A 57,671-nucleotide genomic window follows, 5' to 3' on the forward strand; every position below is an offset into this window, starting at 1 on the left:
GGTGGAAGCGCAGCAATGCGTGCAGCTGACGAATACTAATCGGTCGAGGGCTTATCCTAATAACACGCTAAAGTTTCAGACTTTGTCTTTCGCATCCAGTTTTCAGGGTAGCAATACCTTGTAAGTAACGTTTTATATTCCCTGATAGCTCAGTTGGTAGAGCACTCGACTGTTAATCGAGTTGTCACAGGTTCGAGTCCTGTTCGGGGAGCCATTATAGAGAGGTGTCCGAGTGGTCGAAGGAGCACGATTGGAAATCGTGTAGGCTCTAACCGGGTCTCGAGGGTTCGAATCCCTTCCTCTCTGCCATATTTACTTAAAGTATGTTGGTAGAATTTTAACATGGCCCGTTGGTCAAGTGGTTAAGACACCTCCCTTTCACGGAGGTAACAGGGGTTCGAGTCCCCTACGGGTCACCAAAAAAACTTTTAAAAAACACTTGCAAAATGCTCGAAAAAGTGGTAAGATATAAAAGTCGCTTAATCAACACGGAGGCTTAGCTCAGCTGGGAGAGCATCTGCCTTACAAGCAGAGGGTCGGGGGTTCGATCCCCTCAGCCTCCACCATATTGCTTTTACGATGACGCGGGGTGGAGCAGCCCGGTAGCTCGTCGGGCTCATAACCCGAAGGCCGCAGGTTCAAATCCTGCCCCCGCAACCAAACTTTACCTTCGGAATGATCCGAGAATATGATGTGGAGCTGTGGTGTAGAGGCCTAACATGCCTGCCTGTCACGCAGGAGACCGCGAGTTCGAATCTCGTCAGCTCCGCCATTTAAAACATCTGGCTCGGTAGCTCAGTCGGTAGAGCAGAGGACTGAAAATCCTCGTGTCGGCGGTTCGATTCCGTCCCGAGCCACCATTAAGATGATTGGTAAACAAAAGTTTGTACCATGCCGTTGTAGCTCAATTGGTAGAGCAACTGACTTGTAATCAGTAGGTTGGGGGTTCAAGTCCTCTCGACGGCACCATTCATGGAGGATTAGCGAAGTGGCTAAACGCGGCAGACTGTAAATCTGTTCCTTCGGGTTCGGTGGTTCGAATCCATCATCCTCCACCAGTTTACCTTAGGGGCATAGTTTAAGGGTAGAACAACGGTCTCCAAAACCGTTGGTGTGGGTTCAATTCCTGCTGCCCCTGCCAATCAAAACTGAACAATATAATATGGCGGTCGTGGCGAAGTGGTTAACGCATCGGTTTGTGGATCCGACATTCGGGGGTTCAATTCCCCTCGTCCGCCCCATTATTGTTCAAACTAAAAAATACTTAATTGTTGGGGATTAGCCAAGCGGTAAGGCAACGGACTTTGACTCCGTCATTCTCAGGTTCGATCCCTGAATCCCCAGCCATTCTTTTGCGGACGTGGCTCAGTGGTAGAGCATCGCCTTGCCAAGGCGAGGGTCGCGAGTTCGAATCTCGTCGTCCGCTCCATCTTTATGGCGCCATAGCCAAGTGGTAAGGCAGAGCTCTGCAAAAGCTCTACCCCCAGTTCGAGTCTGGGTGGCGCCTCCACAATTTCATAGTGTGTGCCCTTAGCTCAGCTGGATAGAGCGTTTGACTACGAATCAAAAGGCCAGGAGTTCGAATCTCTTAGGGCACGCCATTATTCTTTAAAACGCCGGCGTGGCGGAATGGCAGACGCGCGCGACTCAAAATCGTGAGGGAAACCGTGGAGGTTCGAGTCCTCTCGCCGGCATATAAGAACCGAAGGTTTTACGGTGATTTAAACGCTGATTGCGCGCATGTGCAGTCGGCGTTTTTGCGTTTAGTAATGCGCGATAATAAAGCGCGGTGATATGACGCAACGCACACGACTTTAATCGTATTTATCGTATACTCCAGCGTATCCCTCGACGAATATCGCGACGGAGGAATTACGAAATGGCTAGACGAAAGAACGCGCTAGATCAAACGGACTTACTACCGAATCATGCGCCTATATACGCGGTGGACGACTGGGACAGCGCCGTCGATTTATTTTTACGCGACGGGAAGATACGCAATATCAGTAAGCATACAATCGGGTTTTACCGCCAGGAACTCGGCAAGTTTAAACGGATACTCGACGAACAAAAAATGTCTACCGATCCGAATAAGGTTACGGAGGAGGTAATTAAGACAAACGTTATCCTGTACCTTCTTGACGAAGAGCAGAAAGCGACGTCGATTAACTGTGTGCTGAGAGCTATTCGGACCCTTTTTAATTTCCTTGTGAAAGAAAGCTATCTGCTACGTTCGCCGATGGCCCGCGTAAAGTTGCTGAATCAAAAGAATACAATTATTAAGACGTTTTCAATCGAACAAATACACCGTCTCTTTGCGCAGCCAGACCAGAAGACCTTCGTCGGTGTACGCGACCTTACGGTGATGATGTTGTTTTTGGAGACGGGGATACGCTTAAGGGAATTAGAGGACTTAGTGTTGAGTGATATCCGCTGGAAAGACGGCACCATACTAGTAAACGGTAAAAATAACAAGTAGCGGCTTGTACCTATTCAAGCGCTGATGAAGAAACAACTTTCGAAGTACGTAGCGCTACGAGGCCAACTTGAGCATGATTCACTCTTTGTTACAATAGACAACACTCCGGTAACAAGGCGGCAGGTGCAGGAACAAGTCGCATTCTACGGACGCAGATCGGGCCTTACAGACGTTCGATGTAGCCCACACACAATTCCGTCACACTTTTGCGAAGATGAGCGTACAGAACGGAGCAGACGTGTTTGCGCTTCAAGCTGTGTTGGGACATGCTACCCTTGATCAAGTACGTACCTATGTTAATTTATTCAGCCGTGAGGTGCATGATAAACACCGTAAATTCAGTCCGATCGAGAAAATGTTTTAATTGGAAAAGCTACGTCCTTCTTCGATAATATACGTATTACCTAAAAAGGAAATCGCAGGGGGACTATTATGCTTGGAGCGTTATTTTTCGCATCAATTATTGTAGGTGTTATTTTTGCAGTCGCATTCATCTTTCCATACCGAAATACACGCGCTGGCAAAAAGGGTTTATCGTATTTGTTTGTATGTTTGTATTTGTGATATCTTACGGAAATTTAAACGAAGGTAGTAAGCCGGAGGTTGTTTCTAAATCAACCGCACCGGTCTACCAGCAACGGCATACGCCCGAAAGTCCCAGCCCTAGCTCGCAGTCTATAATGTTCGCGTCACCGAGTGAAGCGACCGCATCTAGCACGCCAGCTCCTACGCCTAAGCTGCCGAGTGTCGGCGAAAAAGCAACGGTAGGTAAATTCGACGTAACGGTTAGCGGTCTGAAGACGGCGTCTGAATTTGGCGGAGAATCAACGGAGGATCAGTTCGTTATTATAACTGTATAAATTACTAACAACGACAGCGACCCGCGCGACATTAGCGCAAGTATGTTCCAACTATCGGATGCTGACGGTAAGACCTACGGGACGTATGACGGCGTCTTCTACATACGTAAAGGCGAAACGGAAGACCTCGTATACGAAACGGTAAATCCAGGCCTCACACGTAAGCGCGCGGTAGTGTTTGAAACTCCGAAAGACGTAAGTGGTCTGCGCCTCTCTATTGCGGACGGGGTAGCGCTCAAAGCAACGACAACGATCGACTATTCGCTCCAATAACAAATACAAAACAGCGGTCATTCCTTACGGGGAGTGGCCGCTTATTTTTTTTTATTTTACGGAAAGTGTGCGAAAGTGAATCGGCGAACGACTACGTAGGTATAAGACGAAATAACGAAGGAGGTAGCTGCGGTATGCCTAATACGCAGAAAGAGGCGCTATTCCAGTTAATCGATGAAATGATCGACGCGGATATAGACGTTACGAAAATTCGGCAGCATTATACGGAGTTGAAATACGATGCTATCCGGAAAAGGTTCGTACGTACATTCGGAAGCTATCGACAAGGGCTTGTTGAATATGGAATTTACGCTCCTAACGGCGTTCCTACGGAATTAGAGTTAGCGCGATGCTATGAAATTACGGATAACTACAACGTCGTAACAAATAAACATCAGGCGGCGTTTATACGCGATTTGTACGCTTTATCTGAAACGGAATTCGCCCGAATTAGTAGATCGGTTGTAGATGCACTATGGACTGATGCAATTGATGAGATGTATCGCGATCGCTTTCCGTTCGATGGAATTTCCGCTGAAGGATTAGCGCAGCAATTCCCGCATTTACGTTACCACATTATAAGGAAGTACGGAACATTCAAGCAGCTATTATCCGCGTACAAAACGCCGTACGACCGATTCGTTAGCCGGGGACATAGCGGTAAAGCTGCACGAATGGGACTCAACTTCGAGCGGAAGCTATTCGCAGTCCTGGTAGCTATATATGGACGCGAAGCCGTAAACGAAGACTTTCTCCTTAACGGATGCTTGCCGGACTTCGTAGTTAACGGACGAGTATGGGTTGATGCGAAGCTAAGTCGCGAAACAATACGTGACAAGCGTTGCAATACGATCGAGAAATATCGCACACATACGGACTCGCTGCGCATTTATTACGCGAGGGGATCGTTAGAACCGCTTAATGTCTCCGGAGTTCCCGTTCGCCACGTATCTGTACTCTACCCGCTACTTAAACGTGCAGGCAGACGTGACTTAATCGACGGTATGGAGGCGTTCGTAGAGCGCGCACAAGTGGAGTCACTCTATTGGCGCGCCTCATAATCGTTTGCACTATTTGTATACTACGTAATTCCCAGTTCTGACCTTTCGCCTTCCATCACCGCCAAAATCACGCCATATACTTTTCACCGTAGTTTTACCGTGGACTTAGCCGTCCTAACTACGCGAGGCTCCGCTAACACCAATGGACGCTCCGGACGCCTAAATCGCCGTGAAAACACGGTGAAAATGTAGGTGCGCAATTAGCGGCGACAGGACGGTGAGGAATCGGAGGGCGCGGCGGACCATTTGCGGCTCTTATCTCTTATGTTTTAAGCCCACGCGTCCTTCTATATGTTATATCATCCCGTATTCGGATGTCTTTTTATCCGGATGCGGAACGAACTTAATAGGCTTTGTTGTTGCCAGTGTGGAGTACAGGCACTCTCTTGAAGCGAAATTTCCAGCCCAAATTCAGGACGCAAAGACGGCTATCCGATATCTGAAAGCAAATCATGAAAAATATAAGGTTGATATTGAAAGAGTTGCTGTATGGGGAGATTCTTCAGGAGGACTTCTGGCCTCTATGGTTGGTATCAGTGAAGGTGTAAAGGAATTTGAAACGGATTTTTATCAAGACCAGACCAGTGAGGTAAAGGCTGTGGTCAACTTTTATGGTGCTTCTGATATGTTGCAGATGAGCAAGTATCCCAGCAATACAGACCATGACGCGCCGGAATCGCCTGCATCTACACTTATCGGCGCTCCAATCCAGGAAAATAAGGAAAAAGCTCGATTGACTAATCCTATCATTTATATTTCTAAGGATAAGATGTTACCTCCATTTTTGATTATGCATGGCGACAAGGACGATACGGTCCCCTTTAACCAAAGTGTTTTGATCTATGAGGCGTTAAAGGAAACACAACATGACGTAACTTTTTATAAAGTAAAGGGCGCCGGACACGGTAGAGGTTTTTAGACAAAAGAAATCCTGGATATTGTTTATAACTTTTTAAGAGCTCACATATAATATCTCTCATACCCCGAAACTGAATCATGACCTAGTACATGCATGGCCATTCATAGTATCAGTTGCCCATGGCAAGGCAGTTAGCTTGGCTTCATGGGGAGCTGGTATTGATTTGACGATTTATTATTTTAATGGTAATCTGTAGACACAAAAAACCAAAAAACTCGTCTGCAAATAGTTTCACTATAAGTGGCAAAAGCAATTGGGCCTGTGCGGCAGGTTGCCTATTTTTTTGTATAGTTTTTTGGTTTTTTGTGTATTTTATAACCTATAAAAGCAAAGGAGCTGTTTGAAGATGAAAGATACAATAAGCAAAGCTATGTCACTGGCAATGGGGATCGCTGTTACCGGCAAGGAGCAGGTGGAAAAAACGATTGATGAATTGGTGCAGAAAGGACAGGTTAGTAAAGAAGAATCCAAAACCTTAACCCATACACTTGTTCAAAAAGGAGAAGAGCTGCGTGAGCAAATTGAAGCCATGGCGCAGGAACGAGTAAGAGCTATTTTAAGTGAAGGGAAAATAGCTACCCGCGAGGATATCGAGCGAATTGAAAAACGGTTGGATGCACTTGAGCAGAAAGAGCAAAGCGCGGATTGACAGGAGGCTACACGATTGCAACATGGAAAAAGGATTAGGCAGTTACAGCGTTATCGGACAATTGTTACTGCGATAGCACGAAACGGGCTGGGATACGTATCAGATGGTATCGGAGCCAGGGATAGATTGAGGTTTATACGCAAACCGGAGCAGGAAGAGATACAAACTAGAAGTGTTGGCGAACGCATTCGGACATTGCTGGAGGAATTAGGTCCAACCTTTGTTAAGCTGGGGCAAATTGCAAGCACGCGGCCAGATTTAATTCCGGCAAATATTTTGGTTGAATTGGAACGTTTGCAGGACCATGTGTCTGCATTTCCATATGAGGAAGTAACCCAAATTATTGAAGCGGAGCTTGGTGATACGATTGAAAATTTGTTTCTGAACTTTTCCATTACACCGATTGCAGCGGCCTCTATTGGCCAAGTTCATCGCGCTACGCTGCGGGATGGAGCAGAGGTTGTCGTTAAGGTTCAGCGTCCAGGCATTCAAAAGCTGGTTGAAACAGATTTGAATATATTAGCGGATGTGGCTAAATTGGGTGAAGGTGCTTTTGAATTTGCCCAGCACTATCGATTAATTGAGATTGTTGAGGAACTGAGCAAAGCGCTCCGTCAGGAAATGGACTATACAATGGAGGCGCATAGTGCAGAGAAATTTATTGCCTATAGTAAGAAGCTGCCGTACATTTTTGTACCTTCGGTGCATTGGGAATATTGTACGAAGCGTGTAATGACGACAGACTATGTAAACGGAGTGAAGCTTTCGGATCGGCAGCAGCTTAAACGAATGGGATTAGACAATAAACGGCTTGCGGAGCGGCTGGCAACGGCGATTTTTCATCAGGTTCTAGTCGATGGCTTCTTCCATGGAGATCCGCATCCTGGCAATGTCATGGCACTTCCTGACGGCCGACTGGCCCTGATTGATTTTGGAATGGTAGGGCGGCTATCTCCCGGTACAAAAAAGCATTTTGCTTCGCTTGTAATCGCCCTGCGCAATCAAAGCTCTAAAGGTGTCATTCGAGCCATTTCGTATATGGGAGTTATTCCGGATGAGGTGGATCAGAGTAAATTATATGCCGATGTGGATGAAATGAGGGAGAAGTATTATCAGGTGCCGCTCAATCAGATAAGCCTTGGAACAGCTATTGGAGATTTATTTATGGTTGCCAACCGGCATCATATTCGGATTCCATCGGAATTAACGCTGCTCGGAAAATCCTTGCTAACGATGGAAGGGGTGGCAGTTGCGCTCGATCCGGAAATTAAAATTTTTGATATTGCTGAGCCATTCGGAAAAAAACTATTTGTAGAGCAATTGGACCCAAGGGAGATATGGAGAGGGCTGCTGGAAGAAGCACCAGATTATTTTAAGCTGATCAGCGACATTCCGGTCACTTTGAAACAGCTTTCTCTCGTCGTACGGAAGGGAAAACTACGGATGGAAGTGGAATCACCTCAGCTCGACACGCTCATGAAAAAAATGGATCGGATCAGCAACCAGCTGTCTTTCAGTATTGTCTTGCTTGCGCTTAGTTTAGTGATGGTTGGCTTAATTGTCGGTGCAGCCTTAAACCACTCCCAAACGCTGTTTTGGGGACTGCCTATTATAGAAATCGGCTTCGGTGTTACCTTGGCTATGTTTATTTGGCTGATCTATGCGATTATCCGTTCTGGGCGTTTCTGACAACAGGATGATCCAAATAACGGCAAGCTGTTGCCTTGGAACGCTTGTTGACGGAACTGAGAGGGGATGTTAACATTAAGCCGCAAACCAGCCAAAGGTAGACAGACAAGAGGCAACCAGCTGCTGGCTGAAAATAGGGGTGGATTTATGGGGCTTACGAAACGCCGATTACAATTTCTAGACCAGCTCATGGAATTGTATCAAAGCACTTCATTACCGATACATTATGAGACGTTAGCAAAAGCCCTAGGCGTAAGCAAATGGACAGCCTATGACATGCTGAAGGAAATAGAGAAGATGGGTTTTGTATCGCGCAGCTATGAGGTAAATGAAAAAGAAACAGGAAGGTCACAGGTTGTGTTTGCACCGACAGTCAAGGCGGCGGAGCTTTTTCACCAGGAGCGTTCTGACTTAGTTAATCCTGGAGACTGGGAGGCAACTGCAAGTACGATTAAGCAATTGCTCAGCGGCAAGAATCATATGAACATCAATGAGCTGCTTAGAAAAATATTGGATGGCATTCCTAACAAAACGACCCATATTGAATTTTGCGGCTACATTATTGGGCTGCTGCTCGCCTATTTAAAGAAACTTGGAGGCAAGTCGGAGAGTGTCATTCGACTGCTTGTTAATAAAACGCCGAATGACCATTCCGGGCTGCTCGTATTTGTTGGAACGGTTCTGGGTACGGTTATCCAAACCGTTCAAGAGGAGCTGGGTAAAGAGATTACGGAGCTGGTGTCGGAGTTCGTAAATATGATCCAGAATCTCTCTAATAAAGAACAAAAGTTATTGTCCGAGTTCGTCAAGGAGGCACTGGCTTAATGCAAACAGCTGCATAATTGTTCGAGAGCTACGGCGACGATATTTCGATACTAATTTTAAAACAGCCATTATCCCCTGAACTCAGAAATGCCGCATGATGCGGAGCAATATGGCGTGATAAAGTGCCATACTGCCCGCATCATGCGGCGTTTGCTGGGCTATTTTTGCATAGAAGGTAACTGGGGCTATAAAGAATGGAGCAGCTAATAACCAAGCTGACGTCAGCTTAGACCGCCCATAACGGGATGGGGAACGTAAGGCTCCTCCAAGGCGGCGATTTCCTCAGCTGTTAATTTAACATCCAGGGCAGCTACAGCATCCGTCAAATGATGGGGCTTCGTTGCACCGACGATTGGAGCGGTAATCGAGTCTTTTTGCAGCACCCAGGCAAGCGCGACCTGCGCTCTAGGGATTTCACGTTTGCCAGCGATTTCAGCTACTTTATCTACGATTTTCCGATCGGCTTCTGCGGTTTGGACATACAAGGTTTTGCCGAACTCATCTGTCCTTGAGCGTTCGCTCTCTTGCTCCCAATCACGGGTCAGGCGGCCGCGGGCAAGCGGGCTCCAAGGAATGACACCGATACCGTCCGCTTTGCAAAGGGGAAGCATTTCCCGTTCCTCTTCGCGGTAAAGCAGATTGACATAGTTTTGCATCGAGACGAAGCGGGTCCAGCCGTTCCGCTCCGCAGCCTGCTGCATTTTCATAAACTGCCAGGCATACATGGAGGACGCGCCGATATAGCGGGCTTTTCCGGCCTTTACAATATCGTGGAGCGCTTCCATCGTTTCTTCAATCGGCGTACCATTGTCAAAGCGATGGATTTGATACAAATCGATATAGTTGGTGCCAAGCCGCCTCAAGCTGTGATCAACCTCCGCCATAATGGCTTTGCGCGAGAGGCCTGCGCCATTAGCGCCGGGGCGCATCCGGCCGTGAACCTTGGTTGCGATTACGACGTCGTCGCGGCTCGCGAAATCTTTTAACGCCCGGCCGACGATTTCCTCGCTTGTCCCATCTGAATAAACGTTTGCTGTATCAAAAAAATTAAAGCCCAGCTCAAGCGCCTGCTTAATATACGTTCTGCTCGCATCCTCACCTAACGACCAAGGATGCGTCCCGCGATCAGGAGCCCCATAGGTCATACAGCCAAGCGCAAGCCGTGATATTTCAAGGCCTGTTCGTCCTAGTTTCGTATATTCCATGTTCCATTAAGCCCCTTTCGAATTAGGAAATCGCTCGATTTGAAAAAAAACCATTTTCCATAAGAGGCGTCGCTAGGCAGCTCTAGTGGAAAACGGTCTTTTGCTAATTGATTTAGAAATGATTCCAATGTGTAACGTCATTAACATCCAGACGGGTAGTCGGGTGACCAGCCTCTGATGCTTTGCCAAGGGCAATCAGCATGACATTCGTATATTGGTCAGGCACATTCATCAGCTCACGGAATTTCGCTACGTCGTAACCAGCCATCGGTACGGTATCGAAGCCTTTGGCACGCGCAGCCAGCATCAGCTGCATCGACACAAGTCCGCCGTCAACGAGTACAGAGGAGAGCAGACGTTCAGCAGGAGCATTAGAATAGAAGCCTGTCATATTTGTTCTGAGCTTGTCGGCTGCTTCACGAGTCATATAGCCAGCTTCAATTGATTTTTCATAGATGCGCTCGGCATGCTTATAAAACTCCAAATCGGCCATAACGGCAATGACCGCAGAAGAAGTTACAATTTGCTCTTGGTTGAAAGCAATAGGAAGCAGCTTTTGCTTCGTTTCCTGATCCGTAATAACTAGAAAACGCCAAGGCTGCAGGTTGCTTCCGGATGGCGCAAGAACCGCGTCAGCGATAATATCATGAATTTCTTCCTGCGTCATTTTAACAGTTGGATCGTATTTGCGAACCGAACGGCGCTCGCGGATAACCGTGCTGAATGAACTTTCGGAATTAGACAAGGGTGACACTCCTCTTCGCAGATCAAATCTGTTCACCATTCGGCATGAAGCTGCCAAAAGAGAACGATGAACTGTACTATTTTTATGTACAGTATAATTGTCGGCAGAGCCGATTGTCAATTGTTATTCCAAACCGTTCTCTTCACGGATTTTGTACAGGCCATGAACGAGCGGATCTGCTGGATCACGATTCATTAAATGAAGCGTGAGCAAGTAGGCAAAAGGCATCGCACATACATTGTTGCCTTCCGTAATAGATGGGAATCCGGCTTCTATAACCGGCCCAATTTGCTCATTCATGTCCAAATCGACATAAACCTGCTCAGGACTAAATTCTTCCCGAACCGACTTCGCGCAATGCGGCACGATATATTCATCGATCAGCTTCTTGGCTTCGTCTTCGGACTGAGGAGGTGTCTGAAGCGGCTTGCTGATACCGCTGTCAATCATATCGATATAGAAGGAAGCGAGCCATTGGCTTGCCCTCTCAGCATCCTTGTGCTTTTCAAGCAGTTCATTAATGAAAAAGCCGCAAGCATATTCCTTATCGCTATCCGCTTCTTTCAAGCGGTAGGCAAACAGGGGCCCGTAGTTGGGATTGTTAGTAATCTGTCCCTCAACCTGATAGGTTTCAAACTCGGCTTGAAGCATTTGGAGCGTGCGAGCATATACCGCCAAAATAATTTGTTTCGCTTCTTGCTCTTGTGGGTTCTCGCTTTGTTGTTCCTCTTCGCTTACTTCGTTTTCCGTGGTCATAGTTGACCTCCTTCCCTGTTCCTATTTTACCATTTCTAAGAGTTTGGTTTCCACTTATTGTTGTGCCAAATGATCAGGCGTTTGTTTCCAGTTGCGGTAAGCGCGTGGGGAAATGCCATAAACCTTGCTAAATTGCACCGCAAAGTGATTATAATTTTGGTAGCCTACGTCAAAAGCGATTTCAGAAGCGCTCCGCTTCGTATGCTCCAGCAGCAGGGCAGCTTGGCGAACACGCATCCGGTTATGCATATCGATGATCGAATAGCCGGTTGAAGCCTTGAATAGATGGGACAATCTGGACGGAGAAAGCCCAATCGTATGAGCCAGCTCTCCAATAGAAAGCGGCTGAGTCATATGAACGGCGAGCAAATGCATCGCTTCTTCAATACGGGCATCCGCCGTACTGTTCATCTGCTGGGCCAGCAGCAGCAAAATTTCGCGCAGCGCATTTTCGCATAATGATTCGCCATACAGGCTGCTTGCCAGCGAGTCGGTCAATATCCGCCGAAAAGCCCGATAAATTCGCTTGCCCGCTGAGGGCTGGCGAATTGGACAGGAAATCAGATCGGTGGCGGGGAGCAGACCCGTTTCAGCTATCACATCGGGAAAATGAACCCACACAAACTGCCACGTTTTGCCCGCCGCTGTTCCATATTCATGCATGCAGCCTGGCCGAATGAGCGTCAGCTCGCCCGGCAAGCAGCGCTGGCGCGAAGCAGCGGTCAGTGCAAAGCCTTCGCCTTGCAGCGTATAAAACATAAGCCAGTCGCTTCTGCCGTGTGGCCGCACCGTATGATAATGATCGTTTTCCGAAAAATGGCCTGCAAAAATAACGGACTGCTCGGCAGCGTCCTTGCTCTGGCGTCTGTCCCAATCGTTTCGCTTCATGGCGGCTCCATCCTTTCCAAAACAGCCTTGCAGAATACAATTAGTTTACCTTTTTGCTGTCGTCTTGGCTATTGCTCTGAAAACCAGCTAGTAGAGCGCAAATGAAGCGGAGGAAAAAAAGGGCATATACGCTGTTATTTTTAAAATAGCATAATTGATGTAGTTTTCAGTATGATTGTTGATTCCTTCATATAGCGCTCTCGCCCTATACTTGATTTATCAAGCAGCACCCATTAAACCTTAAAAATCAGGCACGCCACAGTGCCGCTATGTGAAAAAGGAGCGAGGCCTTATGACATTTGGTGCCCTGACATTAACGGCTGAACAGCTGGAGCAATACCGTCGTGACGGGTATGTAATCGTCAAAAATTTATTCAGCGAGCAGGAGCTTGCCGAAATCGATTCAACCTTTGAAGAGATTAGCAAGCAGAGCGTTCCCGGTTATTTTGAGCCTGATCTGAGCGAGGAGGTGACCGATCCGCTGAAGCGTTATCCTCGGGTCATGCATCCCCACCGCTTCAATGAGACGGCAAAAAAGTATATGCTGCACCAGCCGGTGATGGATGTATTGAGGGATTTATATGAAGAAGAGCCTATCGCCGCGCAAAGCATGTTCTATTACAAGCCGCCTGGCTCGCGGGGGCAGGCGCTGCATCAGGATAATTTTTATTTGAAGGTGGAGCCGGGCAATTGTATTGCGGCATGGACGGCGATTGATGCGGCGGATGAGGAAAATGGCGGCATGCTCGTCGTGCCGAAGACGCATGATTATGAGCTGTCCTGCCCGGAGGAGGCGGATGTGACGGAGTCGTTTACAAGGCATTTTGTAAAACCGCCGAAGGATAATAAGCCGGTTCCAGCAAGGATGGAGCGGGGAGATACATTATTTTTTAACGGCAATCTTATTCATGGGTCGTACCGCAACAAAACGAAGGATCGGTTCCGGCGCGCCTTTATATGCCATTATGCGAATGAATCTGCGACGCATATTAGCCATTTTTACCGCCCGCTGTATCGTGCGGATGGCAGCATGATCGATCGTGAGAACAATCCGGACGGGGGGCCGTGCGGCATTGAATATGAAGCCAATTACCCGCATTGACCGGAAGCTCAGCGTTCAGATGTCCTGGTGGGGCATGGAGCAGGTGCCTGATTTTGCTGCCGATACGACAGCGGAGAAAATAAGGCGCATTGCGGATGCCGGGTTTGACGGCATTAATGGTTTTATTCCAGATCAGGAGCAGGAAGCGGAGTGGAAGGAGCTGCTGGCGCAGCATCAGCTTGAGCTGAGTGTTAATGCGTATCCTGCAAGCGCAGCGGATATGGAAAGCTTTTTGGAAAAAGCGGTGCGCTTTGGCGGCATTTCTTTCATTAACGCACAGGTCATGACGCCATTCGTAACGGGAATAGAAGCCGAAAGCTTGCTTGGCGCGATTAAGGAGCTGTCACGTCAAGCGGGTATTCCGGTTTATGTCGAGACCCATCGGGGAACGATTACGCAGGATTTAATTCGGACTGCCCGCTATGTGCGAGATTTGGGGCAGCTGGATCTGACGATTGATTTTTCCCATTATGTGCTGGCTGGCGAAATGCGGAGCGTTCGGCCTGAGGCCGAGGAGCTGCTCCAGCAACTGCTCGTGCATACAAGCAGTATTCATGCCCGTATCTCGAATGGGGAGCAAATCCAAATCGGCATGGAGCATGAAGAGGCGAAGGTGATGCTGCCGCTTTTTGAGCGCTGGTGGCGCAAAGGGATGGAACAATGGCTCCTGCGTTCGCAGCCAGGGGACAACTTTCCATTCGTCTGCGAGCTGGGGCCGCCGCCTTATGCGATGACCCGTCACACAGGTGAGGGTATAGGTGAGGGTACAGGCGAGAGGACAACGGCTGAGCTAAGCGACCGCTGGCGTGAATCGCTGCTGTATGCCGAACGGGCGCGCAGGCTGTGGGATTCATTAGATTGAGTCTAGGGTGCAGCGTGTTGCTGCAGCAATATAGTGAAAAAGCGTTGGTACAAGTAGAAATACTTGCTGTACTGACGCTTTTTGTATGCTGTTTTTTACCTTATTGTTAATGATGAAGAAGTTGAATCATATGGTTGCTTGTGAAGTGCACCAATAGAATAAACAGTTGAGAACCCATTGCCTACTTTTAGAGAAATATCCTACGTGGATAGATTGGTATCCAAAAGCAGTTTTTTGGGTTCGGCGATGCTCAGCTGTGTAATATGCTCAAGGTGCAGGTAGAGGTTGTTGTTTGGAATAACAATCCTCCTTCAGTAAAATGAATCACTCTGAATTTGGTTCGAGGACTGTAGATCCGCTATTTCTGCGATTTTATTCATTTGGGCGCGTATGCGGACAGGAATGCCGTTATTGCCTGAATAATCAAGTAAATACTAGCAATTTGCAGCTATTAACTGCTCCTGAGTCCGCGAGCACCTTAATAAACCGTTGATTTTAACAAATAGCGGCTCCTGAGTCCGCCAAATTCAGGATGATACCTCGTCCTGCTTATTTTTTAATTAAAAGCGAAGCTTGTAAGTACGGGCGCGCAGTTGGCCGCTTGCTATGTCCATTATTTGAAGCTTAACTAGTTCATGCAAGATACGTCTGGCCTGTCGGTCACTTACCCTAAGATGGCTGGCGAGCTCCAAAGGGGATATTGGACGCAAAAGGCGGCGAGCAAACCGAACGGTTTCAGCTTCAAGCCAGGATAATGTCGAAGGTACGTCGGAGGCAATAAATTTCCCGATAAAAGCTAGAACGAGCTGTTGGCACTGTTTTGGCTCATCTACGATTGAAGGATAAGCAATGGGAAGAAACGTCCACCCATCCAGTGACAGCAGGCAATGGCGGCGACATAAATCCTTGAAGCGTCTTACATCAAGATCTCTAGCATGGGGGCCATACCCTTGGATTTCTATTCCGCCTTTTGCACCACCGGGCATATAGGCAAGATCCAGATAACGGTAGCCATTGCTGAAATCACGCACCTCCCACTCAGGATGCAAGTGATTAAAATGACCGACAGCGGGAAACCACACGTGCCGAAGGAACTCTTGCGTACCATGACCGAGCCCTTTATGAAGAAGCTCCAGCCTGCGAGGGTTGGTTTCATTTTCAAGATTATCCTGCATCCAATCAAGATATTGCTGCTCAAAACGCGGCATGGTGTTTTTCCTCCTTTTTGCTTGAATTAGATTTGTCTATTTGTAACTCTCCGCATTAAAAACAAAAGCCGCCTCCATACAGACCATCCCAATTACTCAATCAGGATGTTCAATGTATGGAAGCGGCGTGTTCTTCACGGCCTATATGCTATTATTATATCGTGAGCCTTTCAAATGAACAATCCATCATTTTTCCTCAATCACCGCTTCTCCAAGCTCGGGCCATAACCGCTTCCTTTGCTCGACATTCCAAAATGCTGCTTCAGCAGCCTTTCGTAGTCCCCCATATCGATCTGCTCTTTTGTTAAAACGCCGTCCTTCCATTGTGTTAAAGAAGTATCGGTCAAAGTTACGCTTCCATCATCTGTTATTTGTGTGATCAATGGATGCTTATTAAATCGGGATTCTGGATGTTCGTATACAATATGGCGGATGGCATTACATTCCGTTAAGTCAGTCAGCTGCTTTTGAGAATCGAAGGCATAGCCGACTTTCCAATCGGTATCCTTATGCTTCAGCTTCATTTCAAGAAGGTAGTCTCCATGCTCGCTATCTTCTTTTTTTATGCGAAATTGGCCATTGCTCGACGTGATCGTTTCACCTGTTAAAGGAACAGGCTTTAACGGCAAATTTCCTCCAAATCCCGAATCTAAAAGATAGGTTTGCTCCTCATGAGTAAGCAGAGTCGTTAAATGCGTCCTTCCCAGCGTGAAATACGCTTGCGTATCATGATTGTAGACAACCCCGCGCGTCAAAACAGCGTCAAATCCATTTTCGATCAAAAAAAGATAAAGCAGCGCATTTATTTCGTAGCAAAGCCCGCCTTCTTGATCCTTTAGAATTTTTTGAATGACATATTCTTTCGTTATAACAGCGTTGCTTTTTCTAATTATATTTAAATTTTCAAAAGGTACGGTTTTTGCCAATCTCTCAAGCACGTAGGCTAAGCGATCGAAAGGAATAACCTCGCTTTCTGGAATCCCTACTTTTTTGCGAAATAAAGCGTTCAGTTCGTTCATTGTCCGCGCCTCCAAAAGATTTCTCAAGCCGCAGCGCAGCTTGGAAAGGTGGGAATAGGCTCACGAGCCTTAATCCGTTATTTAAAGGATAAACCGAAATCGCGGCCTGAACAATGTGGAATGCTGCAAACTGTATGGATACAGTTTTTTCGGGATTCGCATTGGGCCAGAAATGTCCTTATACTTATAGGTTAATAGATGAGTTAGAGCAGGGGAGGGAAAGCCAGTGGATATTCGTAAGCTGCAATACTTTATTGCTGTGGCGGAGGAGCTTCATTTCAGCCGTGCCGCACAAAAGTTGAATATGACGCAGCCGCCCCTAAGCCAGCAAATGAAGGAGCTGGAAGAGGAAATTGGCGTAAAGCTGCTGGAACGCGACAAGAGGCAAGTTCGGCTTACGCCAGCGGGAGCCGTTTTTTTAGAGGAATCCAAAATGATATTAGCCCAATTGGAGCAATCCATTAAAACGACTCAGTTAACCAGCCAAGGCATTATCGGACAACTGGTCATTGGCTTTGTGGATTCAGCGGCAGGTGAGAGCTTGGTACATATTTTGAAAGCGTTCAGGAACCAATATCCGAGAATCAAGCTTACTTTATGCGAAATGACGTCTGCTGAGCAATGGTTGGCACTGCGTGACGGAACGATTCATATCGGGTTTCTGCGTTTTATCGAACCGGCTCAGCATATTAGCTATCGTACGCTAGCAAGCGAGTCGCTTGTTGCCGTATTGCCTGAAGAGCATCCATTAGCGAAGCTTACGGAAATTTCTATCCATGATTTAGAATCAGAGCCGTTTATATTGTTTCCGCGAAAGCTCGGCGCCTCTTTTCATGATCTCATTACAGGCTTTTGTGCGAAGCACGGCATTTATCCAAACGTCGTACAGGAAGCGACCCAGATGTATACAATCGTCAATTTGGTGGCTGCGAATTTAGGCGTTTCTATCGTTCCGTCTTCTGTAGCTGTCTTTCAGCGCAGCGGCGTCGTCTATCGTCCTTTTAAAGAAAGTGTCCCGCCAGTTCCCCTCTATACCGCTTGGAGAACCGACGTGAACAAGGCTGCCTTATCGGCCTTTCATCGGACAATGGAAGAAGTGGCCCCGATAGAAACGGAATCCATGTAAGTGGAGCATAAGCTTAGAACACTTTGGCTAGGAACTCGCTGACTACTTGATAAAAACGATGCGGATCATCCGAATGGACACCGTGGCCACATTTTTCAAAAACTTCAAGTGTTGTATTTGGTCTTCGAGATACCATCAGTTCGGCTTGGTCTGCGTTTAATACGAAGCTTTTTTTGCCATGAATAAGCAAAATAGGACAACGGGAGGCTAGCCAGTCGTCCCACCAAGCCCCATTTAAGTTTTGCTGAGAAATGAGCATTCCTTTTAAATCGCAGCGGAATCCCCAACCTCTTTCATCCTCAAACACACTTTCTGAGAAGTAATCAATTGCCTTAATGCCGGCAAGCTCAAGTGATCTTCTCAGTTCCTGCAGGGATGAGGAGCGCGTGGGAAGTGTCTCGGCAAAGGACAAGTCGGCGTTAATTTCGACACCGATGTCCTCGACAATAACAGCATGGACAAGCTCGGGGTAGCGTGCGGCAAACTGATAAGCGTTAACTCCGCCTAAGGAATGGCCCAATAGGGTGACCGGTTGTCCGCCTAGCTCTATGCGAATCAGGTTCAAAATATCCTCCAAATAGCTTTCCCTTGAATAATCCTTATCCTGAGGATGCTCACTCCAGCCATGTCCACGTTGGTCTAAACCAATAACTCGCCAATCCGTGCATTTGGACGCCAGCTCCGAATAGGTTCTAGCATCATTCATATGCCCATGCAAGGTGAGCAGTATATGGCGGCTCTCTCCGCCAAAGTCGAGATAAGAGAGCGTATGATTGCCCGATTTGAAATATTTTCTTGCCGCCGTATCCTTGTCCTGAAAATGTTGCATGCTATATCCTCCTCGTATTCTTTTGGATAGCAGTCCACTTGATTTCATATCAACGATAACAGATAATAGTGACAACTATTGTCATAATTAAATAATCGGAGTGTTAGGATGTCTAAATCCAAAAGACTTATGGAATTAATGATGGCTGTCAATCACAAACGCAAGTTTACCGTAAAGGAGCTTGCTCAAGAGTTTGGCGTCTCGCAAAGAACGATATTAAGAGATTTGCAGGAATTGAGCGAATTAGGGGTGCCGTTATATTCGGAGGTGGGGCCTCATGGCGGCTACCGTGTGCTGAAGGAAAGAATTTTGCCGCCGATTGCCTTCTCCGAGGAGGAAGCCGTCGCTATCTTTTTCTCCATTCATGCCCTTCGCCACTATTCATCGCTTCCATTTGAAGCTGATGCTTCTTCGGCATTGCGAAAATTTTATCATTATATGGCGCAGGATACCCGGGACCGCATTGATCAAATGAAGAGCCGCGTTGATTTTGTATCTCCTGCGAGGCAGGCCCAATCCCCGTATTTATCGATTCTGCTGGATGCAGCTATCCAGCAGCAAGTGCTGCTCATTGATTACGAGTCCTCGGAAAAACGAACAAGCCGCGAGGTACAGCCGATTGGCATCTATACAAGGAACGGTTTATGGTACTGCCTCGCCTATTGCTTCCAGAGCGATGACTTCCGTTTGTTTCGCTGTGACCGAATGGTTGCTGTGGCTGCTTCAACAGCAGAACCGCGGGATTTTAGGCATGTTCACCTTGAAAATAGACAAGCGAAGGGCGTAATAGAGCAGGATGCTGTGGCACTTTATGCCGAACTTACGAAAGAGGGGGTGCAGATGTGCGAGGGAGAGCCTTGGCCGGAACCCAAGCTTCATATTCGAAGCGATGGAACCGGCTGGCTCGAGGGCAGTATCCCGAGAGGTGACCTGCTGTTTTTTGCAAAGTTTTTCATCAGCTTGGGACATGTTGTGACGATTAAAAATTCGCCAGAGCTGTTGGATTGTATAAAAAGAACCTTATCTGAGCTGATGGCCAAATATGATTAAAATGAGCTTTCCTAGTTCAACTTATATAGCCAGTAACCAGAACAAGTTCAACCGGTTTTTGAAGGGTCGCGCTCAATTAGCCCCTCTAGTATCACATCGATTTGCTTGAGCAAATCAGGAGCAAGTCGAATGCCTGCGGCTTTGACGTTTTCTTGAATTTGCCCAGGATTCGAAGCTCCAATAATTGCGGCCGATACTTGTGGATTTTGCAGCACCCAAGCGATGGCAAGCTGTGGCAATGTCAGTCCAGCTTCTTGTGCAGTAGTGGAGAGCTTGGATACCGCCTGCAAAACTTCAGTGCGCAGCCATTGGCCTGCTAATTTCTCGAAAAAGGGAGCACCCGCCGACGTCGCTGCACGCGACCCTTGCGGAAATGGCTTACCCGGCGAATATTTCCCCGTAAGAATGCCTTGGGCAAGAGGGGACCAGACGACCTGTCCGATGCCTTCCCGCTCGCTGGCTTGAACGACCTCCGCTTCAATCACGCGCCATAACATGGAATATTGGGGCTGGCTGGCCACCAATGGAACACACAGCTCCCTGGCAAGTGCAGCACCTTTGCTAATCTGCTCGGCTGTCCACTCGCTGACGCCTACATATAACACTTTGCCTTGGCGCACCAAGTCCGAAAAAGCAAGAAAGGTTTCTTCGAGCGATACTTCCGGATCAAAGCGATGGGCATAATAGACATCGATGTAATCCGTCTGCAAGCGGTTTAGAGAAGCATGGCAAGCCTCCATTATATGTTTACGAGACAGACCTCTGTCGTTAGGGCCCGTTCCTGTTGGATGATACACTTTGGTGCACAGCTCGATGCTTTCTCGGCGAATGCCTTTCAGAGCTTGTCCGAGCACCGCTTCTGCCCTCGTCTCCGAATAAACATCCGCTGTGTCGAACGTCGTAATCCCCGCATCCCATGCAGCATGAACACAGGCGCTAGCCGTCTCATTATCTACTTGTGCCCCATGAGTAATCCAGTTCCCTAAAGCCAATTCACTTACGACTAGGCCGCTGGCGCCTAATTTTCGATAGTTCATTGTTTATGCCTCCTTTACATCTTGCTGCAATCGTAGCAAACCTGCATAAATAGGTGAAATATGACTTTCCCTTCGTTTTGATTCGAAAAAAATATAACAGGAGCGTTGCGTTCCGGCAGGGCCAGCTTACGGGCTTGGCACAGCAAACATCTATCATCTATTGGATTGACGATGCAGGAATGCGATTATTATAATTGAGCTATGATAACCCCAATATTGTCTACAAAACTATATATACCGGTGCCGCGCTCGAACGCTGTGCTACGCCCCCGTCTAATTGAGAGGTTGAATGAAGGCTTGCACCGCAAGCTGACGGTCATCTCGGCCTCTGCCGGTTTTGGCAAAACAACGCTCGCCAGCGAATGGATCAGAAGCTGCGGAAGGCCCGCGTGCTGGCTGTCACTGGATGAAGGGGACGACGATCCGCTCACTTTTATGCTTTATTTGCACGCTGCTTTGATGACGGTCGCGCCGAATTTTGGCGTTGGCCTGCTAAAGCTGCTCCAAGCTCCCCAGCCTCTGCCCATTGAAACGTTGGTCAAGGCGCTGCTGAGCGAAATCGCCTCGATTACTCACCCATTCCTGGTTGTACTTGATGATTTTCATAAATTAGAAAATAAGTCGATTTATCAAGCTATCACTCTTCTTCTTGAACACTTGCCGCCACCCATGCATCTTGTAATTGTCACCCGTGAGCTTCATCACTTGCCTGTGGCCCGCCTGCGTGTGCGGGACCAGCTAACCGAGGTGTGCGCTGCTGATTTGCGCTTTACGCTGCCCGAGGCGAGCGAATTTTTTGAACAGGTGATGGGTCTGAGCCTGACGACCGAACATATGGCCATGCTGGAGAATCGCACAGAAGGCTGGGTTGCAGGAATGCAGCTTGCCGGACTCTCCATGCAGGGGCAAGCGGATACGTCCGGCTTTATTCACTCATTTACGGGCAGCCACCCGTTTGTGCTGGATTATTTGGTTGAAGAAGTGCTGCAGCAGCAGCCTGCAGCCATTCAGCATTTTTTATTGGGCACCTCCATGCTCGACCGTTTTTGCGGTCCGCTTTGCGATGCTGTGCTTCGCCCAGAAAACGGGGAATGGGGCTTATTATCCGAAACCAATCCCAAAGGCGATTACCAAGCAAATGGGCAAACGACTTTAGAATATTTGGAGCGTGCTAATCTGTTTATCGTCCCGCTGGATAATGAGCGGCGCTGGTACCGCTATCATCATCTGTTTGGCGATTTGCTGCGGCAGCGGCTTGCCCAGAAGCAGCAAGGGAGCTCATCTGTGGATGCGGCAGGCGAGGGCGTAAATGAATCGCATCGGCGTGCGAGCAAGTGGTATGAGCTAAATGGCTTTGTGCTGGAAGCCTTTCACCATGCAGCAGCCGCTCAGGACATTGAAGGTGCTGCCAGACTGCTGGAGGGAGATGGCGTCTCCCTTATTTTTCGAGGGATGGTCACTCCTGCGCTGAAATGGCTGGATTCGCTGCCGGAAAAGGAGTTTGTGGCACGTCCTTCCCTATTCGTGCTCTATGCTTCGGCGCTGCTGATGACGGGACAATTAAGCGGTGTTGAACAGAAGCTGCTAGCTGCTGAACAGCTTTTGCAAGCGGACGCCTGCCAAGATGCGAACACCCGTGATTGGATCGGTCATACAGCATCGATTCGCGCCACGCTTGCGGTGAGCAAGCACCAGCCAGACATGATTTTGGCTCATTCGCGGCGTGCGCTCGATTATTTGCATCCGGATAATCACTCTGTTCGCACAGCTACGACCTGGACGCTCGGCTATGCGTATCAGCTTCAGGGAGAATATGGCGCTGCGGGCAGGGCTTATGCTGAAGCGTTGGCCAGCAGCGAGCGGATTGGGCATGTCATCATTTCGTTTATGGCGGCGATTGGCCTTGCAAGCATTCAAGAAGCGGAAAATTTGCTTGATACGGCGGCAGGGACTTATCGTCACGCGCTTGAGTTGGCGGGAGAGCCGCCGCTGCCCGCAGCAGGCGTAGCCTATTTGGGCTTAGCCCGCATTTATTACCAATGGAATGAGCTGAATGCCGCTGAGCAGTATGCCCAAATAGCCCTTCCACTCACGCAGCAGCTGGAGCATACAGACCATGCCATTGAGGTCGAGGTATTTCTTGTACGCCTGCTGCTGGCGAGAGGAGACGTCGGCGGTGCGGCTGCCCTGCTGGCAAAGGCGGACCATGCAGCACGCCAGCAGCAGCATGCTTTGCAAATGCCGGCCATTGCAGAGGTGCAGGTGCTAGTGCTGCTTCGCCAAGGCAGCACCGAAGCGGCCGCCCAGCTTGCGGCAAAAAATGAGCTGGCGATCAGCGAGGCAAAGTGTGAATTAGCGCAAGGGAATCCAGCCGCTGCGCTTGCGATTTTAAAGCTGTGGCGGGAGCACGCGGAAGCGAAGGAGCTGCCGTATGAACGGCTCAAGGCAAGTGTGGCACAAGCCGCCGCTTGGTATGAACATGGCGATAAGGTCAAAGCCACAGCTATGTTGGCCGAAGCGCTGGTGCTTGCTGAGCCTGGCGGCTTCGTTCGAATTTTTGTCGATGAAGGGCTGCCCATTCGCAAGCTGCTGCGAGAGATCGTTGCCCGAGGAGCTGGGTCGAGCTATCGAGCTCAGGTGCTCGCGGCATGTGAAGCCGAGGAGAAAATAGGCAAGCTAAGTCACGCAAGCCCATTAGGCCAAAATGGTCCAGAAGGTCCAGAAGGCAAAGACCGGCTGAAGCCACGGCTGAAACACGCCTCTGAGCCGCTTATTGAGCCATTAACTGGAAGAGAGCTGGAGGTGCTGCAGTTGATTGAGCAAGGGCTCTCGAACCGTCAGATTAGCGAACGGCTATTTCTCGCCCTAAGCTCAGTCAAAGGCCATAACCGCAACATATTCGACAAGCTGCAGGTCAAGCGGCGAACTGAAGCGGTAGCACGCGCCCGCGAGTTAGGACTATTTTAATGAAAAATAAAATCGTGTGGGGTAATGCCGCTAAAGCAGCTAACTATTTTTCAATATGCGCTCGGCAAGCGACGGGAACCAGCGCTGGATAGTCTTTAGCCATTTCACTTTGCCAATCGGCACCTCCAAGCGGTTATTTTGAAAATAATCCATAAATTGCGAAGCTAACTCATCTGGCGATATTTTGTTTTTCCCAGCTGATAGCGGAGGGATTTGGAAAATAGATGCAACCCCGCCTTCGTCGCGCAATAAACGGGAGCAGATTTTTTCGGAACGAGGCCTAAACCAGATGAAACGTTAACAATTGCGGCTTCATGCTGGCGGGCAAGCAGCGGCAGCAGCTTGGAGGCAAGAACAATAGGTGCGGTCAAATTGATCGCGATTTCTTCCTTTATTTGCTTAGAAGCAGGCTGCGCCTCCAATAAGGAATAGTTATATTGTATTCCGGCATTGTTAATAACAACGTCCAGCTCTGGATGGTTATTGTACAGCTGCGCCACAAGCGCATTTAGCTGTTCTTCGACCTCAATATGACAAGCATAGGTAGTGATGCTCGCATAGGTTGCTTTCATTTCTAGCAATTTGCGCTCATCCCTGCCGGCAACGATGACGTGATTATTATGCCGGATGAATTGCTCAGCTAAAGCTAGCCCAATGCCTGAGGCCCCGCCGGTAATGAGAATGGTATGCCCGGATCGCTTCAAAAAAATCTCCCCTTTCTTTCCTCAACTGTAGAGCAAGGAGGGGAGCTTTTCATTAACCTAGGTTAATTTTCGGCGAATTCGGCTTAGGGCGACAGGGGTAATTCCCAGATAGGAGGCCACATGATACTGCGGAACATGCTGGGCTTCTAACGCGTATTGCTCAAGAAAAATGCGGTATCTTGCTTCAGCGGACAGAAAAAGCAGCTCGCGCTCGCACCTTTCTTTTTTTTACATATAACTGCTCGATTAAAGCTCGCCCCAGCCGTTCCCAACAAATATGACGGTCATACAACGATTGAAAATCCTTAAACGGAATAATCATTAATTCGCTATCCATCAACGCCTGTATGGAAAAATAAGCAGGGACGTTCTCCAGCAAAGAGCTGTAAGCCGCGATAAAATCATTTTTAGCGCAAAAGCTTTTATTGAACTCCACTCCGTCAGGCGTTGTATAATACAATCGAAACAATCCGCTGACGCATATACCGATGGAGTCTGCCTGTTCTCCTTCTTGAATAAAATGGCTGTTTTTTGCAATGGATTTGTACACGACTAACCGCTTGAAGGCCTGCTCTTCCTCTTCAGGAATAGGCGAAATTTGTTGCAGCTTGGTAAATATAGCTTCCCACCTATGCGTCATAAAGAAATGGCTCCTTACTAAAATGGAATGATTGTATACAGCGATCATATAAAGCTATAAAGCTATAAAGAGATAAATGGTTTTATGCTTTCTTTTAATGAGGTGGACGGACGACCGATTAGCTGCTCCAAATCATTGGAGGTGGATGAAGCATCGATTTTGCGGAGAAAGCCGTATATCCAATTTTGAATGGTGGCGTCTTCCTGCAAGGAAATAGGCTTGCGGGCAAGCTCGGCCATCGCAGCAGTCAAATCGCTGAACGACCATGGGCTGGATGCCGTAAGCTCGTAGGTTTTGTTCAAATGGCCGGGTTCAGCAAGAACGGCCGCAGCGGCTAGAGCAATATCTTGCCGAGGAATGGAATTAAACAGCCAATCTCCGGGAGGCACACGCAATTCTCCGCGTTCTATAGCCGTCTTTAAATCAAGGGTATCAATAAAATCGATATATAAGGCATTCCGTAAAAAAGTATAGGGGATACCCGTGGCTTGAATGGCATGCTCGGTAGCTAAATGCAAGTGAGGGAGCGGAATCGAGCCTTTTTCCGGAAAAGCAAAGCTGGTATAGAGCAGCTGCTCGACCTTTGATTTTTTGGCTGCTTCAATCACTTGGGTATGCTGGCGCATACGAATCGAATCATCAGGATGGGAGCTCGAAATGAATAGCAGCTTGGATGCGCCTGCGAAGGCGGATTCAAGAGAATCGGGGCGATCATAATCGCAGTAACGTACCGTAATCCCCAGCTCCTCATAGGGCCTGGCCGTTTCGCGAGATCGAACGCAAGCAATGTTCTGGTTCATTGGAACTTTGTGGAGCAGTTGATTTAAAATGAGAGTCCCCAGCTTGCCGCTTGCTCCTGTTATGACGATTGACAAAAATACCACCCTCTCCTACAGAAAGTTAAGTCCTTAACTAAATGGGTAAAAAGAGCTTTAGCCCTGTTTCAACTTCGTTAATAAAGCTAAAAGCTGATGTAATTCATGCTCCTCCAGCGCTTGCATTTTTTCGGCAATCCCTTGTCGGTTCTCGGGCAAATATTGCAGCAGCAGGCTCTGCCCCTCATTGGTTATCGAGATGACGGATTTTCGGCCATCCTTGGGATGAGGCTCCCGGCGAATGTACCCATCACTCTCCATTGGTATGAGCAGCAGGCTGATATTCGATTTGGTGACGCCGATTTTGGCTGCAAGCTTGGAGGGAAGGATGGTGCCCCCTGCTTTCATGATTTCAACTAAAAGGCGCATCCTGGCTCCATTAAGTCCTTTGGATTGCCAATATTTCTCCGATACCTCGACTAGCCTCGCCGTTGTTTCAACCATTGAAAAAAACACCGAATTATGAAGCGGCAAATCGAGTACATATTGCTGCAAGTCTTTCATAGTATCACCTTCAAGGAATATGGTTAAGTGCTTAACTAAATAAAACATACTATATCGAATGATAGATGTCAATAAAAGGGGAGTCAGGCTAAACCGATAAGGGAATCGTGTCGCCAGCGCCATTTTCAAAACCATACTTAAGTAGCTACTTGCTGTTCTTCCCTGCCTCTATACTTATGGCATATAAATGCACGCAGGAGGATATCTATATGAAACCGTTGAACGCAACGAAAACGATGAAAGCTGTATTTTGCACAAAGTATGGAGCACCGGAGGTTTTACAAGTCAAAGAAGTGAATAAGCCGGCTCCGCAGGACGATGAAATTTTAATCAAGGTGCATGCGACCTCTGTTACATCCGGGGATTGCCGAGTTCGCGGCTTTAAAAGTCCATTTTTATATCGGCTCCCCATGCGGCTCTTCCTCGGAATAACTAAACCAAGACAGCCGATTTTAGGCGTGGAGCTTACGGGAGAGGTTGAAGCGGTCGGCAAGGATGTCAAAAAATTCAACATAGGCGATTCCGTTTACGCGTTCACGGGCATGCGTTTTGGCGCCTACGCCGAATATGTCTGTCTCTCGGAAAAGGACCTGGTCACGCATAAGCCAGCCAATATTTCTTATGAAGAAGCCGCTGCTGTTCTATTCGGCGGAACGACGGCGCTGCATTTTTTTCGCAAGGGGCCTTTGCAAAGCGGCCAAAAGGTGCTGATTTATGGAGCTTCCGGGTCAGTAGGCGCTGCCGCAGTCCAGCTTGCCAAGCATTTTGGAGCAGACGTTACGGGCGTATGCAGCACCTCTAATGTGGAATGGGTAGGGGCACTCGGCGCAGATCATGTTATTGATTATACGCTGCATAATTTTGCGGAAACAGGCGAGCGTTACGATATCATCTTAGATGCGGTGGGCAAAACCACGAAAGCACATGCCCGCAAGGCGCTGGCGCCGAACGGGACATTTTTAACGGTGGAGGGACAGGGCGTCGCGAAGGTGTTTGTGGAGGATTTGCTGTTTCTGAAGGAGCTGATTGAGCGCGGCGAGCTCAAAGGCGTGATCGACCGGAGCTACCCGCTGGAGCAAATCGCTGAGGCGCATCGCTATGTGGATCAAGGGCATAAAAAAGGCAATGTGGTCATTGCCGTGCAGTAGGAGGAAGAACGAACTAAGCGCGGCAAAGCAGTTGTTTTACTTCCCTATTCCTTGTACATTGGTAAAAAGGAAGGGGAAGGCTATGGAAACGGAGCAGAATGTGCTATATGCGTTTAAATCGATTCAACAACTGGCTTGCAGTCCGAATCAGCCTGAGTACTTATTTCAAACCCATTTTCATTGGATGCTGATTGGCATGGCAGGGGCTGGAGCTGTGAGCATGGAGCATGGCCGAATGGAGCTGGCCTCGGGTACGGCTATTTTAGGCAGCCCAGGAGACTGCGTATTGCAAACAGAAACCGAAAATGGAGAATGCCGGGTCTTTTTTATAGAATTTATGCCCCTATCTATTAGGATGCCAGCACAGGATGGCAGCTTAGCGGAAGCGGGGGCTATTTATTTGCATATGTACAATCACGCACCCAATGCAAGCGAGCTTATTGCACTGGCAGAGCAGCTATTTTCGACTGCAATCACACATCCTGAAGTGCCACAGCGCAGCTTAACGGCACATATGCTCATTCAGCAGATGATGCTTTGGTGGGTAAAGGATCATCAAGCGGGCCATGATGAGCGCTGGACAACCGAGCAGTCGGTTTTGGCCGCTTTGCGTTATATGGAGTCGCACTACACCGAAGCGCTGACGAGAGAACTATTAGCTGAAAAAGCTGGAATTTCCAGCACCTACTTCTCCGTATTATGCAAAAAGGTGTCGGGGTTCAGCCCTTCTGATTTATTGGAACGGCTTCGCGTGCATCGTGTATCGGAGCTGCTGCTGCAGGAGCACGGGCATAAAAGCAAGCTTGATGAATTGGCGCATCGATCCGGTTTTCGTGATGCCTGGTATATGAGCAAGCGATTTCGCAAGGTGCAAGGGATGAGCCCTACGATGTATAAGCAAGCTTTTGTACCTGAGCGTATCGCCTCCCTTGAGTATCCGTATACCTACCATTTTATTGCCCTTGGGGTAGTGCCAAGCATCGCCCGCTTCAGCAGCAGCAGCCATGAGGTTATCCCGTTAGACGTTCGTGCTAAGGTGACGGAGCTTCCCATGCTTGCCTCTATGGAAAGCCAAAAAAAATGGCTGGAAATAAGCAAGCCCCAGCTTATTGTAACGAGCAGCATGGAGAGCGTTCAGGAGAGATTTCGCTCGCTGGCGCCAGTTGTTCATATCCCTTGGCTAAGTTTGAGCTGGCGTGAGCATTTGAAATGGATTGCACGCCTAGTTGCAAAGGAAGCCGAAGCGATACGTTATATCGAAGTGTTGGATCAGCAGGCAAAAAGACTGCGGGAGAAGCTGCAAGACAGGATTGCTCCCAATGCGACGGTCAGCCTATTCAAAATCGAAAATAACCGCTGCTACTTATATGGCATAAGGGATGCCGGATGCATTTTTTATGAATTTCTCGGCCTGCTGCCGCATCCGGTTATACAGCAGCGTTTGGCCCAAGATCCTAACTTTCATAGCATGGAAATTTCAATGCGCCAAATGGCTGATTTTGCTGGCGATATCAATTTTATTATTTTGGTGCCCGATGTGGGCGAGCAAAATGATTTGCTGCGAATGAATGAGCATTGGCGGCAGTTTGAGCTGAAAAATGAGAGACCGGTTATTTATTTGGATTACCGCGAGTGGCTGCACTATGATCCCGTTCATATCGCTGATCAACTTACGAAAGTGATGCCATTGTTTTAATGAACAGCATAGCTCGTTAACAATATGACCAGCAGCTTTTAATAATTGGATATAGCGACGCTCCTTATTCCTCCCTATAATTAATAATGATTATCGATATCACAAACATAGAGGGGAACATGAGAGATGCGCACAAAAATGATTTTCATCGCCAGCCTGCTGGTTATTATGATGGCAGTATCGGCATGTGGACAGAGCGGGGCGGCTAATCAGAGCAAGCCTGCACAAACTGCGGAGGCGGCGGCTCCAGTAGAGGAAGCACAAACCCGAAAGGTGACAACCGTAAATGGCGAGGTGGAAATACCCGTTAACCCCCAGCGGGTTGTAGCAACCTACTATCTTGGTGAATTGGCAGCACTCGGCATTAAGCCCGTTGGTGCAGTGGAACGCCAGCTCGGGAAAGCAAGCCCCAATCTGGCTCCGTATTCGGAAGGAATTGCGGGTATCGGCGATTTCCCGCCGAATTTGGAGGCCATCGCTGCTTTAGAGCCAGATTTAATTATCGCAACGGATTTTGACAATATTGAATATGCAGATTATTCCAAAATCGCCCCTACTGTCGTCATTTCGTGGAGTACCGACGATGTCGCAACGAAACTGCGCTCCATTGCGGCACTTTTGGGCAAGGATGCCGAGGCGGAAGCCTTTATTCAGGAAATGGACGCCAATGCGGCTAAAGCAAGAGAAGCGATAAAGGGGCATATATCCCAAGAGGAAACGGTAGCCATTATCCGCTTTTTTGGCAAATCCATTCGGGCATATGGCGGACGCGATATTGGTTATGCTCTGTATCACAGCTTGGAATTGACGCCAACGCCGCTGATCAAACAAGCGATGGAACAAAATCCAAACTTCACGAGCACGGAGGATGTATCGCTGGAGAAAATTCCGGAATATGCAGCAGATCGTATTTTTGTCCTCGTTTCCGATGAAGAAGCCGACAGCCAGTATAATGAATTGCAGAAATCGGCCATCTGGGCTAATCTTCCGGCAGTGAAAAACAACAAAGTATACAAAATTCAAGCTGACAAGTGGTTTGCTTATGACCCTATTTCGATTAACGTCACGGTTGATGATGCTGTTCGCATACTGACTGGGGAAGGCGATAAAGAATGACAACGGAACTGGAGTTATATGATGTAACGATTATCGGCGGCGGGCCGGCGGGCTTGTATGCCGCTTTTTATAGCGGGATGCGGGATATGAAGACGAAGCTGATCGAGGCGAAGGAGGAGCTTGGCGGAAGGCTGTTGATTTACCCGGAAAAAATGATTTGGGATGTCGGCGGGCTGAAGCCTACCCGTTGCGAGCATTTGATTGCTCAGCTTATCGAGCAAGCGCAAACCTTTGAACCAACCATTGTGCTCGGCCAGCAAATTACGAACCTCGAACGGCTGGAAGACGGGACGATGATCGTTACTTCGGATACGGGGGAACAGCATCATACGCGTACGCTTATTTTAGCGCTTGGTTACGGAGTCGCCAAAGTTGCGAAGCTGGAACTGGAAGGAGCGAGCCGCTTCGAGGTGACGAACTTGCATTATACGGTGACGGATTTGCAAAGCTTTCAAGGCAAACGCGTGCTGCTCTCCGGTGGTGGCGATACAGCGGTGGATTGGGCGATGGAGCTTGAGTCTATTACTGCCAGCGTTACAGTGGTGCATCGCCGCGAGCGACTGGGTGGACATGAGAAAAATGCGAGATACGTAGAGGAGTCTTCGATTAACGTATTCAAGCCATTTGCAATTGCGCAATTGCATGGCAATGGTGATGCGATTGAAGCGGTCACTATTGCACGTACAGATGGAGATGGCGCGTTGACGGAGGATACGCAGCGCTTAGACGTCGATGCCGTCATCGTCAATCATGGCCAGCTCAGCGATTTTGGACCAATTGTAGACTGGGGCCTAGATATGGGGCAATGGAGTATTGCAGTCGATGAGAAAATGGGAACGAATTTGCCGGGCATTTTTGCAGCGGGAGATACAGCGAGCTTTCCCAATAAGCTGCATTTAATTGCCGGAGCTTTTAATGATGCGGCGATTGCCGTGAATGGGGCCAAGCTTTATTTGGAGCCGAAAGCGCCTTCTATGGCCTATGTTTCTTCACATAACGCAAAGTTTAATGAGCGGAATAAAGCCCTTCTGAATAAAGAGCACGAATAGAAAATAGGGATCCCATAAAAAAATCGTTTTTTCACAGCTGGGCGGCGAATGCATCCCTTTTGTGAGAAAACGATTTTTTGGGTTTAGCCAACATCTGAACATCCGATCATCCAACATCCGAAAACCTGTCGCTAGTAACTGAGAGCACGATCTTTTTTCCCATTCAACGCTACAAAAGCGGCAAACAGCAGCAGGACAACGCCAGTAAACATAAACCCTTGAAGCGTATTGAAGGGCAGCCAGCCTAACAAGGAAGAGCCTACAACTACCCCTAAGGAGAAACAGGCATAAAAATAACCGTATGCTTTCCCGCGCAGCTCTGCTGGCGTTGCATTAATCAGCATCGTATTAATCGATGGAAACAGGAAGGCAAAGCCGATCCCATATAAACCGAGCACGCCATATAGAGTAAGAGTCGTCGTCGATTGGCTAATGAGCAGCTGGCTTAATCCCATTAAGCCTATGCCGAGCGCCATCGTTTTGGCTGGGGCAACGCGGTCAAAAATACGATTGGTCGGAAGGACAAAGATGAGTACCGCAATAATGCCAAACGTGCTCATTAAAGTGCCGCTTAACCTCGAATCATATCCTAAAGACTGCACGTGCAATGGCAGCAAATAAGCGATAACGCCTTGGGAGAACATTAAGAAGAAAGCACCGCCATACGCTTTGATCACGCCCGCATTAAAAATCGAGCCTGCTGGCGAAGAGGCAGCGTCGTCCTTCTCTTTTTTGGCAATTTTATATTTGCTGAGAAAAATGGCCGATAAGATGGCAAGGGCAAACCCCATCACGGCGACGCAGGTGAACACGAAGGGTACGGACGTTTTGCTGGCCATAATGCCGCTGAAAGCAGGACCGATAATGGCGGCCAGCCCAACGAATGTGCCGGTGAAAGCGACTTTTTTCCCTTGCTGGCCATTAATCGTCGTGTTTGCCGAAAAGGTAAATGCTGCGGGAACAATTAATCCGGCAACAAAACCGTGAATGATTCGGACGATGATCAATAATAACGGTTCTTCTACAAAATGATAGAGCAGCAGAGCGCTGCTGGATAGCACCAGCCCCACCATTAAAATCTTGAAGGGCCCGATCCGGTCCGTCATAATCCCCGATAAAATATTGCCGAGCGTATTGGATAACGAATACAGCCCGATGACAAAGCCTACAATAAATGAGCTGGCGCCGACAGAGGCTGCAAACGTACTCATGACCGGAAGCTGGGAAAATAAATCGAAAAAGGAAAAAAACACAATGCTGTATACGAGCACCGCATAGTTGAAAGTCCGTAAGCTATAATTGGCCTGCACCTTCTTCAGCTTCCGGTCCAGCACAAAGTTGCCGAATGGCACAAAAGCGGCGATGGCAGCTGCGGCAGACCAAAGCAGGCTCCACTTCACCCGAATCGCGGCATAAAGGATAGCTGCTGCATATAAACAGAATATCCCCCCGTGAATGCTCCCTACTATCGTTACGGCTTTATCGAACCCCCAAATATATTTCAAGGGCATCGCGATGCCTAGCAACACTAATAAAGAAATACCATCTAGCAAACCGGCTATACGTAAAAAATAAATTGGATGTGACCGCACTTGTTTTGCTCCTCATTTATATTTTGAAAGGAATACTCTATTCTATCACTTTATGAGTAGTGAAATAGGATAGACACTAAAGATTCAAAATTGGAAAAGAGGAGTACAAGAGGCAACTCAAAGCGGGTCAACGCTGCCTCCGCTCCAAATCATCCACATAATTTTTGGCTTCCTTGAGGCCAACACCGCTTACTTCCCGGTATTCCTTGATCGCTTGAATCCTTTTTTCTGCGGCGATCAGCATAAGCAATCGTTCATCTATATTTGCTGCTTGATTGGAAAGTGTATCTTATATGATGGTTCATTATAACATAACATTTGGCCTGCTCTTGCTTTTAGAAAGGGGGCTGTGCTTAGCTCCATTCACTTGCATCAAAATCCACTTATTGGGTAAAGCTAACTTCGATTATTCTCGGATATTTGCAGCATAAGGGGGTGGACCATCATGATGAATGACACGAAGCTGTTCGAAGAGCTTCACCATAATGTGAAGGAAATGAGAAAGCGCATCGGGCACAGTCCAGACGTAGTTATTCGCTCGTTCATGATGGGCCGTTTGGGCTTTCAGGCTGCGCTTATCTATATCGATGGCTTGGTCGACAAGCCGATGATTCATGAACAAGTGCTCAAGCCGCTTTTGCATCTGGAGAAAAACGCTGCCGGATATGACAGAAGGGCGACGATAGCCGAGGCGATTATTTCGGCAGGCGAGGTGAAGGCGCAAAATCAACTTGATGCTTGTGTCATGGAGGTGTTGTCTGGCAACACCGTATTGCTTTTGGATGGGACAGATACGGCGCTCGTCATTGACACTCATGGCTGGGAGCGCCGCTCGATTGAGGAGCCGGTTTCGGAAGCGGTCGTGCGCGGCCCGCGGGACGGCTTCACCGAAACGTTGCGCAGCAATACAGCCATGCTCCGCCGCCGTATCAAAGACCCGAGCTTCACGATGGACATGTACAAAATCGGCAGGCGCTCCCAGACCGATATCGCTTTACTGTACATGAAAGGGCTCACAGATGAAGCGTTGGTGGAGGAAACGAGAAGCAGGCTGAAGCAAATTGATATTGATGAGGTGCTGGAATCCGGTTATATCGAGCAGCTCGTTGAAGACAATGTGATGTCGCCATTTCCTCAGGTGCAAAATACCGAACGGCCTGACCGGGTGGCGGGTGCTTTAATGGAAGGCCGGGTTGCTATTCTAATCGATGGAACCCCTATTGCCCTCATTGTGCCCGTAACGTTTGCGATGATGATGAGCTCGCCAGAGGATTATTATGAGCGCTGGCTGCCTTCCTCGCTCATTCGGCTGCTGCGTTATGGAGCAGCTTTTATCGCTCTGTTCCTGCCTTCGCTGTATATTGCTCTTATTTCCTATAACCATGGACTTATTCCAACCAAGCTGGCCATATCGATTGCTGCAGGCAGAGAGGGCGTGCCGTTTCCCTCAATTGTAGAAGCGCTCATTATGGAAATTACGCTTGAAATTTTGCGCGAGGCGGGGCTGCGGCTGCCAAAGCCGATTGGACAAGCGGTTGGCATCGTCGGAGGACTTGTCATTGGTCAAGCCGCGGTACAAGCTGCAATTGTCAGTCCGATTATGGTTATCGTCGTGGCGCTGACGGCGATATCCTCGTTTGCTTTTCCACAGTATGGGGCGGGTCTGGCGATTCGCATTTTGCGCTTTGGCATGATGATGGCGGCTGCGGTACTGGGCCTTTATGGGGTCATTTTGTTTTATATTTTGATTACCGTTCATATGACCAGGCTTAAAAGCTTCGGCGTTCCTTACCTCTCGCCGTTTGTGCCAGCGCGCCCTTCGCAGTGGAAGGACCTTTTCCTCCGTTTTCCGCTCCATATGTTGAAACGGCGTCCCGCCATGGTCAGCCCTCAGGACGATAAGCGGCAGAAATAGAGACAAGGGGAATGCAGCATGAAGACAAAGGATAGGAGCAAGGAATCGATTACCGCTACTCAAGCCGCGATGATGACGGCGAAAGCAATGATCGGCACAGGCATTCTCGTGCTGCCGCAAAGCGTTGGCAAAAGTGTGGGAACGCCCGACGGATGGCTGTCTGTTCTGCTTAGCGGCATATTGGCTATGATGTTCGGCTTCATTATTGTAAAGCTTAGCCAGCGCTTTCCCGGCAGAACCTATTATCAATACAGCCAGGAAATTATTGGAAAATTGATCGGTTCCTGCGTTGGGGCTATGATGTGCCTGTATTATATTTTTTCCGCTGGCTACTTGCTGCGTGTCATGGGGGAGGTTGTGCGCATGTATTTGCTGGATAAAACGCCGATCGCCATTATCATGCTCACATTTATGGGGGTTGCCATTTATATGACGACAGCGGGAATCAACGCGATCGCGCAGCTTATCGAGATTTTTTTGCCGATCATTGTCCTGATTATGGTTGCTTTTATCGTTTTCAGCTTCGGTGACTTTGAGCTGGACAATTTGCGCCCGGTATTGGGGGAAGGCATTGCGCCGGTGCTGAAAGGAATTGAGCCATCGATTTTATCCTACAGCGGGTTTGAAGTGATGCTGTTCGTGACGGCCTTCATGACGGATGCCCGCAAGGCGCTCAAGGCAACCTTCGCCGGAATCGGCTTGACAGCGGTGCTATATACGCTGGTTGTTGCTGTTGCGATTGGCTCCTTAACGGTGGAGGAGGTGCAGACCGTAACGTGGCCAACGATGTCAGTCGCAATGAACATTGAGCTGCCCGGCGGATTTTTCGAGCGATTCGAGTCTTTGTTTACCGTCTTGTGGGTTATATCGATGTTTACAGCCTTCGTGATGTACCATTATGGAGGAAGCTTGGGGTTTGGACAGCTAACGGGCAAAAAATTTCAGCTATTCGCCTATTTGTCTTTGCCTTGTATTTTTTTGATTGCCATTTGGCCAAGCAATTTGAACAAGCTGTTTAAGCTTGGCGACTATATCGGTTATGCTTCGTTTTTTATGTTCGGCACCATTCCCATTATTTTTTTTATAGTGGCGGCGGTGAGGAGGGTGGGGCATGGAACTAAAAATAAGCGCGCGTAATCGATCTGTTGTGCTGCTCATGCTCGTCATCCCTTTGCTGCTGACGGGCTGCTGGGATCGTAATGAAATTGAGGAAACGGGCATTGCGCTTGGAGTCGGCATTGATTTTCCAGCTGGACAAGAGGAAGGGGCCAGGCCGATCATCGCCATGACCCATCAATTTGCCCTGCCCAACCAGTTTTCGGAGAGCACCAGCAGCAAGGTGCAGAAGGATTACGTCAACATGTCCAGCGCTGGGCCAATCGTCTTCGATAACATTAGAGAGCTGTCTACCCGATCTGCAAGGCCACCTAATTATGAGCATCTGCAAGTCATTGTTATTAGCGAGAAAGCGGCTCGGGAGCTTGATCTGAAAAATGTCATTAACTTTTTTCTGCGCAATACCGAAACACGGCGTTCCATCCGCGTCGTCATTTCTCACGGAAAGGCGAGCGATATTTATCAACAGCAGAAGAGTACGAAAACCCCGGCTTTGGAGCTGCGCGAGCTAACGGACAATTATCGCAAGACGCTGCGTATTCCTCCGGCGCTAACGCTTGGCAATATGTCGGAGCATCTGACCGGGCAGTCCAGCTTTGTCATTCAAGGCGCAGGCAACTCGCCAGAAGGGGCGAAGCTCACGAGCGCAGCAGTCATTAGGGGGACAACAGCCCGGATGATCGGCTTTCTCAGTGAAATCGAGACGGTGGGGCTGAACTGGCTGCTTGGCAACAATCACTCTAATGGCATTGTGGAGGGGATTGAGCCGGACAGCGGCGCCATGCTTGGTTATGAGGTGCGGAAGATGACGTCCAGCATTCAGCCGATCGTCCAGGGGGACGAAATTTCTTTTCAGGTGAAGATTAAGACAACGGGCAAGCTGCGGGAGGATTGGGCATTTCCTGGCGACGCATTTGATGCTGATTTCATCAATCGTGCAGAGAAGGCTACGGCGGTCATGATTAAGCAAATGGCGGAAAAAGCGCTCGCCAAGACGCAGCGCCAGTACAAGGTTGATGTAGCGGGTTTCGGCAAGCGCCTCAGCATTAAGAAGCCGGCGGTATGGAAACGGGTGAAGGATGGCTGGGAGGATCGCTTTAGTCGAATGCCTGTTTCTATTGTGGTGGAAGTTGATATTCAGGAGTTTGGCACAAGAGGAACGAAGCGAAATTAGACCGCGTTGAAGACTAGGAGAAAATAGTCGACAGCGCGGTATTTACATTGGAATGGATAGAATAAAAAAATATAAATCCTACTATTACTTTATGGTAGAATTGTTAAGAATAATATAATTTAGCTTAATGTAATGGTGCCTAAAGCGCCAGAATCTATCATTATTTTAAGCGATACAGTATAGCGATATAATTGAGGGGGATTTTTGTGAAAAGATGGCTTGCTGCAATAATGGTTGTCATTCTATTTGTATATCCGATGCTGCTGCCACCAAAAGCATCTGCAGCGGGGACGATGTTTACATCCGTTGCTTCACAACTGGGCACCACAATGGCGCTGGATGCAAGTGGTCAAATCTGGGCTTGGGGCAGCAACATATCTGGTCAATTTGGAGACGGGACAAACGTTTCCTCGCATACTCCGAAAAAGATTACGGTCATGGATAATGGCGCAACTGTGACGTTCAAGGAAGTGAAGCCAGGCTTCAATTCCGCACTTGCCTTGGACACGAGCGGGCAGCTGTGGTCGACAGGAGATAATGGAGATGGCCAATTGGGACTTGGCGCTGGGACTGCGAGTACGATGGTCTGGACAAAGGTTGAAGTGATGGACGGCGGTACAGCTGTCACCTTTAAGAAAATCGCCTCCCTGCGCACTACTTCGCTTGCGTTAGATAGCAATGGAACGCTTTGGATATGGGGTTTCAGAACGTGGACGCCTGATCCTTATGTCCCTACTAAAAGGGAATTGACGGACGGCAACGGAGACCCTGTCGTTTTTGAAACGCTGGAGGGAAATGAGGAGAACGGAATCGCAATCGATTCGACGCAGCATATTTGGGAGATTTTCCATGGCCAGTATATGCCCACGCCATTAGGGGTGATGGATGGCGCGTTGGAAGCCGAATTTCAATCCATCGCAGTCGGAGCAGGCTATGGTACGGGTACGTTTCTGATGCTTTCCATCGACAGCATCGGCAACGTATGGACCTGGGGAGGAAATGATCAAGGGCAGCTTGGTGATGGACAAATCTCCAGCGATAGATGGTTCCCAGAGAAAAATCCGGTGCTAGACAACGGGAACCCGGTGAAGTTCACACAAGTTTCAGGAGGCAACAAGCATGTTCTGGCGCTCGATGAAAACGGTGATATGTGGACATGGGGATTGAATGCTGCCGGGCAGCTTGGAGACGGCACAACATTAAATTCCGCTCCCCATAAAGTAGCCGTATCGGATAATGGTACGTCTTTTCAATTTGTCTCTCTAACTGCCGGTTTTGATGTATCGTATGGGCTTGACCAAGATGGCCGATTATGGTCGTGGGGAAGTGAATATATGCTTGGTGATGGGGGAAATGGCACCGGGTCGCAAGCAACGCCTGTGAAAATATTTCTGCAGCCTGCGATAACGCTGCAAACGTCGGTAGCATCGTCTACCTATCTCCAGCCGATTACTTTGACCGCTTCCCTTACTGGTGATCTTGACATTCCGACAGGGAACGTTGAGTTCAGGGACGGGGGCTTGCTGCTGGGCTCCTCTTCACTTGCTGCGAACGGAACGGCAACCTTAACGGTTTCGTCACTGCAGCCGAGAACTCATACCTTCACTGTACATTATGCAGGTGATGACTATTATTTAGCGAGATCAACGAATAATTTGGCCTTTCAGGTAACGATGCCAGATGCGCCAGTTATTTCTATAACGCCATCAACGACCGCACAGACGAATGATCCGGTAACGCTGAACGTCACCACGTCAACCTATGGTATTGGCAATTCGCTGCACAGCTTGAAATGGCTTCCGGGCGATCATGGTGCGGCCGCATTTGCGGGTGCTGGAACCGACCTATTGGCTGCTGGAAGCTTTGATGTGGCCAGCAATGGCAGCTATACGGTTTACGCCAAGGATTTGGCAGGCAATGAAACGGTGAGAAAAATGGAGGTTGCGAACATTGTTCCACTACCGAATGACAGCCTCATCAGCCCTGTGGCTGCCAGCTTTGATAAATACACGGGAGCAGTGGCAAATGTTGACGTGGCAACGGGGCTGACGCTGAACGGCAACACGCTTAGCAGCGTTGCTAACGGCGCAGCGGCGCTCGTTCTAGGAACGGATTATACTGTAACAGGCAGCACAGTAACGATTCTGAAGGCATATATGATGTCGCAGCCGGTCGGTACAACGAGCCTGACATTTATGTTTAGTGGAGGAGCAGCTCAGACGCTGACGATAACGGTAGGCGATTCTACGCCAAGCCCAACACCGACACCGACACCGACACCGACACCGACACCGACACCAAGTGCTACACCAAGTCCTAGCCCAACGGCCACACAGATTCCGTCACCAAATCCAGCTTCGACTTCTTCTAATGTACGGCCTAACTATCAAATTGTGACGGATTCGTCAGGCAGAGTTGTGGTCATTGTTGATCCTTCTGTACTGGTAACCGAGAAGAAACCGGATGGAACGAATGTTCAAAAGCTGATGGTCCCGGAAAGTATTTTGAATCAGGTTGCTGGCCAGTTAAAGGACCCAGCGAACCCGATTATTATAATTAGAATCGACAATAAGGAAAGCGCCGTTCAGGTTCAGCTTCCAGCTTCATCGATTGCAGCTATTGGGAAGACTTTCTCGAATGCCGTAATCGAGGTCGAAATAAAAGGCTCCAGCATGCAGCTTAAGGCTAGCGTGCTTGATCTGGAGAAGCTGGCGAAGCGGCTTGGCGTTTCCGTATCCGAATTGAAAATCAATTCAACGATGGAGCAAGTCAGCGATACTGTGCGTAATGAGCTTACACGGGTTGGAAATGACAAAGGGTTCAGTCTGCTAGGCAGCGTTGTTGATTTCAAAGTAACGGCTGAAGCGAACGGGCAGACGGTTGACATAAGCGATTTTGGTGGGACGTATATGGTTCAAGCCATTGTAATTGATCAGACAGTCGCGGGAGATTTGGTTTTTGCCGTGCATTATGATCCTGCGACTAGACAGGTTTCATATATTCCAACCCAATTGGGCGAAAGAAACAACGGCAGCAAGCAGGCCGTCATGAGAACTCCTCATCATAGCATCTATGCTGTAATCAGGAAGGACGCTCCTTCTTTTGCCGACATGCAAGGACACTGGGCGAAAGCAGAGGTTGAGCAGCTTGCTGCCAGGTTCATTGTTAATGGCATTTCCGCTGAGCGTTTCGCTTCGAATGACAGCATTACGCGGGCTGAATTTGCTTCTTTACTCGTGCGCGGAATGGGAATCTCTTTAAAGCATGACTCCGAGTATAAAGGTTTTACGGATATAGCCCCGACTGCATGGTATGCTTCTGCGGTAGAAGCAGCAGTAAGAGCCGGACTTGTTCAAGGACTAACCACTGAGCGCTTTGGGCCCAATGAGCAGATCAGCCGGGAACAGATGGCGGTTATGATTGCCAGAGCATTGACGATTGTCTCCAAAGACGGAACTGAGCCAGTAGATAGCGGGGCGCAGGCTGCATTTGCCGATCAGGATCTGATCTCCCCGTGGGCTGAGACCGCAGTTGCCGAGACAGCTAAAGCAGGGATAATTACCGGAATGGCCGACCAAACATTCGCGCCTAAAGACTTTGCAACTAGAGCGCAGGCGGCAGTGATGCTGAATAGATTTTTGCAAGCAGTAGGATTTATCGGCTAATACGATTCTCATATGTTTCATAGATAACGACTAGGCAAAAGGCACCTGTAACTTGCAGGTGTTTTTTGCTTTTTTAAATGAAGCGAAACGCCCAGCAGGGCAGGAAATAAGACGAATTATGTCGAATCATTTTAAAGGCTTTATTGGATCTGTGAGCGTTTGGGCAGCTGTATGATTATTCCCATTTTATATCGTATAAACTCAATATTTTACAATTTCGTAACGCTTGGTGTCCCGAGCGTTTTTTTGTATGCAAAAGCATAAAATATGCGCGAAGCAGCGCCTTTTTTCACTATGCTCATAAGTTTTCAAGGCTATAGCTATTTTTTTATATAATCGGGATAATAGTGGTTAGTATAATAGAAGGTCCATAAATAGATCACATCGGGGGCTGTAAGGATGATTCATGTTGAGTTGGAGTGGGCGGAGTCTCATTTTCCACTATATGCGGCTGCCAGCATTCATTCGCTGTACAGCACTTCAAATATGCCCATGTATAAAATAAACGAGAATGCAGCCTCGCTCCTGGCGATCGCTAGCGGCAAAGGCACGCTTACGATGAACGATCAGACGTATGAGCTGACGGAAGGCAGTGTTATCGTTCTCCCCGCGCAAACCCATGTGTCTTTAGTGACTAGCGTGGTGCAGCCGCTGCATGCCTATAAGCTGGTAATTGGCACAATCGAGCAGCAGCGTACTTTAGCCGCGGGTGCAATCGTACGGAAAAGCGAGGTAGCTGGTGGCCTGAATAGCCTGTTTATTCCTCATGCGCCTGCGATTGTCTCGCAGATGGAGGAGCTGTATGTCCATCGGCTGCCTGCGCATGAGGTGCGTCATATGCAAAATCAAATTCTTTTTCACCAAATACTGCTGTACTTGCTGGAGTGGATGGACGCCAAATATGCAACGAGCGACAAACCGTCAATGGAGCGAAGCGTCGCATATTTAGAAAACCATTTTAATGAAAAAATAACACGTGAGCAGCTGGCGGCAATGGCTGGGGTCAGTCCGTCGCATTATTCGACCTTGTTTAAGCAGCTTAACGGCTTTTCGCCTAATGAATATTTGTCACGGCTGCGTGTCCACCGCGCCAAGGAGCTGCTAATTAACGGTTCGGGCACGCTTAGGGAAATTGCGCTTAAGGTAGGCTACCATGATGAGTTTTATTTGAGCCGGCGCTTCAAGCAGCAGACGGGTGCTGCTCCTTCAGGGTATAGCCGAGACTCCTTGCAGCATGTAGCCGTGCTGCTCCTTCCTTACGCCAGCCATTTAATGCTGCTTGGACTGGAGCCTGCCGTTACGATTACGGTAAGCAGCGAATTTGTGAGCACCGCAGATATGCCGCCTCCACAAACGATGCGTTTCATTCATGCCGAGAGCTCGCCTGAACAGGTCAAATCGGTATTGCTGGATGCGAAGGTGGAGCTCATTATTGCCGCGAAGCAGCATTTGCAGCAGTATGGGCTGAGGCCCGAGCAGCTGCGGGCGATAGCGCCTGTCGTGGAAATTTCATGGATGGACATGGGGTGGAAGGAGCATTTGCGGCTCATTGCCCAAGTGGTGCAGCGAGTAAGTGTGGCCGAACAGTGGCTGCATACGTTTGAGCAGGAGGAGCAGGAGGCGCGTGCTCTCATCGAGCAAAGTCCCGCCGCGCGCGAGACAATCACCATACTAGTCATTAAGCCGGAGAGGCTGCTCATATATGGGGCGCGAAATGTAGGATATGTGCTGTATCAATCACTAGGCCTGCGGCCGCCTGCACGGATTGCGGAGGAAATGGACAAGCTGGGAGAGCAATTTCATTCTGTGCCAATTGAGGCAGCGGAGCTTGCTGAATATGCGGGGGACCGGATCGTCGTCATTGCGTTTCCAGATGAGAAGGGCTCAACGCTCCATGCGCAGAAAACGTTTGAGTCGCCGTATTGGCTCAGCCTTCCCGCAGTGAAGCAAAAGAAAGTACATGTGCTGGATAAGGACGAATGGGTGCCCTACAACCCGATTTCGATTCGGCTGCAGCTTGGACGTGCGGTAGCTTTATTTACGGGCAGCCAATAGTCCAAGCTATTTTTCAAACAAAAAGGCATGGCTTGGCGCATAGGTGGCCTCTATAATGATGAAAGCGAATGCGAATGATTTTCATAATCACAAGGTGAAACGGCTGTCGCCGTCCTTTGGCAGCGCGGCGCGTTTCAGTCCGAGAAATATAGAGAAAGGATGGCGAAATAGTATACTTTCCTATATTTCAAGGTGAAACGGCTGTCGCCGTCCTTTGGCGGTGCAGCGCGTTTCAGTCCGAGAAAAATATAGAGAAAGGATAGAAAAAATTATATACATTCTTATATTTTAAAAAAGGGAGAGAGTCATCTTATGAAAAAGCTTTTTATTCCGCTTCTACTTCTTATGGCGGTTGCACTTAGCGCTTGCAGCGGAAATCAAGCGGGTAATGCCGGAGCTGCCGGAAATGCGGGAAACAGCAGCAATACGGGCAATACTAGCACGTCAGCTGCACCTTCGGCAGAGGCGGAATCTGCAACGTTTACGTATCAATCCGAGAATGGTCCAGTCGAGGTGCCGACAAATCCGCAGCGCGTCGTCGTGCTGACGAGATTTTTGACGGGCAACGTCATGGCTTTGGGTGTGCCTTTAGTCGGTGCGGATGAAATGTCCAAGGCGAACCCGAATTTTGAAGAGAAGTTAAAGGATGTTGAGGCGGTTTCCGACGAAAGTATTGAAAAAATCATCGAGCTGCAGCCTGATCTGATTATCGGGCTTTCCGACATTAAAAATATTGATAAATTCAAGCAAATCGCGCCTACGGTTACCTTTACGTACAACAAGGTCGATTATTTGACGCAGCAGCTCGAAATCGGCAAATTGCTGAATAAAGAAAAAGAAGCGCAAGCCTGGGTCGATGATTTTTCCGCAAGAACGAAAAAAGCGGGCGAAGAAATTAGAGCGAAGGTCGGCGACAATGTGACGGTTTCGGTTATCGAAACGTTCAATAAGCAGCTTTACGTTTACGGCTACAATTTTGGCCGCGGCACCGAGCTGCTTTATGGCGATCTTGGTCTTGGCATGCCGGAAAAAGTGAAGGAAGGCACGAAAACAGACGGTTATTTCGCCGTGTCGACCGAAGTTCTGAAGGATTATATGGGCGATTACGTCATTTTCAGTAAAAATGCGGATGAAGACAATTCGTTCCAAAATACCGAAATTTACAAAAGCGTCCCTGCCGTCGTCAATAACCACGTCTTCGAGGTTGATGCGAAAGGGTTTTATTTCAACGATCCATTGAGCTTGGAGTATCAGCTTGCGTTTTTCAAACAAAGCTTTCTCGGCCAATAATCCTATCCCATTTGAAGAAAAGATGAGATTGAATTGAAAAAGAAACAAGGCGCAATTTCGTTTTCCTGGAAGCTGGCCGGCAGCACACTGCTGCTGGTCGTTTGCTTCATTCTTTCGCTTCTATTAGGAGCAAAGGAAATTCATTTGCAGGACTTATGGCTCGCTCTGACATCCGATTCCAAGGGCGACAACCTTCTCGTCCTGCGTGAAATTCGGGTGCCGCGCGAGCTGGCTGCTATTTTGGTTGGAGCGGCTTTTGCTGTATCTGGCGCGATCATGCAAGGAATAACCCGCAATCCGCTTGCTGATCCGGGCTTGCTGGGTTTAACCTCGGGCGCGAACATGGGGCTGGCGCTGACCTTTATATTTTTGCCAGGGCTAGGTTACTTCGGCATGATGATCGCCTGCTTTTTAGGCGCTGCTTTGGGGGCCGCTTTAGTGCTCATCCTTAGCTCTATGCGCCGGGGGAGCCTGTCTCCCATGCGGATTGTGCTGGCGGGCGCGGCGATTTCAGCTTTTCTCTACGCCATTTCAAGCGGTATCAGCCTAGCCTTCAAAATATCCAAGGATGTGTCCATGTGGACGGCTGGCGGCTTGATTGGCACGACTTGGGGACAGCTTCAAGCGATCGCTCCGGTTATTTTGATCGGCATACTGGTAGCGCTTATGCTCTCGAGCCAGCTGACAATTTTGAGCCTAAGCGATGATGTGGCGGTGGGACTCGGGCAAAAGCTTGTACAAATCAAAGCGATTTTGTTTGTTCTTATCATTATGCTTACGGGGGCAGCGGTTGCGCTGGTTGGGAACATTGCTTTCGTAGGCTTAATGATTCCCCATATCGTTCGCTTGGTTGTTGGAACCGACTATCGGTATATCATGCCGATTTCGGTATTTACAGGCGCATCCTTTATGCTGCTTGCCGATACGCTTGCCCGCACCATTAATGCGCCTTATGAGACGCCAATGGCCGCGATTGTGGCGATGGTGGGCTTGCCTTTTTTCCTCATTGTCGTGCGTAAAGGAGGCAAAGCTTTCTCATGATTCCACGTACACTAGCTCGTAAACAACGTTTGATTTTGCTTGTCGGCTTAGGGTTAATCGCTGTGGTTGCGGTGGTGAGCATGGGCTTAGGCTATGCATCTCTGTCCTTTGACCGGCTGCTTCCCGTTTTGCTTGGGCAAGGCACGTTTAAAGAGGAGTTTGTGCTGTTTTCGGTACGGCTGCCGCGTATCTTTATTACCTTGCTTTCGGGAATGGCGCTCGCTTTATCCGGTTCGATTTTGCAGAGCGTGACCCGCAACGAGCTGGCGGACCCGGGCATCATTGGCATTAATTCCGGCGCAGGCGTTGGCATTGCGATTTTCTTTCTGTATGTTCCAGTGAGCGTCGGATCATTTGTTTATGTTTTGCCGGTAGTTGCCTTTATCGGGGCATTGCTTACGGCTGCACTTATCTATGCTTTCTCATACAGCAGAAGTCGCGGACTTGATCCGATACGTCTGGTGCTGGTCGGGGTCGGCTTTTCTCTGGCGCTGTCGGGTATTATGATCGTCATCATTTCCGCAGCGGAACGCTCCAAGGTCGATTTTATATCCAAGTGGCTGGCAGGAAACATATGGGGAACGGATTGGCCGTTTATTTGGGCGCTGCTTCCTTGGCTCATCCTGCTTATTCCATTCACTCTGTATAAAGCTCAGCGGCTCAATCTGCTCAGCTTGAACGAGGAGTCGGCGCGGGGTGTCGGCTTGAATCTTGAACGTGAGCGTCTCATGCTGATTGTCACTGCCGTAGCCTCTGCTGCTGCTGCGGTATCTGTGACGGGCGGCATCGCTTTCGTGGGGCTAATGGCTCCGCATATTGCAAAGACGCTGGTTGGTCCGCGCAATCAGCTGTTTATTCCGGTCGCTGTGCTGCTCGGCGGGTTGCTGCTGCTGCTCTCGGATACGATTGGCCGCAACATTGTCGATCCTGATGGTATCCCGGCTGGCATTATGGTATCGTTGATCGGCGTACCGTATTTTGCATATTTGCTGTTGAAAAAATAGCGTGGCTTCAGCACGAAAAGCCCTGCCCCATGTGGAAGAAGTTCCACTGGTGCAGGGCTTTTTCTGCATGAATCCATTCAAATTCATTTACACATTCATCTTCAAAATTTCTTCAATGATAATAGCTGGATCGGTAAACATGACGAGATGGCCGGAATGGGGAGCTTCGACAAATCTGCCGCCCGGCAAGGTAGCTGCGGTTTCGCGATGGGCAGCTATAATAGCCGTTCTTATTTTTTGTTCCGAGCGTATCGGCTTCGTTCCCGAAATGACGCACACCTCCAAATCGCCAAGCGCTGGCGTGGTGCGAAGCGAGGCCAAATCGTCCAGAAATGGCGTTAGTTCAGCCGCCAGCGTGCTCGCAGCCGCAATCGTAAAATCCTCCTTGCGATGATCTGCTGCTACATCGGCAGGCTGCACGCTGCCGGGGCGGCTGCCAAGCAGGCGATATAGACCGAGCCGCGCCAATAGCGGAAATAGCACTCGGCTCATTGCAAACCGTTTAGCCACAGCTTTGCCGAAGTACATCGCGCAATTTTCGTCGGACTGGTCGACCAATACAATACCGCGTATGCGTGAAGGATTTGCCGCTGCTGCGGCGCGAACGATCGGGCCGCCCCAGCTGTGGCCCACGAGAATAAAGGGGCCGGGACCAAGCGCTTCGAGCAAAATGCCGAGGTCATCGGCGAGTCTATGAAGCGTGCGGGGAGCCGTATCGGCATCGCTGCGTCCGCTGCCCGCACGGTCATAAACGACGGCGCGGGCATGCTTGGCAACGATTGGTTGAACGAGGCCCCAGGTCGAACGGGAAAATCCCATTCCTGATTCAAAAACGACCGTCACCTTGCCGCTTCCTTTGACCATATAATGCAGCTTGCGTCCATCGCCAGTGGTGACATATGCACTTGATCCAAATGAATGTGGGGGTGTAGGGATCATGTTCATGAATACCTCCATTTGGTGAGCCGATTACATTTGCGAAAAGTAGGATAGGGCTGACAGCATTAGCTGAGCAGCTTCATCTCCTTCGCCTGAGCGACTGCTTTTGTGCGCCGATTGACCTTGAGTTTAGCAAAAATATTTTTTACATGCACCTTTACCGTGCTTAGGGCGATAATGAGATGCTCGGCAATCTCTTTATTGGATAAGCCTGAGGCAAGCAGGGCAAGCACCTCGAGCTCGCGCTCCGTAAGCGGCTCTGCAATCAAGCTGGGAGGCGGCTGCATATCATCGGTTTCCTTGCTGGCCTGAAGCTCGGGTTGCTCCGGCAAGCTTTGCAGAACACACATTAGTAGACCGTAAGAGGCTATAGCGAGCAATACCGGTATGCGTTCAGCTGTGAACACGCCGCTTGCCAGCTTATTTTCAAGATAAAGCACGCCGAGCATGGTGCCGTGAACAGCAACGGGGATGCATATAACCGACTGGGGCCGATGCTTTCCCATATAAGGGTTATGGATAAGCCAGCTTTCTTCGGCTCCGGCATAATGAACCTTCTCCTGTGTACGAAGCACATAGCGGATAATGCCTTCTGGCAGCAGGGAGCTGTCCTTCAGCTCAAAAGGGGACGGGACAGTCTGCTCCTCCGAGGCGGCATAAACCTGAACAGAAAGGACATCATGGCTGCCTGTTAGCAAGGCTCCCTTGCTTGCGCCAGCGTGCCTCAATATCGTTCTCATGATTTCCGCAAGCACGGCGTCCATATCGAGCGGGTTCGCTATCGCTTGCGTGGTTTGCAATATGGCGGCGAGATCAAGGCTTTCCGTTGCCAGCGTTTCGTTGCTGTGGAAGTAGGCTGGAGCAGCTGGCTGCTCCTTCTGGCTCCTATCCGTATCGGCAGGCAGGGCGTATAAGGACATTCGTGCAGAAGCGGAATCTGCTTGTGTCTGCTCTTGCCGCCGCAAGCTAAGCAGCTGCTCCTCCAAATGCTTAGATTTTACGTACACTTCCCACTGCATATACCCGTCGTGTGCGGTCTGCAAATAAAATAAAGCCGTCTTGATCTTAGCTTGAGCCATATAGTAGTTCGCTGCGAGTTCGGCTGCTAGGCTGATCGCTTGAATATCGCTCACCTCTCTGGCCTGGCGCAGCGCTTTGTCATAAAGCTCCTCTGCCTCGCTTCGCTTATTGCAGACGCGAGCATATTCTGCATAAAGAATGTGGGATCTTGCCTGATAAAAATCCGGACTCCATAGGGCCCATTTTCGCAAATGGCCAAGATTGCGCAGCAGGCTATTTCTCATAGCCGGGTGTTTGCGCAGATCGGGATAGGCCGCCATGATAGCTAGCGATTCATAAAACAGGCATTCCGGCAAATGGGGCAAATGCGTGGCGTAGGCTTCATGCGTCTTCGCTTGGCTGGCCCATTGAATCGCATCGTCATAGCGCCCCAGAAGGCAGCAAAGCTGCGTTTTGTAAGAGCTGAATTGAAATAAGGTAGTAGCTGCCGTCTCCTCACGGCGAATTTGCGTTAAAAATTGCTCTTCATCAAAGCCAGGTCCGCTGAAGGAGTCCGGCGCATTCGTTCGGCCTTGCAGCGCGAGAAAAAACTGCTGATAAAGGTAAAAATTTTGCCGTACGAATTCATCCTTCGTCGTATCCAGTACAACCATATAGTCGGCTATTCTCCGATTTAATTCGCTTAGCGGCGCTCTTGCGTACAGGGCATTGATATGGGCTCCGATCGCATAGCTGGCAAACACATAATCGCCAGAGTCCATACCTAGACGCATCGCTTGGGATACATAAAAATCGCCTTCCCCAGCCTTGCCGGCAAATTGGCACAATACTCCGCCGTAGATCGTATAGGTTTTGCTTTTAACGGAAGAGATATTGTATCGCTCGGAAAGCTCCACGCCTACCTTGCCAATGGCATAGCCCTTGTTGAATTTCCCCATTGAAATGCCCAAAATCATGCCGTAAGCCGAATAGGCAGCAGCGGAAACAGGTGTGTTCCCATGTTTAAGCGACAGCTGGATCGCCCGGCATATGAGCAGAAAATATACTTTTTTATTCGTAAAGAAGGTAGAGGGCACCATCGCAAAAATCAAATTCATCGCTGCGATCCGGTCCGCATCAGTCATTTCCTTCAGCTGGGCAAGCTTGTCATAGCGGTTGCGCAGCAGCATTTCAATTCGCAAGCCTTCAATCATAAGCATTTGGCTTCCAGGATTAGGATCAATGATAATGTGATGCTCCCTCAAGCTTTGCAGGCCGAGAGCGGTGCCTTCCAAATATTTGCCCTGATTGATATATTGCATAATTCGAATCATAAATACGCTGCTTCGTTCAGCCGGATTGCGTGCATAGCTAAGCAGCAGATCGATGTCGGCGCCAGATTGCTCATAATGGCCGCACATATATTCACATTCCGCTTTTTGGGCATAGAGGTCAAAACAAAGCTCAAAGGACGCCTCCCAATCGTCTTCGTTCAGCAGCACGACCCCTTTGTGAAAATAGCCTAAGGCTACATCATGGGCGGAGGAGGCTTTGGCCCGTGTTCCTGCCTCTAAATTCAGCCTCACGAGCTGAAGCCTTTCATCCGGGTCTAAGATGAGCTTCGCGCCCCTATTCAAATGATTGACAGCATCAAACGCATGCTCCTCGATTGCAGCTTCCGATGCAGCCTCGTGCTGCCTGTTCAAAAAACGGCCGATTTGGATATGCAGTTCCTGCTTCGCTGAATCGTCCAATTGGCTGTAAATCAGCTTCTGAATACTGTCGTGGGCAAAACGATATTGCTGCTTTTGAACGGGAAGGATGATTCCTTCAGCCTCAATAGCGGGCCATTCCGTGGACAGCGCCTCGATATTCTGTCGGGCGACCTGTGCAATGACATGCGGCGAAAAGGTGCTTCCTACACAGGATGCGATTTGGAGCAGCTTCTGCGCCGTGGAAGACAGTCTGTTCAATCTATACGCCATCAGATCATGAATGGCAAAGCTGGGCTCCTGCTCGATTATTTGCTCCCAATCCCATTGCCAGCTGCGTTTATCGTAGTTATACCTTAAACTGCCGTCATCCTGCATGCGAAGCAAAATTTGCTTGAAGTGAAAGGGATTGCCGCCAGATTTATGATAAAGCAGCTCCGTTAAAGACAAGGTTGTCTCGGCTGGGCTGTTCAGCGCCTCCATGACAAACTGCTGAATTGGCTCAATATCGAGCGGCGCCAGATGAAGATGGCGAACGACCGCTTGCTCCGAGACACTCCCATCCGGCTCATATCCGGGCAGCTTGCTGCGATCGGTTTCCAGATGGCGATACGCACATACAAAGAGCAGGTACTGGCATTCCGGATCGCAGACTAGAGCATGAATAAGCTGCAGCGACGATAAATTTGCCCATTGCAAATCATCTATAAACAGCACAATGGGCTGCTCTTTTGAAGCTAAAGCCTGCACAAATTTGCGAAAAACGTATATGAAGCGTTTATGCGATTCATGGGCAGGCAGCTCCTCCGCCACAGGCACATCGCCCAGCAGCAGGGCGGCCTCAGGGATTATGGCGGTAATGACGCCGACACCTGCCCCCAGTGCCTCCCGCAGCCGAAGCTTCCATTGTTCAGACTTATCCTTGTGCTCACCAAGCAAGTGGCGAATAAGTCCGCGAAACGCCTGAATAATCGGATGATAGGGGCTTTCATTCGCAAGCTGCTCAAACTTCCCTGTTATGTAGAAAAAATCCTGTGTGTGCAGCTGTTTGCGAAATACTTCATCGATGAGGGCGGTTTTGCCAATACCGGCTTCACCCGAAATATAGACTAATTCTGTGGAACCGAAGCAGGCGGAATAGAAAGCCTGAGTGAGTATTGAAAGCTCATACTCCCTGCCGTGAAAGCCGGGCTCCAGTATAAAAGCAGGCTGGGAGTGGCCAACTTTGTCCAAATCAGCGAGCAGGAGGGAGAAATTGGGATAGCGTTTGTCTGGATTTTTTTCAAGCAGCTTCATAATAATTGCTTCCAGCCCATCAGGCCAAGCCTGCTGCTGATCCATTATTGGCGGAGGGCTCTGTACCAAATGCATATACACCCATTCAAGCGAATTGTCTGCGACGAAGGGCAGGCGGCTTGCCAGCATTTCGTAAAAAATGACGCCCAGAGAATAAAGATCGCTTCGCTCGTCGACCGCCCGCTGCATGCGCCCGGTGTTTTCCGGCGAGCAGTAGGCCAGTGACGGTTCGGAGATCAAATGTCCGGCCGGGCGAACATAGCGGTCGGCGGTGCGCTGTACGGCAAATCCGCGATCATTAACGGCAGCACTATTTTTATTAGGAAAAATCGTTATTCTCTCCGGCCGCAAATCAAGATGAATCATATGCTGCTGATGGAGCTCCCCTATGCTTGCCACAAGCGCTTTCGCCAAAGGCAGAAAAGTCTCAGGAGGCATCCCCCTTCCTTCCCCCATAAATTGTCTAAGTGGCATCGCGGCGGGAGCTAGACTTGGCTCCAATTGGCCGGTTGTATCATCGAAAGGCTGCATTCCTGTCATTACCTAACACCTCTGGCGTCAAATTACTCTTTCATTCCTTCTATTATAATAAATCGTGCGCCGTTTACGTGTGATTTCAGTGAAAATACTCCTTAAGAGGTATAGGGTTATAGCGGTTTTTACATTAATTTGGTACATACATAGAACATGGAGAGAGGCTGGGGTGAACAGACGATGACGGATGCCCTCATTGCTTTTGTCAGCACCATCATTTTGGGAATCGTAATTTTAGCGAAAATATGGTGGGATGGCGATGGTACGAGTTGGAGGTTTACGAAGTGGTATAGCGTTGTTTTTTTTGCGGTGGCTTTAGTAGTTGGCGGAATTACTTTTTTTAACAGTTAGAATGAATTTATTTATTGGGGGATTATGATGAAAGCATGGAAATGGAATAAACGATGGATTGCTGTATTTCTTGCAGTTGTACTTTTACTGGAGCTGCCATCTGTACGCTTAGCTGAGGCGGCGGGAACTGCAGTATTGGATCAGGAGAGTTTAGTTGTGTATGGGAATATATGGGTAGATGCTGTGAACCCGCGCTATCAAACCTTTACCCCAGCGGTAACGGGATACCTTGATGCCATTCATTTAAATCTTTCTGGTTCCTTTGGTTCTCCTGGGGCTCTTATCATTAGCATCTATAAGGAAGGCAACCTGTCAACCCCGCTTGGATCTGCACAATTAGCAGCAACGGGGTCAGACTGGAACGCAGTTGATTTTTCCGGGACATCGATTTATTTAACAAAGGAAACGATGTATCGAATGGTTGTTACTACGGAATATGCAGGCGGCTCGGGTTTTGGATGGTATAACAGCTCTACTGATACTTATACAAGAGGTTATTCTATTGCCAGCAGCCGTGATTTTTCTTTTAAAACATACATGGTCCCAGACTATTCGCTCTCTCCGGCCTTGAGCACCGTTTCAAGCGGTCAGGCGAGCCTTGCTGCCGACGGCACAAGCCAGACAACCGTGAGCGTGCAGTTGAAAGATGCGCAAGGAACGGCAATGACAACGGGAGGGGAGACGGTTGCGATTACGGCGACGAAGGGAACCGTAAGCGCCGTAACGGATAATGGGGACGGGACGTATTCGGCGACTTTGACTGCGCCGACAACAACGGGCAGTGCGACCGTGAGCGCGACCGTAGGCGGTCAAGCAATACCATCAACAGCGAGTGTGCAGTTTGTGGCAGGTGCGCCGTCTGCGTCGCAAAGCACGGTTGAAACGAGTGTTGCAACGCTAACGGCTAATGGTACGAGCCAGACGACTATAAGTGTGAAGCTGAAAGATGTGTATGGCAATGCCTTGACGAGTGGAGGAGCAGCAGTAACGATTGCTGCATCGAAGGGAACGGTAAGCGCTGTAACGGATAACGGAAATGGGACCTATACGGCAAGTTTAACTGCTCCTGTGACAGTAGGTAGCGCGACCATCAGCGCAACCGTTGGCGGTCAATCGATCACGTCAACAGCGAGCGTGCAGTTTGTGGCTGGAGCTGCTTCAACGGCGACAAGCACTGTGGAGTCAGCAGATGCGACCTTGACTGCCGATGGTGTGAGCCAGACAACGATAAGCGTGAAGCTGAAAGACGCGCAGGGCAATGCTTTGACGAGCGGAGGAGCAGTGGTAACGATTGCTTCGACGCGGGGGAACGTGGGCTCCGTAACCGATAACGGAGACGGAACTTATTCAGCGACACTGACAGCTTCGACAACGGTAGGTACCGCGACCGTCAGCGCAACCGTTGGCGGTCAATCGATCACGTCAACAGTGAGCGTGCAGTTTGTGGCCGGAGCTGCTTCAACGGCGACGAGCACAGTGGAGGTGGCGGATGCGTCCTTGACCGCCGATGGCACGAGCCAGACGACGATCAGCGTGAAGCTGAAGGATGCGCAGGGCAATATCTTGACGAGCGGAGGAGCAGCGGTAACGATTGCTGCTACTAAGGGGACGGTAAGCCCCGTAACCGATAACGGAGACGGAACTTATTCGGCGACATTGACAGCTTCAGCAACAATAGACAGCGCGACCGTCAGTGCAACTGTTGGAGGCCAGTTGATAGCGTCAACAGCGATCGTGCAGTTTGTAGTCGGTGCCGCTTCAACGGCAACGAGCACTGTGGAGGCGGCGGATGCATCCTTGACCGCAGATGGCGTGAGCCAGACGACGATAAGCGTTAAGCTGAAGGATGCGCAGGGCAATACCTTGACGAGCGGAGGGGCAGTGATTACGATTGCTTCGACGCGGGGTACCGTAGGTGTCGTTACGGATAATAGTGACGGAACGTATACGGCGCTGCTGACTGCGTCATCAACAGCAAGCACCGCTATTGTGAGCGCCAAAGTTGGCGGTCTGGCGCTTGCCGATACGGCAAGCGTATCGTTTGTTCCAGGAGCTCCATCCGTATTAACTAGCAGAATTCAAGTGTCAGATGGGTCCCTAACCGCTGACGGAGCAAGCCAGACAACGATTCATGTAAGTCTGAGCGACGCACGGGAGAACAGTTTGACATCCGGTGGAGCGACGGTAACGATTGCTACGACGCTGGGTACTGTTAGTGCAGTGACGGATAACGGTGACGGCACGTATACAGCAACGCTGACTGCTCCGAATACGTTAGGTCAAGCGATTGTGAGCGCAACTGTGGATGGGCAGACGATACGGATGAGCGAAGAAATCGAGTTCATCGCCGGGGAGGTAAGCCCCTCCCAATCAACCGTCACCGCAAGTGCGGCAGTGGTTCGGGCAGACGGCAGCAACAGCGCCTTGATTTCCGTGAAGCTGCTGGATGATCATAACCATCCGATAGTGGGGCAAACGGTGCGGCTTCAAGCAAGTGGCGGGCACTCCATAATTGCTCAGCCTGCTGTAGTGACCGATTCAAATGGAATTGCTGTCTTTGCGGTGAGTAATACAGCCTCAGAGGACGTTACTTATTTTGCCGAAGAAGAGGAGAGCGGAGTTACGCTGGACCAAACTGTAGAGGTATCATTCGTCTATGATCAGCCTCCAACTATTGCACTGCAAGCAGACCCAACTGCAGCAACTTTTGGAACGGTGACTGTTCATACGTCGGCAGCAGCTATAGGGGAATTCAACCACATCGCTTCGATAAAATGGGCGGAAGGAAGTCGCAATGTCTCCTATTTTGAAACGGATGGCACGGAAATAACGGATCCATTTACCGTACAGACGAACGGAGTATATTCTGTCTACGCCCTGGATACCACAGGAAATGCTGCTGTTGCTACGATTAACATTCAAAATATCGTTCCTTTAAGCAGCAATGCGGATTTGTCGGAATGGGAATTAGCGGGAGCTGAAGGCGCGGTGAGCTTCAATTTTGATCCGGCCATTACGGATTATACTGTCAATGTGAGTCAGTCGACAGCTGGTTTGAACATGACACTGACCACGTCAAATGCCTATTCCGAAGTTTACGTAAACGGTACACAGGTGACGAGTGGCACGGCAACCGATGAATATTCGCTTGCTACGGGTAACAATACGTTTGAGGTTCGGATCGAGGCGCAGGATGGCACGATTAAAAACTATAAGCTCAACGTAAACCGCGCAGCAGCCGCTAATTCCAATTCAGGCGGCACCTCCAGTACGACTGCTTCTGCAGCGGATAAGTCGATTGTAATTCGAATTAATGATAAAGAAATAGCGGGTGCGGCTTCGCTCCAGATGGAAGCAAACGGGGCAAAGCGTATCAATGCCAAATTGGATGCTGTTACCATCAGTAAGGCGACGGGTTCATTGTCCTCTTCGCCAGAGCAGACGATCTCTATTTTCATCGAAAATGAGGCGGACCAAGTCAGCTTGCAGCTTACGGCTGATGCAGCGGTCATGCTCTCCCAAAAGGCTTCGAGCGTTACATTGATGACGAAGTACGGACAGTATCGTTTGCCTATGGCCGAGCTGACAAGCAAGGAATACGGTTGGAGCAGTGCAACTGATATTCGCATTATGATAGGAATTGATAAAAGTAAAACGATAGCCAGCTTACAGCATGAGGCAGAAAAAGGCGGCTTTCAGCTCGTGGGAAATCCCCTTCAGTTTAAAATTGAACTGATCACCCCAAGCGGGCCAAAAGAGCTTTCCAGCTTCAATCGCTATGTGGAGAGGATCATTTATTTGCCAAAGAATGATTCCGGAATGGCCTCAACAGCAGTAGTGTGGGATGAGACGCTTGGCGTACATCCAGCACCAACGGTGTTTATGGAGCTGAATGGACGACAGGCTGCCATTATTCAAGGGTTTACGAACAGTACCTATGCACTCGCACTCAAAAAATCCGATTTAGTGGACATTCAAGGACATTGGGCTGCTGCAGAAATTTCCAGCATGAACAGCAGAATGATTGTTAATGGCCAGGATGAAAGCCATTTTAATCCGGAAGCTCCCATTACCCGTGCTGAAATAGCCGGATTGCTTGCAAGAGCATTAGGTTTGCCGAACGTAGGAAATCATACGGACTTCCACGACGTAAATGAGTCGAGCTGGTATAGTGGCGCTGTAGCTTCTGTAAAGGCCTATGGTATTATGGACGGGTTTAAAGACGGAACGTTCAGGCCAAACGAGCAGGTATCGAGGCAAGAAGCTATTGTCATCATCGTTCGTGCGCTGAGACTGGCAGAAGGGGCTTCGCTTGCAATAAATGACAATACAACAGTGGATTTATCCGAATACGCTGACGTTAATCAAATTGGGGAGTGGGCGCGCGAAGCGATACAGATTGCTATTAAGGAAGGTCTTGTAAAGGGCTATGGCAATAAGCTGCAGCCGAAAAAATTATTGACACGCGCTGAGACGACCGTGCTGATTTATCGAATGCTGCTGCAAGCAGAGCTAATCAACGATTAATTTTAAGTAGAAAAATGCGAAAAGACACTGCCAAGCAAGGCAGTGTCTTTTCGCATTTTATAGTCGACACCGCGATATCACTTGAAACGATACATAAAAACGTTAAGAACCTGTAGCTCCTGTAGCGCCGGTAGCGCCAGTAACTCCTTGAATGCCCTGAGCACCAGTCGGTCCAGTGGCGCCAGTAACTCCTTGAGCACCAGTAGCTCCTGTAGCACCAGTATTACCCTGAACGCCCTGAGCTCCAGTAACTCCAGTGGCGCCAGTAACTCCTTGAGCACCAGTAGCTCCTGTAGCACCAGTATTACCCTGAACGCCCTGAGCACCAGTAGCTCCTGTAGCACCAGTATTACCCTGAACGCCCTGAGCWCCAGTAGCTCCTGTAGCACCAGTATTACCCTGAACGCCCTGAGCTCCAGTAGCTCCGATAGCCCCTGTAACGCCAGTAGCACCCGTTACCCCAGTAGCACCTGTTGCACCGGCCGCGCCTGCACCTCCAGATGAGCCATTCGCTCCTGCGGCTGCAAGAACCATATAATCAGCTGAGTTGTTCGGCAGCCCGGCGGGTGGAGATTTCACCACCACATAGGTGCTGCCGCTATAAGTAACTACTTGATATTTCTCATAAGTAGCAGCTTGGCTGGCATCAAAAACGACAATGCCTTCAAAAATAGATTTCAGCCAATCCTGCTGCGCCTGTTGATTTTGTCTTTCGATGAAAGACAGGCTGGCGCTCGGTTCCACATAGAAGGCAGTTTCTCCCGTATAGACGACCGCAATCATCTGTCCGGGCTGAAGCTGCGTGCCCTGTACAACCGTGCCTGCATTGATTTCAAAATGAATGGATTCGCCACTGTCGGAAAATAAAGTGATATCGTTCGCAGATAAACGGACGAGCATGCCGCGGACGACTTTATCGGTCTGGTTCGCATAAAGCTCGGCGTTTGCTACGATAGCAGCCATTTCCAGTCGAGTAACGCTGATTTCCGGACGGAAGGTACGATCTGCATACCCACTTGCAACACCAAGTTTAATGGCGGCATTTACATAACCCAAATAGGCAGGAGATATTTTTTTAGCGTCAACAAAGGAGGGCTTGCTGCTTGTAAGCTTAATGGCTGATGCTTCTTGGCCGAGTGCCCGGACAATCACTTTCATCAACCACTCGCGGGAGACATTC

Annotated in this window: 43 protein-coding genes and 16 tRNA genes (1 of these 59 running past the window's edge); 42 read left to right on the forward strand and 17 right to left on the reverse strand. The window is 49.1% G+C overall.

What is annotated here, in order from left to right; all coding sequences use genetic code 11:
* Positions 1-138: 138 nt before the first annotated feature.
* The 24 genes from ASF12_RS25415 to ASF12_RS25525 all read left to right on the forward strand — a co-directional run bounded on the left by ASF12_RS25415 (position 139) and on the right by ASF12_RS25525 (position 8,755).
* A tRNA-Asn gene (locus ASF12_RS25415) sits at positions 139-214 on the forward strand.
* A gap of 4 nt (positions 215-218) precedes the next feature.
* A tRNA-Ser gene (locus ASF12_RS25420) sits at positions 219-309 on the forward strand.
* Positions 310-344: 35 nt separating this feature from the next.
* Positions 345-419 (forward strand) — tRNA-Glu (locus ASF12_RS25425).
* A gap of 71 nt (positions 420-490) precedes the next feature.
* Positions 491-566: transfer RNA gene (locus ASF12_RS25430), tRNA-Val, on the forward strand.
* A 17-nt stretch (positions 567-583) separates the two neighbouring features.
* Positions 584-660: transfer RNA gene (locus ASF12_RS25435), tRNA-Met, on the forward strand.
* Positions 661-695: 35 nt separating this feature from the next.
* Positions 696-772: transfer RNA gene (locus tag ASF12_RS25440), tRNA-Asp, on the forward strand.
* Between the two features lie 12 nt (positions 773-784).
* Positions 785-860 (forward strand) — tRNA-Phe (locus ASF12_RS25445).
* A gap of 33 nt (positions 861-893) precedes the next feature.
* A tRNA-Thr gene (locus ASF12_RS25450) sits at positions 894-969 on the forward strand.
* A 5-nt stretch (positions 970-974) separates the two neighbouring features.
* A tRNA-Tyr gene (locus tag ASF12_RS25455) sits at positions 975-1,058 on the forward strand.
* A 9-nt stretch (positions 1,059-1,067) separates the two neighbouring features.
* Positions 1,068-1,141, forward strand: a tRNA-Trp gene (locus tag ASF12_RS25460).
* Positions 1,142-1,165: 24 nt separating this feature from the next.
* A tRNA-His gene (locus ASF12_RS25465) sits at positions 1,166-1,241 on the forward strand.
* A gap of 31 nt (positions 1,242-1,272) precedes the next feature.
* Positions 1,273-1,347 (forward strand) — tRNA-Gln (locus ASF12_RS25470).
* 7 nt (positions 1,348-1,354) lie between these two features.
* Positions 1,355-1,429 (forward strand) — tRNA-Gly (locus ASF12_RS25475).
* Between the two features lie 7 nt (positions 1,430-1,436).
* Positions 1,437-1,510 (forward strand) — tRNA-Cys (locus tag ASF12_RS25480).
* Between the two features lie 14 nt (positions 1,511-1,524).
* Positions 1,525-1,601, forward strand: a tRNA-Arg gene (locus ASF12_RS25485).
* Between the two features lie 14 nt (positions 1,602-1,615).
* Positions 1,616-1,694, forward strand: a tRNA-Leu gene (locus ASF12_RS25490).
* A 185-nt stretch (positions 1,695-1,879) separates the two neighbouring features.
* A complete protein-coding gene (locus ASF12_RS36375) occupies positions 1,880-2,479 on the forward strand; it encodes a tyrosine-type recombinase/integrase (RefSeq protein ID WP_327204947.1) in 600 nt (199 codons plus the stop codon).
* A gap of 680 nt (positions 2,480-3,159) precedes the next feature.
* Positions 3,160-3,339: a hypothetical protein gene (locus ASF12_RS34735; RefSeq protein WP_155973464.1), complete on the forward strand. Its 180-nt coding sequence runs from the start codon at positions 3,160-3,162 to the stop codon at positions 3,337-3,339.
* On the forward strand, positions 3,340-3,612 hold the full coding sequence (locus tag ASF12_RS25500) for a DUF4352 domain-containing protein (RefSeq protein ID WP_268795466.1): 273 nt from the start codon (positions 3,340-3,342) through the stop codon (positions 3,610-3,612).
* Positions 3,613-3,746: 134 nt separating this feature from the next.
* A complete protein-coding gene (locus ASF12_RS25505) occupies positions 3,747-4,673 on the forward strand; it encodes a hypothetical protein (RefSeq protein ID WP_056040875.1) in 927 nt (308 codons plus the stop codon).
* 217 nt (positions 4,674-4,890) lie between these two features.
* Positions 4,891-5,592 (forward strand): alpha/beta hydrolase, encoded by a 702-nt coding sequence (locus ASF12_RS34020; RefSeq protein ID WP_200931681.1) that lies wholly within the window; start codon positions 4,891-4,893, stop codon positions 5,590-5,592.
* Positions 5,593-5,938: 346 nt separating this feature from the next.
* Positions 5,939-6,241, forward strand: coding sequence for a phasin family protein (locus ASF12_RS25515; protein ID WP_056040878.1), 303 nt, complete (start codon positions 5,939-5,941; stop codon positions 6,239-6,241).
* A gap of 126 nt (positions 6,242-6,367) precedes the next feature.
* A complete protein-coding gene (locus tag ASF12_RS25520; RefSeq protein ID WP_327204949.1) occupies positions 6,368-7,930 on the forward strand; it encodes an ABC1 kinase family protein in 1,563 nt (520 codons plus the stop codon).
* Positions 7,931-8,077: 147 nt separating this feature from the next.
* Positions 8,078-8,755 carry a hypothetical protein gene (locus ASF12_RS25525; protein WP_056040882.1) on the forward strand — a complete coding sequence of 226 codons (678 nt, stop codon included), beginning with the start codon at positions 8,078-8,080 and terminating at the stop codon, positions 8,753-8,755.
* 221 nt (positions 8,756-8,976) lie between these two features.
* Here ASF12_RS25525 and ASF12_RS25530 read toward each other — a convergent pair whose 3' ends face one another.
* The 4 genes from ASF12_RS25530 to ASF12_RS25545 form a co-directional block, all read right to left on the reverse strand.
* Positions 8,977-9,960 (reverse strand): aldo/keto reductase, encoded by a 984-nt coding sequence (locus ASF12_RS25530; protein WP_056040883.1) that lies wholly within the window; start codon positions 9,958-9,960, stop codon positions 8,977-8,979.
* Between the two features lie 112 nt (positions 9,961-10,072).
* Positions 10,073-10,744 carry a nitroreductase family protein gene (locus ASF12_RS25535; RefSeq protein WP_081419043.1) on the reverse strand — a complete coding sequence of 224 codons (672 nt, stop codon included), beginning with the start codon at positions 10,742-10,744 and terminating at the stop codon, positions 10,073-10,075.
* Between the two features lie 84 nt (positions 10,745-10,828).
* Positions 10,829-11,461 (reverse strand): hypothetical protein, encoded by a 633-nt coding sequence (locus tag ASF12_RS25540; RefSeq protein WP_056040887.1) that lies wholly within the window; start codon positions 11,459-11,461, stop codon positions 10,829-10,831.
* A gap of 54 nt (positions 11,462-11,515) precedes the next feature.
* A complete protein-coding gene (locus ASF12_RS25545; protein WP_056040889.1) occupies positions 11,516-12,349 on the reverse strand; it encodes a helix-turn-helix domain-containing protein in 834 nt (277 codons plus the stop codon).
* Between the two features lie 292 nt (positions 12,350-12,641).
* Between ASF12_RS25545 and ASF12_RS25550 the strand changes: the two genes are divergently transcribed.
* Both ASF12_RS25550 and ASF12_RS25555 read left to right on the forward strand, forming a co-directional pair.
* A complete protein-coding gene (locus ASF12_RS25550; protein ID WP_056040890.1) occupies positions 12,642-13,451 on the forward strand; it encodes a phytanoyl-CoA dioxygenase family protein in 810 nt (269 codons plus the stop codon).
* Positions 13,429-14,313: a sugar phosphate isomerase/epimerase family protein gene (locus ASF12_RS25555; RefSeq protein ID WP_235533294.1), complete on the forward strand. Its 885-nt coding sequence runs from the start codon at positions 13,429-13,431 to the stop codon at positions 14,311-14,313. The genes ASF12_RS25550 and ASF12_RS25555 overlap by 23 nt, the downstream gene beginning before the upstream one ends.
* 560 nt (positions 14,314-14,873) lie before the next feature.
* On the opposite strand, the gene ASF12_RS25560 is transcribed toward ASF12_RS25555, so the two are convergent.
* Both ASF12_RS25560 and ASF12_RS25565 read right to left on the reverse strand, forming a co-directional pair.
* Positions 14,874-15,521: a hypothetical protein gene (locus ASF12_RS25560; RefSeq protein WP_056040891.1), complete on the reverse strand. Its 648-nt coding sequence runs from the start codon at positions 15,519-15,521 to the stop codon at positions 14,874-14,876.
* A 200-nt stretch (positions 15,522-15,721) separates the two neighbouring features.
* Positions 15,722-16,540: an arylamine N-acetyltransferase family protein gene (locus tag ASF12_RS25565; protein WP_056040892.1), complete on the reverse strand. Its 819-nt coding sequence runs from the start codon at positions 16,538-16,540 to the stop codon at positions 15,722-15,724.
* Positions 16,541-16,766: 226 nt separating this feature from the next.
* On the opposite strand from ASF12_RS25565, the gene ASF12_RS25570 reads away from it, so the two are divergent.
* Complete coding sequence (locus ASF12_RS25570; protein ID WP_056040893.1) at positions 16,767-17,666, forward strand: LysR substrate-binding domain-containing protein; 900 nt, start codon at positions 16,767-16,769, stop codon at positions 17,664-17,666.
* Between the two features lie 13 nt (positions 17,667-17,679).
* Here ASF12_RS25570 and ASF12_RS25575 read toward each other — a convergent pair whose 3' ends face one another.
* On the reverse strand, positions 17,680-18,495 hold the full coding sequence (locus ASF12_RS25575) for an alpha/beta fold hydrolase (protein WP_056040894.1): 816 nt from the start codon (positions 18,493-18,495) through the stop codon (positions 17,680-17,682).
* Between the two features lie 108 nt (positions 18,496-18,603).
* On the opposite strand from ASF12_RS25575, the gene ASF12_RS25580 reads away from it, so the two are divergent.
* Positions 18,604-19,545, forward strand: coding sequence for a helix-turn-helix transcriptional regulator (locus ASF12_RS25580; RefSeq protein WP_056040895.1), 942 nt, complete (start codon positions 18,604-18,606; stop codon positions 19,543-19,545).
* A 47-nt stretch (positions 19,546-19,592) separates the two neighbouring features.
* Here the strand turns inward: ASF12_RS25580 and ASF12_RS25585 are convergent, their stop codons facing one another.
* Positions 19,593-20,582 carry an aldo/keto reductase family protein gene (locus tag ASF12_RS25585; protein WP_056040896.1) on the reverse strand — a complete coding sequence of 330 codons (990 nt, stop codon included), beginning with the start codon at positions 20,580-20,582 and terminating at the stop codon, positions 19,593-19,595.
* A 285-nt stretch (positions 20,583-20,867) separates the two neighbouring features.
* On the opposite strand from ASF12_RS25585, the gene ASF12_RS25590 reads away from it, so the two are divergent.
* Positions 20,868-23,549, forward strand: a complete 2,682-nt coding sequence (locus tag ASF12_RS25590) for a LuxR C-terminal-related transcriptional regulator (RefSeq protein ID WP_327204950.1) — start codon at positions 20,868-20,870, stop codon at positions 23,547-23,549.
* Positions 23,550-23,713: 164 nt separating this feature from the next.
* Here ASF12_RS25590 and ASF12_RS25595 read toward each other — a convergent pair whose 3' ends face one another.
* The 4 genes from ASF12_RS25595 to ASF12_RS25610 form a co-directional block, all read right to left on the reverse strand.
* Entirely contained in the window at positions 23,714-24,253 is a 540-nt protein-coding gene (locus ASF12_RS25595) for an SDR family oxidoreductase (RefSeq protein WP_056040898.1), read from the reverse strand.
* A 184-nt stretch (positions 24,254-24,437) separates the two neighbouring features.
* Positions 24,438-24,893, reverse strand: coding sequence for a Crp/Fnr family transcriptional regulator (locus tag ASF12_RS25600; RefSeq protein WP_056040899.1), 456 nt, complete (start codon positions 24,891-24,893; stop codon positions 24,438-24,440).
* A gap of 62 nt (positions 24,894-24,955) precedes the next feature.
* Positions 24,956-25,768, reverse strand: coding sequence for an NAD(P)H-binding protein (locus tag ASF12_RS25605; RefSeq protein WP_056040900.1), 813 nt, complete (start codon positions 25,766-25,768; stop codon positions 24,956-24,958).
* Positions 25,769-25,825: 57 nt separating this feature from the next.
* A complete protein-coding gene (locus ASF12_RS25610; protein WP_056040901.1) occupies positions 25,826-26,272 on the reverse strand; it encodes a MarR family winged helix-turn-helix transcriptional regulator in 447 nt (148 codons plus the stop codon).
* 236 nt (positions 26,273-26,508) lie between these two features.
* Between ASF12_RS25610 and ASF12_RS25615 the strand changes: the two genes are divergently transcribed.
* From ASF12_RS25615 to ASF12_RS25630, 4 genes are all read left to right on the forward strand, one after another.
* Positions 26,509-27,420 (forward strand): NAD(P)-dependent alcohol dehydrogenase, encoded by a 912-nt coding sequence (locus ASF12_RS25615; protein ID WP_056041449.1) that lies wholly within the window; start codon positions 26,509-26,511, stop codon positions 27,418-27,420.
* Between the two features lie 82 nt (positions 27,421-27,502).
* A complete protein-coding gene (locus tag ASF12_RS25620; RefSeq protein WP_056040902.1) occupies positions 27,503-29,116 on the forward strand; it encodes a helix-turn-helix domain-containing protein in 1,614 nt (537 codons plus the stop codon).
* A 126-nt stretch (positions 29,117-29,242) separates the two neighbouring features.
* Positions 29,243-30,232: an ABC transporter substrate-binding protein gene (locus ASF12_RS25625; RefSeq protein ID WP_056040904.1), complete on the forward strand. Its 990-nt coding sequence runs from the start codon at positions 29,243-29,245 to the stop codon at positions 30,230-30,232.
* On the forward strand, positions 30,229-31,281 hold the full coding sequence (locus tag ASF12_RS25630) for an NAD(P)/FAD-dependent oxidoreductase (RefSeq protein WP_056040906.1): 1,053 nt from the start codon (positions 30,229-30,231) through the stop codon (positions 31,279-31,281). Before ASF12_RS25625 ends, ASF12_RS25630 begins: the two co-directional genes overlap by 4 nt.
* 131 nt (positions 31,282-31,412) lie before the next feature.
* Here ASF12_RS25630 and ASF12_RS25635 read toward each other — a convergent pair whose 3' ends face one another.
* Complete coding sequence (locus tag ASF12_RS25635) at positions 31,413-32,873, reverse strand: MFS transporter (RefSeq protein ID WP_056040909.1); 1,461 nt, start codon at positions 32,871-32,873, stop codon at positions 31,413-31,415.
* A gap of 127 nt (positions 32,874-33,000) precedes the next feature.
* A complete protein-coding gene (locus tag ASF12_RS34025; protein ID WP_081419046.1) occupies positions 33,001-33,117 on the reverse strand; it encodes a ribosomal protein L7/L12 in 117 nt (38 codons plus the stop codon).
* Between the two features lie 201 nt (positions 33,118-33,318).
* Between ASF12_RS34025 and ASF12_RS25640 the strand changes: the two genes are divergently transcribed.
* The 8 genes from ASF12_RS25640 to ASF12_RS25675 all read left to right on the forward strand — a co-directional run bounded on the left by ASF12_RS25640 (position 33,319) and on the right by ASF12_RS25675 (position 46,133).
* Positions 33,319-34,788, forward strand: a complete 1,470-nt coding sequence (locus tag ASF12_RS25640) for a spore germination protein (protein WP_235533281.1) — start codon at positions 33,319-33,321, stop codon at positions 34,786-34,788.
* Positions 34,789-34,806: 18 nt separating this feature from the next.
* The gene (locus ASF12_RS25645) at positions 34,807-35,925 is read left to right on the forward strand and encodes a GerAB/ArcD/ProY family transporter (protein WP_056040911.1); all 1,119 of its coding nucleotides are present in this window, start codon (positions 34,807-34,809) and stop codon (positions 35,923-35,925) included.
* Complete coding sequence (locus tag ASF12_RS25650) at positions 35,900-37,078, forward strand: Ger(x)C family spore germination protein (RefSeq protein ID WP_056040915.1); 1,179 nt, start codon at positions 35,900-35,902, stop codon at positions 37,076-37,078. The genes ASF12_RS25645 and ASF12_RS25650 overlap by 26 nt, the downstream gene beginning before the upstream one ends.
* A gap of 206 nt (positions 37,079-37,284) precedes the next feature.
* A complete protein-coding gene (locus ASF12_RS25655; RefSeq protein WP_056040918.1) occupies positions 37,285-40,743 on the forward strand; it encodes an S-layer homology domain-containing protein in 3,459 nt (1,152 codons plus the stop codon).
* 399 nt (positions 40,744-41,142) lie between these two features.
* Entirely contained in the window at positions 41,143-42,798 is a 1,656-nt protein-coding gene (locus tag ASF12_RS25660; protein ID WP_056040920.1) for a helix-turn-helix domain-containing protein, read from the forward strand.
* A 312-nt stretch (positions 42,799-43,110) separates the two neighbouring features.
* Positions 43,111-44,088 carry an iron-hydroxamate ABC transporter substrate-binding protein gene (locus ASF12_RS25665; RefSeq protein WP_056040921.1) on the forward strand — a complete coding sequence of 326 codons (978 nt, stop codon included), beginning with the start codon at positions 43,111-43,113 and terminating at the stop codon, positions 44,086-44,088.
* Positions 44,089-44,121: 33 nt separating this feature from the next.
* Positions 44,122-45,129 carry a FecCD family ABC transporter permease gene (locus tag ASF12_RS25670; protein WP_056040923.1) on the forward strand — a complete coding sequence of 336 codons (1,008 nt, stop codon included), beginning with the start codon at positions 44,122-44,124 and terminating at the stop codon, positions 45,127-45,129.
* The gene (locus tag ASF12_RS25675) at positions 45,126-46,133 is read left to right on the forward strand and encodes a FecCD family ABC transporter permease (protein ID WP_056040924.1); all 1,008 of its coding nucleotides are present in this window, start codon (positions 45,126-45,128) and stop codon (positions 46,131-46,133) included. Before ASF12_RS25670 ends, ASF12_RS25675 begins: the two co-directional genes overlap by 4 nt.
* 87 nt (positions 46,134-46,220) lie before the next feature.
* On the opposite strand, the gene ASF12_RS25680 is transcribed toward ASF12_RS25675, so the two are convergent.
* Positions 46,221-47,078 carry an alpha/beta fold hydrolase gene (locus tag ASF12_RS25680; RefSeq protein ID WP_235533282.1) on the reverse strand — a complete coding sequence of 286 codons (858 nt, stop codon included), beginning with the start codon at positions 47,076-47,078 and terminating at the stop codon, positions 46,221-46,223.
* A gap of 59 nt (positions 47,079-47,137) precedes the next feature.
* Entirely contained in the window at positions 47,138-51,619 is a 4,482-nt protein-coding gene (locus ASF12_RS25685; RefSeq protein WP_056040926.1) for an AAA family ATPase, read from the reverse strand.
* 369 nt (positions 51,620-51,988) lie between these two features.
* Between ASF12_RS25685 and ASF12_RS25690 the strand changes: the two genes are divergently transcribed.
* Positions 51,989-56,491, forward strand: coding sequence for an invasin domain 3-containing protein (locus ASF12_RS25690; RefSeq protein ID WP_081419047.1), 4,503 nt, complete (start codon positions 51,989-51,991; stop codon positions 56,489-56,491).
* A 102-nt stretch (positions 56,492-56,593) separates the two neighbouring features.
* On the opposite strand, the gene ASF12_RS36385 is transcribed toward ASF12_RS25690, so the two are convergent.
* Positions 56,594-57,671 carry the 3' portion of an S-layer homology domain-containing protein gene (locus ASF12_RS36385; protein WP_063892658.1) on the reverse strand. It continues 476 nt past the right edge of the window, so the window shows 1,078 of its 1,554 coding nt (coding positions 477-1,554); the start codon falls outside the window, past its right edge; its stop codon occupies positions 56,594-56,596.

It is taken from the genome of Paenibacillus sp. Leaf72, from assembly GCF_001422685.1.
Lineage (GTDB): Bacteria > Bacillota > Bacilli > Paenibacillales > Paenibacillaceae > Pristimantibacillus.

Excerpts from the sequence above, each read along its gene's own strand:
- ASF12_RS25690 (WP_081419047.1), top strand. The coding sequence starts at position 51,989 with ATGATGAAAGCATGGAAATGGAATAAACGATGGATTGCTGTATTTCTT.
- ASF12_RS25600 (WP_056040899.1), bottom strand. The coding sequence starts at position 24,893 with ATGACGCATAGGTGGGAAGCTATATTTACCAAGCTGCAACAAATTTCG.
- ASF12_RS25535 (WP_081419043.1), bottom strand. The coding sequence starts at position 10,744 with ATGGTGAACAGATTTGATCTGCGAAGAGGAGTGTCACCCTTGTCTAAT.
- ASF12_RS25585 (WP_056040896.1), bottom strand. The coding sequence starts at position 20,582 with ATGAACTATCGAAAATTAGGCGCCAGCGGCCTAGTCGTAAGTGAATTG.
- ASF12_RS25575 (WP_056040894.1), bottom strand. The coding sequence starts at position 18,495 with ATGCAACATTTTCAGGACAAGGATACGGCGGCAAGAAAATATTTCAAA.
- ASF12_RS25640 (WP_235533281.1), top strand. The coding sequence starts at position 33,319 with ATGATGAATGACACGAAGCTGTTCGAAGAGCTTCACCATAATGTGAAG.
- ASF12_RS25540 (WP_056040887.1), bottom strand. The coding sequence starts at position 11,461 with ATGACCACGGAAAACGAAGTAAGCGAAGAGGAACAACAAAGCGAGAAC.
- ASF12_RS25515 (WP_056040878.1), top strand. The coding sequence starts at position 5,939 with ATGAAAGATACAATAAGCAAAGCTATGTCACTGGCAATGGGGATCGCT.
- ASF12_RS25530 (WP_056040883.1), bottom strand. The coding sequence starts at position 9,960 with ATGGAATATACGAAACTAGGACGAACAGGCCTTGAAATATCACGGCTT.
- ASF12_RS25665 (WP_056040921.1), top strand. The coding sequence starts at position 43,111 with ATGAAAAAGCTTTTTATTCCGCTTCTACTTCTTATGGCGGTTGCACTT.
- ASF12_RS25525 (WP_056040882.1), top strand. The coding sequence starts at position 8,078 with ATGGGGCTTACGAAACGCCGATTACAATTTCTAGACCAGCTCATGGAA.
- ASF12_RS25555 (WP_235533294.1), top strand. The coding sequence starts at position 13,429 with ATGAAGCCAATTACCCGCATTGACCGGAAGCTCAGCGTTCAGATGTCC.
- ASF12_RS25630 (WP_056040906.1), top strand. The coding sequence starts at position 30,229 with ATGACAACGGAACTGGAGTTATATGATGTAACGATTATCGGCGGCGGG.
- ASF12_RS25580 (WP_056040895.1), top strand. The coding sequence starts at position 18,604 with ATGTCTAAATCCAAAAGACTTATGGAATTAATGATGGCTGTCAATCAC.
- ASF12_RS25505 (WP_056040875.1), top strand. The coding sequence starts at position 3,747 with ATGCCTAATACGCAGAAAGAGGCGCTATTCCAGTTAATCGATGAAATG.
- ASF12_RS25615 (WP_056041449.1), top strand. The coding sequence starts at position 26,509 with ATGAAAGCTGTATTTTGCACAAAGTATGGAGCACCGGAGGTTTTACAA.
- ASF12_RS25675 (WP_056040924.1), top strand. The coding sequence starts at position 45,126 with ATGATTCCACGTACACTAGCTCGTAAACAACGTTTGATTTTGCTTGTC.
- ASF12_RS25625 (WP_056040904.1), top strand. The coding sequence starts at position 29,243 with ATGCGCACAAAAATGATTTTCATCGCCAGCCTGCTGGTTATTATGATG.
- ASF12_RS34735 (WP_155973464.1), top strand. The coding sequence starts at position 3,160 with ATGTTCGCGTCACCGAGTGAAGCGACCGCATCTAGCACGCCAGCTCCT.
- ASF12_RS25610 (WP_056040901.1), bottom strand. The coding sequence starts at position 26,272 with ATGAAAGACTTGCAGCAATATGTACTCGATTTGCCGCTTCATAATTCG.
- ASF12_RS25545 (WP_056040889.1), bottom strand. The coding sequence starts at position 12,349 with ATGAAGCGAAACGATTGGGACAGACGCCAGAGCAAGGACGCTGCCGAG.
- ASF12_RS25650 (WP_056040915.1), top strand. The coding sequence starts at position 35,900 with ATGGAACTAAAAATAAGCGCGCGTAATCGATCTGTTGTGCTGCTCATG.
- ASF12_RS34025 (WP_081419046.1), bottom strand. The coding sequence starts at position 33,117 with ATGCTGATCGCCGCAGAAAAAAGGATTCAAGCGATCAAGGAATACCGG.
- ASF12_RS25550 (WP_056040890.1), top strand. The coding sequence starts at position 12,642 with ATGACATTTGGTGCCCTGACATTAACGGCTGAACAGCTGGAGCAATAC.
- ASF12_RS36375 (WP_327204947.1), top strand. The coding sequence starts at position 1,880 with ATGGCTAGACGAAAGAACGCGCTAGATCAAACGGACTTACTACCGAAT.
- ASF12_RS25565 (WP_056040892.1), bottom strand. The coding sequence starts at position 16,540 with ATGAACGAACTGAACGCTTTATTTCGCAAAAAAGTAGGGATTCCAGAA.
- ASF12_RS25680 (WP_235533282.1), bottom strand. The coding sequence starts at position 47,078 with ATGAACATGATCCCTACACCCCCACATTCATTTGGATCAAGTGCATAT.
- ASF12_RS25685 (WP_056040926.1), bottom strand. The coding sequence starts at position 51,619 with ATGACAGGAATGCAGCCTTTCGATGATACAACCGGCCAATTGGAGCCA.
- ASF12_RS25620 (WP_056040902.1), top strand. The coding sequence starts at position 27,503 with ATGGAAACGGAGCAGAATGTGCTATATGCGTTTAAATCGATTCAACAA.
- ASF12_RS25560 (WP_056040891.1), bottom strand. The coding sequence starts at position 15,521 with ATGCCGCGTTTTGAGCAGCAATATCTTGATTGGATGCAGGATAATCTT.
- ASF12_RS25645 (WP_056040911.1), top strand. The coding sequence starts at position 34,807 with ATGAAGACAAAGGATAGGAGCAAGGAATCGATTACCGCTACTCAAGCC.
- ASF12_RS25660 (WP_056040920.1), top strand. The coding sequence starts at position 41,143 with ATGATTCATGTTGAGTTGGAGTGGGCGGAGTCTCATTTTCCACTATAT.